60 protein-coding genes, 1 pseudogene and 1 riboswitch (1 of these 62 running past the window's edge) are annotated in these 56042 nt (G+C 72.1%); of the genes and pseudogenes, 49 read left to right on the plus strand and 12 right to left on the minus strand.

Translation table 11 applies throughout. The features are described from left to right. The 10 genes and pseudogenes from ABZ193_RS13205 to ABZ193_RS13250 form a co-directional block, all read left to right on the plus strand. A pseudogene (locus tag ABZ193_RS13205) lies at positions 1–745 on the plus strand (hypothetical protein); the annotation flags it as partial. Between the two features lie 25 nt (positions 746–770). Further along, positions 771–1544, plus strand: coding sequence for a sugar phosphate isomerase/epimerase (locus ABZ193_RS13210; RefSeq protein WP_020417368.1), 774 nt, complete (start codon positions 771–773; stop codon positions 1542–1544). Positions 1545–1627: 83 nt separating this feature from the next. Then, on the plus strand, positions 1628–2554 hold the full coding sequence (locus ABZ193_RS13215; protein ID WP_354710023.1) for a proline dehydrogenase family protein: 927 nt from the start codon (positions 1628–1630) through the stop codon (positions 2552–2554). Then, positions 2551–3375, plus strand: a complete 825-nt coding sequence (locus tag ABZ193_RS13220; RefSeq protein ID WP_020417370.1) for a thioesterase family protein — start codon at positions 2551–2553, stop codon at positions 3373–3375. The genes ABZ193_RS13215 and ABZ193_RS13220 overlap by 4 nt, the downstream gene beginning before the upstream one ends. 223 nt (positions 3376–3598) lie before the next feature. After that, complete coding sequence (proC, locus tag ABZ193_RS13225; RefSeq protein ID WP_354710025.1) at positions 3599–4405, plus strand: pyrroline-5-carboxylate reductase; 807 nt, start codon at positions 3599–3601, stop codon at positions 4403–4405. Between the two features lie 189 nt (positions 4406–4594). Continuing rightward, entirely contained in the window at positions 4595–4807 is a 213-nt protein-coding gene (locus ABZ193_RS13230; protein ID WP_017986393.1) for a helix-turn-helix domain-containing protein, read from the plus strand. Positions 4808–5127: 320 nt separating this feature from the next. Beyond that, the gene (locus ABZ193_RS13235) at positions 5128–5229 is read left to right on the plus strand and encodes an AURKAIP1/COX24 domain-containing protein (RefSeq protein ID WP_017986394.1); all 102 of its coding nucleotides are present in this window, start codon (positions 5128–5130) and stop codon (positions 5227–5229) included. Positions 5230–5420: 191 nt separating this feature from the next. Further along, on the plus strand, positions 5421–6446 hold the full coding sequence (locus ABZ193_RS13240; RefSeq protein WP_354710027.1) for an NAD-dependent epimerase/dehydratase family protein: 1026 nt from the start codon (positions 5421–5423) through the stop codon (positions 6444–6446). Between the two features lie 28 nt (positions 6447–6474). Next, positions 6475–7467: a lysophospholipid acyltransferase family protein gene (locus ABZ193_RS13245; RefSeq protein WP_354710029.1), complete on the plus strand. Its 993-nt coding sequence runs from the start codon at positions 6475–6477 to the stop codon at positions 7465–7467. A 24-nt stretch (positions 7468–7491) separates the two neighbouring features. Then, positions 7492–7623, plus strand: coding sequence for a hypothetical protein (locus tag ABZ193_RS13250; protein WP_020417374.1), 132 nt, complete (start codon positions 7492–7494; stop codon positions 7621–7623). 308 nt (positions 7624–7931) lie between these two features. On the opposite strand, the gene ABZ193_RS13255 is transcribed toward ABZ193_RS13250, so the two are convergent. Further along, complete coding sequence (locus tag ABZ193_RS13255; protein WP_223843283.1) at positions 7932–8768, minus strand: HAD-IB family hydrolase; 837 nt, start codon at positions 8766–8768, stop codon at positions 7932–7934. Between the two features lie 182 nt (positions 8769–8950). On the opposite strand from ABZ193_RS13255, the gene ABZ193_RS13260 reads away from it, so the two are divergent. Beyond that, positions 8951–10906 carry an AarF/UbiB family protein gene (locus ABZ193_RS13260; protein WP_237336240.1) on the plus strand — a complete coding sequence of 652 codons (1956 nt, stop codon included), beginning with the start codon at positions 8951–8953 and terminating at the stop codon, positions 10904–10906. 5 nt (positions 10907–10911) lie between these two features. Next, a riboswitch (guanidine-III (ykkC-III) riboswitch) is annotated at positions 10912–10971 on the plus strand. A gap of 33 nt (positions 10972–11004) precedes the next feature. Further along, a complete protein-coding gene (locus tag ABZ193_RS13265) occupies positions 11005–11319 on the plus strand; it encodes an SMR family transporter (protein WP_354710030.1) in 315 nt (104 codons plus the stop codon). On the opposite strand, the gene ABZ193_RS13270 is transcribed toward ABZ193_RS13265, so the two are convergent. Together ABZ193_RS13270 and ABZ193_RS13275 are read right to left on the minus strand one after the other, a co-directional pair. Further along, complete coding sequence (locus ABZ193_RS13270) at positions 11316–12314, minus strand: DUF5667 domain-containing protein (RefSeq protein ID WP_354710031.1); 999 nt, start codon at positions 12312–12314, stop codon at positions 11316–11318. The two genes, ABZ193_RS13265 and ABZ193_RS13270, sit on opposite strands and share 4 nt — an antisense overlap. 39 nt (positions 12315–12353) lie before the next feature. Continuing rightward, complete coding sequence (locus ABZ193_RS13275; RefSeq protein ID WP_237336279.1) at positions 12354–12944, minus strand: sigma-70 family RNA polymerase sigma factor; 591 nt, start codon at positions 12942–12944, stop codon at positions 12354–12356. 212 nt (positions 12945–13156) lie between these two features. On the opposite strand from ABZ193_RS13275, the gene ABZ193_RS13280 reads away from it, so the two are divergent. From ABZ193_RS13280 to ABZ193_RS13345, 14 genes are all read left to right on the plus strand, one after another. Further along, a complete protein-coding gene (locus ABZ193_RS13280; RefSeq protein WP_354710032.1) occupies positions 13157–14650 on the plus strand; it encodes an AMP-binding protein in 1494 nt (497 codons plus the stop codon). Positions 14651–14657: 7 nt separating this feature from the next. Further along, entirely contained in the window at positions 14658–14894 is a 237-nt protein-coding gene (locus ABZ193_RS13285) for a glutaredoxin family protein (protein WP_020417380.1), read from the plus strand. A 47-nt stretch (positions 14895–14941) separates the two neighbouring features. Beyond that, positions 14942–16456 carry a molybdopterin-dependent oxidoreductase gene (locus ABZ193_RS13290; RefSeq protein ID WP_354710033.1) on the plus strand — a complete coding sequence of 505 codons (1515 nt, stop codon included), beginning with the start codon at positions 14942–14944 and terminating at the stop codon, positions 16454–16456. Between the two features lie 165 nt (positions 16457–16621). Then, complete coding sequence (locus tag ABZ193_RS13295) at positions 16622–17404, plus strand: redox-sensing transcriptional repressor Rex (protein WP_020417382.1); 783 nt, start codon at positions 16622–16624, stop codon at positions 17402–17404. After that, positions 17405–18730, plus strand: coding sequence for a glutamyl-tRNA reductase (locus ABZ193_RS13300; RefSeq protein ID WP_354710035.1), 1326 nt, complete (start codon positions 17405–17407; stop codon positions 18728–18730). Continuing rightward, positions 18727–19683, plus strand: a complete 957-nt coding sequence (hemC, locus tag ABZ193_RS13305) for a hydroxymethylbilane synthase (RefSeq protein ID WP_354710036.1) — start codon at positions 18727–18729, stop codon at positions 19681–19683. Before ABZ193_RS13300 ends, hemC begins: the two co-directional genes overlap by 4 nt. 55 nt (positions 19684–19738) lie before the next feature. After that, positions 19739–21274 carry a bifunctional uroporphyrinogen-III C-methyltransferase/uroporphyrinogen-III synthase gene (locus ABZ193_RS13310; protein WP_354710038.1) on the plus strand — a complete coding sequence of 512 codons (1536 nt, stop codon included), beginning with the start codon at positions 19739–19741 and terminating at the stop codon, positions 21272–21274. Between the two features lie 79 nt (positions 21275–21353). Beyond that, positions 21354–22325, plus strand: a complete 972-nt coding sequence (gene hemB, locus ABZ193_RS13315) for a porphobilinogen synthase (protein WP_354710039.1) — start codon at positions 21354–21356, stop codon at positions 22323–22325. Between the two features lie 49 nt (positions 22326–22374). After that, positions 22375–22893 carry a hypothetical protein gene (locus ABZ193_RS13320; RefSeq protein ID WP_020417386.1) on the plus strand — a complete coding sequence of 173 codons (519 nt, stop codon included), beginning with the start codon at positions 22375–22377 and terminating at the stop codon, positions 22891–22893. Positions 22894–22896: 3 nt separating this feature from the next. Beyond that, complete coding sequence (locus ABZ193_RS13325; RefSeq protein WP_354710040.1) at positions 22897–23319, plus strand: hypothetical protein; 423 nt, start codon at positions 22897–22899, stop codon at positions 23317–23319. Between the two features lie 12 nt (positions 23320–23331). After that, positions 23332–23676 (plus strand): hypothetical protein, encoded by a 345-nt coding sequence (locus ABZ193_RS13330; RefSeq protein ID WP_020417388.1) that lies wholly within the window; start codon positions 23332–23334, stop codon positions 23674–23676. Between the two features lie 25 nt (positions 23677–23701). Further along, positions 23702–25003 (plus strand): glutamate-1-semialdehyde 2,1-aminomutase, encoded by a 1302-nt coding sequence (gene hemL, locus ABZ193_RS13335; RefSeq protein ID WP_027935775.1) that lies wholly within the window; start codon positions 23702–23704, stop codon positions 25001–25003. After that, the gene (locus ABZ193_RS13340) at positions 25000–25626 is read left to right on the plus strand and encodes a histidine phosphatase family protein (protein ID WP_020417390.1); all 627 of its coding nucleotides are present in this window, start codon (positions 25000–25002) and stop codon (positions 25624–25626) included. The genes hemL and ABZ193_RS13340 overlap by 4 nt, the downstream gene beginning before the upstream one ends. Next, on the plus strand, positions 25623–26198 hold the full coding sequence (locus ABZ193_RS13345; RefSeq protein WP_237336231.1) for a TlpA disulfide reductase family protein: 576 nt from the start codon (positions 25623–25625) through the stop codon (positions 26196–26198). Before ABZ193_RS13340 ends, ABZ193_RS13345 begins: the two co-directional genes overlap by 4 nt. On the opposite strand, the gene ABZ193_RS13350 is transcribed toward ABZ193_RS13345, so the two are convergent. Then, positions 26135–26701 carry a hypothetical protein gene (locus ABZ193_RS13350; protein WP_237336230.1) on the minus strand — a complete coding sequence of 189 codons (567 nt, stop codon included), beginning with the start codon at positions 26699–26701 and terminating at the stop codon, positions 26135–26137. The genes ABZ193_RS13345 and ABZ193_RS13350 overlap by 64 nt on opposite strands. A 121-nt stretch (positions 26702–26822) precedes the next feature. On the opposite strand from ABZ193_RS13350, the gene ABZ193_RS13355 reads away from it, so the two are divergent. From ABZ193_RS13355 to ABZ193_RS13370, 4 genes are read left to right on the plus strand one after another with little or no spacing between them, the layout of a single operon-like run. After that, positions 26823–27596 (plus strand): cytochrome c biogenesis CcdA family protein, encoded by a 774-nt coding sequence (locus ABZ193_RS13355; protein ID WP_017986418.1) that lies wholly within the window; start codon positions 26823–26825, stop codon positions 27594–27596. Next, positions 27593–29191, plus strand: a complete 1599-nt coding sequence (locus tag ABZ193_RS13360; RefSeq protein ID WP_354710041.1) for a cytochrome c biogenesis protein ResB — start codon at positions 27593–27595, stop codon at positions 29189–29191. Before ABZ193_RS13355 ends, ABZ193_RS13360 begins: the two co-directional genes overlap by 4 nt. 6 nt (positions 29192–29197) lie before the next feature. After that, positions 29198–30196, plus strand: coding sequence for a c-type cytochrome biogenesis protein CcsB (gene ccsB / locus ABZ193_RS13365; protein WP_354710042.1), 999 nt, complete (start codon positions 29198–29200; stop codon positions 30194–30196). Further along, positions 30196–31296 carry a MinD/ParA family protein gene (locus tag ABZ193_RS13370; protein WP_020417395.1) on the plus strand — a complete coding sequence of 367 codons (1101 nt, stop codon included), beginning with the start codon at positions 30196–30198 and terminating at the stop codon, positions 31294–31296. Before ccsB ends, ABZ193_RS13370 begins: the two co-directional genes overlap by 1 nt. A gap of 225 nt (positions 31297–31521) precedes the next feature. Here ABZ193_RS13370 and ABZ193_RS13375 read toward each other — a convergent pair whose 3' ends face one another. Both ABZ193_RS13375 and ABZ193_RS13380 read right to left on the minus strand, forming a co-directional pair. Next, positions 31522–31695: a hypothetical protein gene (locus ABZ193_RS13375; RefSeq protein WP_017986422.1), complete on the minus strand. Its 174-nt coding sequence runs from the start codon at positions 31693–31695 to the stop codon at positions 31522–31524. 131 nt (positions 31696–31826) lie between these two features. Then, a complete protein-coding gene (locus ABZ193_RS13380; protein ID WP_020417396.1) occupies positions 31827–32036 on the minus strand; it encodes a BldC family transcriptional regulator in 210 nt (69 codons plus the stop codon). A gap of 212 nt (positions 32037–32248) precedes the next feature. On the opposite strand from ABZ193_RS13380, the gene ABZ193_RS13385 reads away from it, so the two are divergent. Genes ABZ193_RS13385 through ABZ193_RS13395 form a run of 3 tightly spaced genes read left to right on the plus strand, consistent with a single transcriptional unit; the run spans position 32249 to position 34072 of the window. Beyond that, positions 32249–32722: an Lrp/AsnC family transcriptional regulator gene (locus ABZ193_RS13385; RefSeq protein ID WP_237336227.1), complete on the plus strand. Its 474-nt coding sequence runs from the start codon at positions 32249–32251 to the stop codon at positions 32720–32722. Between the two features lie 11 nt (positions 32723–32733). After that, positions 32734–33015, plus strand: coding sequence for a DUF4229 domain-containing protein (locus ABZ193_RS13390; protein WP_020417398.1), 282 nt, complete (start codon positions 32734–32736; stop codon positions 33013–33015). Next, positions 32999–34072: a PLP-dependent cysteine synthase family protein gene (locus ABZ193_RS13395; protein WP_237336226.1), complete on the plus strand. Its 1074-nt coding sequence runs from the start codon at positions 32999–33001 to the stop codon at positions 34070–34072. Before ABZ193_RS13390 ends, ABZ193_RS13395 begins: the two co-directional genes overlap by 17 nt. Here the strand turns inward: ABZ193_RS13395 and ABZ193_RS13400 are convergent. Genes ABZ193_RS13400 through ABZ193_RS13415 form a run of 4 tightly spaced genes read right to left on the minus strand, consistent with a single transcriptional unit; the run spans position 34065 to position 37212 of the window. Continuing rightward, entirely contained in the window at positions 34065–34937 is an 873-nt protein-coding gene (locus ABZ193_RS13400) for a 1,4-dihydroxy-2-naphthoate polyprenyltransferase (RefSeq protein WP_354710045.1), read from the minus strand. The genes ABZ193_RS13395 and ABZ193_RS13400 overlap by 8 nt on opposite strands. A gap of 23 nt (positions 34938–34960) precedes the next feature. Then, entirely contained in the window at positions 34961–35101 is a 141-nt protein-coding gene (locus tag ABZ193_RS13405) for a hypothetical protein (RefSeq protein ID WP_020417401.1), read from the minus strand. 31 nt (positions 35102–35132) lie between these two features. Continuing rightward, on the minus strand, positions 35133–36281 hold the full coding sequence (menE, locus tag ABZ193_RS13410; RefSeq protein ID WP_354710047.1) for an o-succinylbenzoate--CoA ligase: 1149 nt from the start codon (positions 36279–36281) through the stop codon (positions 35133–35135). Between the two features lie 7 nt (positions 36282–36288). Further along, the gene (locus ABZ193_RS13415) at positions 36289–37212 is read right to left on the minus strand and encodes a 1,4-dihydroxy-2-naphthoyl-CoA synthase (protein WP_020417403.1); all 924 of its coding nucleotides are present in this window, start codon (positions 37210–37212) and stop codon (positions 36289–36291) included. Between the two features lie 57 nt (positions 37213–37269). On the opposite strand from ABZ193_RS13415, the gene menD reads away from it, so the two are divergent. Genes menD through ABZ193_RS13435 form a run of 4 tightly spaced genes read left to right on the plus strand, consistent with a single transcriptional unit; the run spans position 37270 to position 41490 of the window. After that, entirely contained in the window at positions 37270–38934 is a 1665-nt protein-coding gene (menD, locus tag ABZ193_RS13420; RefSeq protein ID WP_020417404.1) for a 2-succinyl-5-enolpyruvyl-6-hydroxy-3-cyclohexene-1-carboxylic-acid synthase, read from the plus strand. 56 nt (positions 38935–38990) lie between these two features. Then, on the plus strand, positions 38991–40490 hold the full coding sequence (locus ABZ193_RS13425) for a M1 family metallopeptidase (RefSeq protein ID WP_237336223.1): 1500 nt from the start codon (positions 38991–38993) through the stop codon (positions 40488–40490). A gap of 24 nt (positions 40491–40514) precedes the next feature. Next, positions 40515–41000 (plus strand): DUF3592 domain-containing protein, encoded by a 486-nt coding sequence (locus ABZ193_RS13430; protein WP_237336222.1) that lies wholly within the window; start codon positions 40515–40517, stop codon positions 40998–41000. A gap of 22 nt (positions 41001–41022) precedes the next feature. Further along, positions 41023–41490, plus strand: coding sequence for a dihydrofolate reductase family protein (locus tag ABZ193_RS13435; protein ID WP_237336221.1), 468 nt, complete (start codon positions 41023–41025; stop codon positions 41488–41490). Here the strand turns inward: ABZ193_RS13435 and ABZ193_RS13440 are convergent. Both ABZ193_RS13440 and ABZ193_RS13445 read right to left on the minus strand, forming a co-directional pair. Further along, on the minus strand, positions 41487–41867 hold the full coding sequence (locus ABZ193_RS13440) for a zinc-ribbon domain-containing protein (RefSeq protein WP_354710048.1): 381 nt from the start codon (positions 41865–41867) through the stop codon (positions 41487–41489). The genes ABZ193_RS13435 and ABZ193_RS13440 overlap by 4 nt on opposite strands. A 36-nt stretch (positions 41868–41903) precedes the next feature. Then, positions 41904–42749: an inositol monophosphatase gene (locus ABZ193_RS13445; RefSeq protein WP_027932757.1), complete on the minus strand. Its 846-nt coding sequence runs from the start codon at positions 42747–42749 to the stop codon at positions 41904–41906. Positions 42750–42892: 143 nt separating this feature from the next. Between ABZ193_RS13445 and ABZ193_RS13450 the strand changes: the two genes are divergently transcribed. From ABZ193_RS13450 to ABZ193_RS13505, 12 genes are all read left to right on the plus strand, one after another. Next, complete coding sequence (locus ABZ193_RS13450) at positions 42893–44014, plus strand: glycosyltransferase family 1 protein (protein WP_202961412.1); 1122 nt, start codon at positions 42893–42895, stop codon at positions 44012–44014. Positions 44015–44018: 4 nt separating this feature from the next. Beyond that, positions 44019–45125: a glycosyltransferase gene (locus tag ABZ193_RS13455; RefSeq protein WP_020417411.1), complete on the plus strand. Its 1107-nt coding sequence runs from the start codon at positions 44019–44021 to the stop codon at positions 45123–45125. A 1-nt stretch (position 45126) separates the two neighbouring features. Beyond that, positions 45127–45831 (plus strand): demethylmenaquinone methyltransferase, encoded by a 705-nt coding sequence (locus tag ABZ193_RS13460; protein WP_020417412.1) that lies wholly within the window; start codon positions 45127–45129, stop codon positions 45829–45831. Continuing rightward, positions 45828–47099 carry a geranylgeranyl reductase family protein gene (locus ABZ193_RS13465; protein WP_020417413.1) on the plus strand — a complete coding sequence of 424 codons (1272 nt, stop codon included), beginning with the start codon at positions 45828–45830 and terminating at the stop codon, positions 47097–47099. The genes ABZ193_RS13460 and ABZ193_RS13465 overlap by 4 nt, the downstream gene beginning before the upstream one ends. A gap of 350 nt (positions 47100–47449) precedes the next feature. After that, positions 47450–48460 (plus strand): acyl-CoA desaturase, encoded by a 1011-nt coding sequence (locus tag ABZ193_RS13470; protein WP_237336219.1) that lies wholly within the window; start codon positions 47450–47452, stop codon positions 48458–48460. A gap of 322 nt (positions 48461–48782) precedes the next feature. Then, the gene (locus ABZ193_RS13475) at positions 48783–49187 is read left to right on the plus strand and encodes an NADH-quinone oxidoreductase subunit A (protein WP_051079579.1); all 405 of its coding nucleotides are present in this window, start codon (positions 48783–48785) and stop codon (positions 49185–49187) included. Between the two features lie 12 nt (positions 49188–49199). Next, positions 49200–49742 carry an NADH-quinone oxidoreductase subunit B gene (locus ABZ193_RS13480; RefSeq protein WP_020417415.1) on the plus strand — a complete coding sequence of 181 codons (543 nt, stop codon included), beginning with the start codon at positions 49200–49202 and terminating at the stop codon, positions 49740–49742. A 7-nt stretch (positions 49743–49749) separates the two neighbouring features. Further along, positions 49750–50502 (plus strand): NADH-quinone oxidoreductase subunit C, encoded by a 753-nt coding sequence (locus ABZ193_RS13485; RefSeq protein ID WP_354710049.1) that lies wholly within the window; start codon positions 49750–49752, stop codon positions 50500–50502. Beyond that, complete coding sequence (locus ABZ193_RS13490; protein ID WP_354710050.1) at positions 50499–51881, plus strand: NADH-quinone oxidoreductase subunit D; 1383 nt, start codon at positions 50499–50501, stop codon at positions 51879–51881. Before ABZ193_RS13485 ends, ABZ193_RS13490 begins: the two co-directional genes overlap by 4 nt. Then, positions 51878–52612, plus strand: coding sequence for an NADH-quinone oxidoreductase subunit NuoE (gene nuoE, locus ABZ193_RS13495; RefSeq protein WP_020417418.1), 735 nt, complete (start codon positions 51878–51880; stop codon positions 52610–52612). Before ABZ193_RS13490 ends, nuoE begins: the two co-directional genes overlap by 4 nt. Continuing rightward, positions 52612–53892: an NADH-quinone oxidoreductase subunit NuoF gene (gene nuoF, locus ABZ193_RS13500; RefSeq protein ID WP_237336218.1), complete on the plus strand. Its 1281-nt coding sequence runs from the start codon at positions 52612–52614 to the stop codon at positions 53890–53892. Before nuoE ends, nuoF begins: the two co-directional genes overlap by 1 nt. Then, positions 53889–56042 carry the 5' portion of an NADH-quinone oxidoreductase subunit G gene (locus tag ABZ193_RS13505; RefSeq protein WP_354710052.1) on the plus strand. Its footprint extends 315 nt past the window's final position, so the window shows 2154 of its 2469 coding nt (coding positions 1–2154); it begins with the start codon at positions 53889–53891; the stop codon falls past the right edge of the window. The genes nuoF and ABZ193_RS13505 overlap by 4 nt, the downstream gene beginning before the upstream one ends.

The following is a 56042-nucleotide window of genomic DNA, read 5'->3' on the forward strand; positions in this document are numbered from 1 at the left end:
GCCGCGCCGTCCGCGCCGCGCCCCGGCGCGGGTCACCCCGCCGCCGGACCCGAGCACGGAGCAGTTCGAGCCGGTCGGCGAGGTCAAGCCGGCCGAGGAGCCCGCCCCGGACGCGCCGCCCGCCGGGCTGTCCGCGCCGCCCGCGGGGCTGCAGCGCTGGCGCCGCGGCCGGGACGAGACCCCGGCGGAGGAGGAGACCGAGGTCGGCCTGATGCCGCCGGTGCGGGACGCGCCGGACGCCGACGAGCCCACCGGGTTCCACGCGCCGTTCGCGCCCGGCCGTCCGCCGCAGGACGACCCCGGCGAGGCGCTCGAGGCCACCGGGTTCCACGACCCGTTCGCCGACGATGACGACGACGTCGACGAGTTCGGCGACTTCGGCCCCGCCGAGGAGGCCGCCGAGCAGCCCTACGACTACGACGACGAGCCCGCAGCGGACGCCGACGAGCCCGCCCGAGCGAAGAAGCGGGAGCCGGAGCCGTCGCCGGCCAAGCAGTGGCTGTCGATGGCCGGTCAGCTGGCCGGTGGCGTGGTCGGCGGCGCGGCCGTGTGGCTGGGCTTCAACTGGCTGTGGGGCCAGATCCCGGCCGCCGCGCTGATCGCCGCGCTGGTCGTGATCGTCGGGCTGGTGTGGATCGTGCGGCGCATTCGCCGCGCGGACGACATCCAGACCACGGTGCTCGCCGTGCTGGTCGGTCTCGTCGTGACCGTCTCGCCCGCGGCGTTGTTGCTCTTGTCGAGGTAGCGCGAGCGTGCCGGTACCGATCGGGATGTCCACCGCGTCGGTCTGGCCGTTGCGGGCCGGCGCCGGTTTCGAGCTGGCCCAGCGGCTGGGTTACGACGGGGTCGAGGTGATGGTCTGGGTCGACCCGCTCAGCCAGGACGTCGGGGCGTTGCGGCGGCTGTCGCGGCAGACCGGGGTGCCGGTGCTGTCCGTGCACTCGCCGTCGCTGCTGATCACGCAGCGGGTCTGGTCGCCGGACCCGGCGGTGCGGCTGCGGCGCAGCGTCGAGGCGGCCATCGAGCTGGACGCGCGCACCGTTGTCGTGCACCCGCCGTTCCGGTGGCAGCGCCGCTACGGCGACATGTTCGCCGACCTGGTGGCCGAGCTGGAGGACGAGACCGGGGTCGAGATCGCGGTCGAGAACATGTTCAAGGTCCGGCCGCCGGGTGGCCGCAAGGATGCCCGGGTGTCCGCGTTCCGGCCGTCGATCGACCCTACGGAAGTCGGGTATCGCCACTACACGCTCGACCTGTCGCACAGCGCCGCGGCGGGGATGGACGCGATGGAGCTGGCCGAGCGGATGGGCCGCGGCCTGACGCACGTGCACCTCGCGGACGGGACGGGTGTCCCGAAGGACGAGCACCTCGTCCCGGGCCGTGGGAACCAGCCGTGCGCGGAGCTGCTGGAGAAGCTGGTCGCGGCGTCGTTCACCGGTCAGGTGGTTCTCGAGGTCAACACGCGGCGCGCGGTGAGCGCCGCGGACCGCGCCCGCGATCTTGCCGAAGCGCTGCTGTTCGCGCGGTTCCACCTGGGCCAGTGAGGCTCGTTACAAGATCAACTTCTCCCGTTCGGGGGCGGCGCGGATCATGGGCTTCCGATAGATGAACACGTAAAGTTTCCGCTGTGAACCCGCTGCGCTCGCTGATCCTCGCCGCCGCCGGAAGCGAGGTGGTCCGCCACCTCGTGGCGACAACCACGGGAACTTCGGGAGTGGTGGAGCGGTTCGTCGCAGGGAACACGATCGCGGACGCGGTGACGCACGTGGCCCGCCTCGTGGACGACGGCCTGTGGGTGACGCTGGACTACCTCGGCGAGGACGTCACCGAGACCGGGCAGGCGGAGCGGACGGTCCAGACCTACCTGGCGCTGCTGGACCGGCTCTACGCCGAGGGCCTGGCGGCGCGGGTCGAGGTGAGCGTCAAGCTGTCCGCGCTGGGCCTGCGGCTGGACGAGCGGCTCGCGCTGGACAACGCGTACCGGGTGTGCGCGGCGGCCGAGCAGTGCGGCACCACCGTGACGCTCGACATGGAGGACCACACCACGACGGACGCGACGCTGCGCGTGCTGGCCGAGCTGCGCCGCACCTGGCCGTGGGTGGGCGGCGTGCTGCAGGCGTACCTGCGCCGCACCGAGGACGACGTGCGTGCGCTGGCGGTGGCGGACTCGCGGATCCGGTTGTGCAAGGGGGCCTACGCCGAGCCCGAGGAGGTGGCGTTCACGCGGGCGCACGAGGTCGACCTCGGTTATGTCCGTTGTGCGAACTCGCTGCTGGCCGGTGACGGTTACCCCATGTTCGCCACGCACGACCCACGGTTGATCGCCATCCTGGCCGAGCGCGCCCGCTGGTACGGCCGCAAGCAGGGTAGCTACGAGTACCAGATGCTCTACGGGGTCCGCCCCGACGAGCAGCGGCGCCTCGCCGGTGAGGGGGAGACGGTGCGCGTCTACGTGCCGTTCGGGGAGCACTGGTACCCCTACCTGATGCGGCGGCTGGCCGAGCGCCCCGCGAACCTGTCGTTCTTCCTGCGCGCGCTGGTAAGCCGTTCGTGAGCGCGGCAGAGGTTCCGGAGCCCGCGTCCTTCGAGGCCGCGTGCGCGGTCCGGTCGCTGGGCGACGGCACGTTGACGGCCGACCTGCGGCACGAGTGGTCGATCGGCACCCACCCGCACGGGGGATTCCTGATCGCGCTGATGGCCCGCGCGGCGCTGGCGGTGCTGTCCGAACGCGGCGAGCCCTCGACCGATCCGCTGGCCGTGAGCGCCGAGTTCCTCCGGCCGCCCGCGATCGGCCCGGCGCTGCTGCGGACCGACATCCGGAAGGTCGGCCGCCGGGCGACCGTCGTCGCGGTGCGGCTGGAGCAGCGGGGACGCAGCTGCGTCGAAGCGACGGTCACCACCGGGCGGTTGCCGGTGCGCCGGGCGGACTGGGCGGACCTGCCGCAGATGCCGGTCGAGCCGCCGCCGCGGGCGATCCACCTGGCCGGGGAGACGTCGGAGGGCGTGTTCAACCTGGCGAAGGGCTGCGACGTGCGGATCGACCCGGCGACCGCCGGGTACCTGGCAGGCCGCAACGGCGACCCGCGGCTGCGGCTGTGGGTGAAGCCGCGCTACTCGGTGCCGGACACGTACTTCGCGCTGCTCGCGGGCGACATCAACCCGCCGGTGGTGTTCAACCTCGGGCGGATGGGCTGGGCGCCGACGGCCCAGCTGACGGCGCTCGTGCGCGCCCGGCCGGCGCCCGGGTGGCTCCGCGTGCAGGTCGACTGCCGCACGGTGCAGGAGGCGTGGTTCGACTCGGACGCGACGGTCATCGACTCGGCCGGACGGCTGGTCTGCCAGGCGCGGCAGCTGGCCCTGGCACCGGCCCCCTGAGCGGGCTCGCCCGGGAGTCGGCGTCGTGCGCGCTGGGCGGCGCCGTTGCCGTTGCGATGCCTCACCTGAGGGCGAGGGCTGTTCCTCGATGCTGGGCCGGCCTTGCCCTGGGGCCCGCCGCTGCGCCACCCCAGCACGGTTGCCGGGTGGTCGCGCCGGCCGGGCCGGGCGTCGTGCTCACCCTGGCACCGGTGGGCCGAGCACGATTTGGCACGCTGGTGCCATGACGGTTATCGCGGTTCTCGGGGCGGGGAAGATCGGTGAGGCGCTGCTGGCTGGCCTGCTGCAGGGCGGTCGCAGTGCCGAGGAGCTGCTGTTCACCGAACGCCACCCGGAACGCGCCGCCGAGCTGACCGAGCGCTACGGCATCGCCGGGGTGGAGGTCGCCGAGGCGGCCAAGCGCGCCGACGTGCTCGTCGTCGCCGTCAAGCCGCAGGACATCGAGCCCGTGCTGGCCGAGCTGGCGCCGCTGGTCGGGCCGGGCTCGCTGGTCGTGTCGCTCTGCGCGGGCCTGCCCACCAGCCTCTACGAGCGTCGGCTGCCGGACGGCGTGCCGGTCGTGCGGGTCATGCCGAACACGCCGATGGTCGTCGGCGAGGCGATGAGCGCCGTGTCGCCCGGCCAGCACGCCACGCCCGAGCACGTCGCGCTGGTCAAGGAGATGCTCGGCACCGTCGGTCAGGTCGTCGAGGTGCCCGAGGCGCAGCAGGACGCGGTCACCGCGCTGTCCGGGTCCGGGCCCGCGTACTTCTTCTTCCTGGTCGAGGCCATGATCGACGCCGGCATCCTGCTCGGCCTGCCCCGCGCGGTGGCGGAGAAGCTGATCATCCAGTCGGCCGTGGGCGCCGCGAAGATGCTCGCCGAGACCGACGAGCACCCGGTGATCCTGCGGGAGGCCGTCACGTCCCCCGCGGGCACCACGATCAACGCGATCCGCGAACTGGAGAAGCACGGCGTGCGGGCCGCGCTGCTGGCGGCCATCGAGGCGGCCCGGGACCGGTCCGTCGAACTCGGCAAAGCCCACGAATAAACCCGCGCGCACCGCGTCTGACTAGGCCGAACGGGCTCCGCCGAGTGGGCTCTTTCGCGGGAAAGTACCGGCCGGGCGTCGCATTGGCCCCAGGTGTCCCGCTACCCTCAAGGGTGAAGCACGTGCGTGTCGGTACCGCCCGGTGGGGAAGCCGAGCGGCACGGCACGTGTCGAAGGGCACGGTGACGTATGCCGTCGAACAACAAGGACGTGCCCGCCGTCGGGCAGGTCCAGTTCCTGACGGTCGCCGAGGTGGCCTCGCTGATGCGGGTCTCCAAGATGACCGTCTACCGGCTCGTGCACTCGGGCGAGCTACCGGCCGTTCGCGTCGGCAAGTCGTTCCGGGTGCCCGAGAAGGCAGTCCACGAATACCTGGAGAGCGCCTACTTCGATGTGGGCTAGACCGGGACGCGGCGGAGCCGTTGCTCTTGCACCCGGGCAACTGGCACCGCCGCGGGTTCTGAGGTGGTTCCTCGCGAGGACAGCGCCGACGTGGTGAACTGGCGTTCATGAGGAGGCGATCCCACAGCGAGGGGCCGCCTCAGGTTCCGCTACCCGCACCGCTGAGCAAGCTGCCCTCGATTCATCCATTAGGCCGGGGGCCCGCGCTGGTGCGCGGGCCCGCCCGGTAACCTTAAAGGCCGCTCGTGCCTGTAGCGCTTCAACTCTTTGGACGTTGCGCTGGGCAGCGTGTGAAGCAGACGAAACGTGAAGGAGCACCTGTGGGCTCGGTGATCAAGAAGCGCCGCAAGCGCATGTCCAAGAAGAAGCACCGCAAGCTGCTGCGCCGGACGCGGATGCAGCGCCGCAAGCAGGGCAAGTAAATCCTGCGCGAACGCCTCTTCACGCGGCCCGTCCAGATCCTGGGCGGGCCGTGCGCTTTTTCCGGCGATCAGTGACCAAAGTCCCTGACCTGGGTTAATAGCGTGTTAGGCCTCCTGACTCCGGCCCGGGTCCGGGGTAGCATCGGCCACTGCCGCGAACACCACATCCCACACCCTTGTCAGGGGGTTTCATGGCGTCCAACGTCGTGCTGGTCACCGGGGTCGGCGGCGAACTCGGAGGCAGGCTGCTGGTACGGCTTGGCAACAACCCGGACCTGGAGCGGGTCATCGGCGTCGACACCGCGCCACCGCCCCGCAAGGTCCTGCAGCGCCTCGGCCACGCCGAGTTCGTCCGGGCCGACATCCGCAACCCGCTGATCGCCAAGGTCATCGACTCCGCGGGCGTCGACACGGTCGTGCACTGCTCGACCACCGTGCACCCGGCAGGCCCGGCCCGCCGCACGGCGATCAAGGAAGTCAACGTCATCGGCACGATGCGCCTGCTCGCCGCCTGCCAGCGCGCGCCCCGGGTGCGCAAGCTCGTCGTGAAGTCCACCGCCGCCGTCTACGGCGCCGGGCCCCGCTCCCCGGCCGTCGTCACCGAGGACTCCGAGCTGATCCCGACCTCGTCCAGTGGTTACGCCAAGGACGCCGTCGAGATGGAGGGCTACGTGCGCGGCCTGGCCCGCCGCAGGCCCGACCTCACCATCACCACCACGCGCTTCACCAACGTGATCGGGCCGGACGTCGACACCGTGCTGGCCCGCTACTTCGCGCTCCCGGTCGTGCCGACCGTGCTCGGCTACGACGCGCGCCTGCAGTTGCTCCATTCGTCGGACGCGCTGGCGATCCTGGAAAAAGCGACCCTGGAAGACAAACCGGGCGTGTTCAACGCCGGCGGCGACGGGGTACTCACACTGTCTCAAGCGATCCGGCGCGCGGGCCGGGTCGAGCTGCCGGTGCCGCGAACCATGGTGGGCACGGTGGCCAAGATGCTGCGTGGCGCGAGGGTCGACTTCTCGCCGGACCAGGTGCGCCTGCTGAACTACGGGCGGGTCGTCGACACGACGCGGCTGACCGAGGTGTTCGGTTACCGGCCGCGGTGGTCCACCGAGGCGGCCTTCGACGACTACGTCACCGGGCGCGGTCTGCGGCCCGTGCTGGACGGTGAGCAGCTGGCCGGAGCGGCCGGCAAGGTGCTGGCGGCAGTCCGATGACCGAAGAGAGGAAAGCGGGGCAAGAGAAGTGACGACCAGCGCGCAAGCCCAGGTCATCCCCCTGCACGCACCCGGACGAGAGAAGCCGGCGGACGTCGAGGCGCGCGCCGGGGAAACCCCCGCCGACGCGCCCGTCGTGGCGTTCCCGACGAGGAGCGCGCCGGCCGAGGAGCCGCCCGCACCGGAACCGGACGCGCTGAGCAGGTTCCTCGGGTTCCTGCGGCACCGGCTGACCGGTGACTACGAAGTCGACGAGTTCGGGTTCGACCCGGAGCTGACCGACAACCTGCTGCTGCCGCCGTTGCGGCTGCTGTACGAGAAGTACTTCCGGGTGACCACCCACGGCGCGGAGAACCTGCCCGCCGACGGCGGCGCGCTCATCGTGTGCAACCACTCCGGCACGGTGCCGCTGGACGCGGTGATGACGGCGGTCGCCGTGCACGAAGAGACGCCGGGGCACCGGCACCTGCGCATGCTCGGCGCGGACCTGGTGTTCCAGACGCCGCTGCTCGGGGCGCTGGCCCGCAAGACCGGGCAGACGCTGGCCTGCACGGCCGACGCCGAGCGGCTGCTGTGCTCGGGCGAGCTGGTCGGGGTGTGGCCGGAGGGTTACAAGGGCATCGGCAAGCCGTTCTCGGCGCGGTACCGGCTGCAGCGGTTCGGGCGCGGCGGGTTCGTGTCGGCGGCGCTGCGGACGCGGGTGCCGATCATCCCGTGCTCGATCGTCGGGGCGGAGGAGATCTACCCGAAGATCGGCGACCTGAAGCCGCTGGCCCGCCTGCTCGGGCTGCCGTACTTCCCGGTGACGCCGTTCTTCCCGCTGCTCGGGCCGCTTGGCGCGATCCCGCTGCCGACGAAGTGGCACATCGAGTTCGGGGAGCCCATCCGGACCGACGGTTTCGCCGAGGAGGACCTCGACGACCCGATGCTGGTGTTCTCGCTGACCGACCAGGTGCGCGAGTCGATCCAGACGACGCTGTACCGGAGGCTGGCGCACCGGCGGAGCGCGTTCAAGGACTGAGCGGCTCCGTGCCATGCTGGTGGCATGGGGTTGATCAAGCGGATCGGGTACACGGTGGGCCGGGTGGTGGGCACCGTGCTGAAGGTGGCGAACCTGGTCACCGGCATCCCAGCCGGTGAGTCGACGCGGAACCGGCGACCGCAACGGCGGCCGTAGGTTCGCCGCGCCCGGTTGGGGCGTGCGGCGTCAGCGGGCTGCCCGCCTGCGCGGCCGTTTTCACTTCGGGCGCCGACACGCTGCCCGGATCGGCCAACACGCCGCCTGGATTGGCCAACACGTCGCCCGGGATGGCCAACACGCCCCCTGGATTGGCCAACACGTTGCCCGGGATGGCCAACACGCCCCAGCAGGGAACGACTCGCCGCCGGGAACCGCCGATCCGGTGCCGGAGTGGCCAACTCGGTGCCGGGGCGGCAAGCACGGCGCGGGGCGGAGGTGCCGCGGGGGTCGGGCGGGGGCTGGGGTCAGCGGCGGCGGTAGGCCATCCCAGCCGCCACCGCGCCGGCCAGTGCGCCCGCCCCCAGCACCGACGGCACCCCGATCTTCGCGGCCTTCCGGCCGGTCCGGAAGTCGCGGATTTCCCAGCCGCGGGCGCGCGCCACCTCGCGCAGGCCGGCGTCCGGGTTGACCGCCACCGCCGTGCCGCAGACGGACAGCATCGGGATGTCGTTCGACGAGTCCGAGTACGCCGTGCAGCGGCGCAGGTTCAGGCCCTCGCGCGCGGCCAGCGCCCGCACCGCGTGCGCCTTCGCCCGGCCGTGCAGCAGGTCCCCGACCAACCGCCCGGTGTAGACACCGTCCACGTGCTCCGCGACCGTGCCGAGGGCGCCGGTCAGCCCGAGCCGCCGGGAGATGATCGCCGCCAGTTCGACCGGCGTCGCCGTCACCAGCCACACCCGCTGGCCCGCGTTGAGGTGCATCTCGGCCAGCGCGCGCGTGCCCGACCAGATCTTGTCGGCCATCAGCTCGTCGTAGATCTCTTCGCCGACCTGGTTCATCTCGGCGACCGTCTTGCCCGCGACGAACGACAACGCCTGCTCACGGCTGGACTGCACGCCGCTGTGCGACTCGCGCCCGCCGACCCGGAACTTGATCTGCTGCCACGCGAACCCGGCCAGGTCGGAGGTCGTGAAGTACTTGCGCGCGGCGAGACCGCGGGCGAAGTGGAAGATCGACGCGCCCATCATCATCGTGTTGTCGACGTCGAAGAACGCGGCCGCGGTCAGGTCCGGCGGGGCGGGCGGCACGTCGAGCTGGGACTCCATGGCCACGGCGGCGTCGGCCGACGCCTCGCCGGCCATCTCGGCGAGCCGCTCGCGTTCCGGGCCGTCACCCCTGCTGCGCCACACGCACACCGCCTCCTGCGCTCGTCCCTGGGGTCAGCGTAGCGAGCACGTCACGGATCCGGATCAGGCGATCCCTCCGCGCCTGGCGCCGATGTGCTTCGATTCGGGGCAGTGACTGCGACCCCGGGGGAATCGTCATGTCGACCGTGCTGCTGGGGCTGCTCAGCGTGCCCGTCTACGTCCTGATGCTGTGGCCGCTCGTGGTCGCTTCGCGCCGCGTGCTGGGGGTGCGGATCGGGGCGTTGCGGGCGTTGCTCGGCGCGGCCGCCGGGTGGGCCGTCGCCGGGGGCCTCGCCGTCCGGATCGCGCCCCTCACCCGCGACTCCGACCCCGTCTACCTGGGCTTCCTCATCCCGCTCGCCGGGTGCGCGTTCCTGGCGACGCTGATCTTCCTGTTCCTCGCCGAGATGGCGGTCCCCAGCGGCGGCGGGCTCGGGCTGCTCGGCCGTCTCCGGTCGCTGCGCGCGCGGTTCGCCCGGACCCGCCGGTACTCGCAGATCATGCGGATCGCGGTGAAGCACGGCATCGGGCCGTACCTGACCGGCCGCCGCGTCACCGACTCCGGCAGGCACGCCACCCTGGCCCGCTCGCTGCGGCGCGCGCTGGAGGACGGCGGCGCGACGTTCGTCAAGCTCGGCCAGGTCCTGTCGACGCGGCCGGACGTGTTGCCGCAGGTGTTCGTCGACGAGCTGAGCCTGCTGCAGGACCGCGTCGCGCCCGCCCCGTTCGCCGACATCGAGCGCGAGCTGGAGGCCGAGCTGGGCCGCCCGACCGCCGAGGTGTTCGCCGAGTTCGACCCCGAACCGCTCGGCGCCGCGTCGATCGCGCAGGTGTACCGGGCCCGGCTGCACAGCGGCGAGGACGTGGTCGTCAAGGTGCGGCGGCCGGGCATCGACCGGATCGTGGAGCGCGACCTGGACATCGTCTTCCGCGTCGCGCGCTCGTTGCAGCTGCGCGCGGCCTGGGCCCGGTCGCTGGGCGTCCTCGACCTCGCCGAGGGGTTCCGCGCCGCGCTCACCGAGGAGCTGGACTTCCGGGTCGAGGCCCGCAACCTCACCGCGGTCGCCGCCGCGGAGAACGGCACGGGGCTCGCGCTGCCCGCCGTGCACGCCAAGCTGTCCGGCGAACGTGTGCTGGTCATGCGGCGGCTGGACGGCGTGCCGGTGCGGGAGGGCATCGGCGACGTCCCGGCCGAGCGGCGCGCGGTGCTGGCCCGCGGCCTGCTCGACTCGCTGCTGCGGCAGGTCCTGCTGCACGGCGTCTTCCACGCCGACCCGCACCCGGGCAACGTCCTGCTCCTCGCCGACGGCAACCTCGGGCTCCTCGACTTCGGTTCGGTGGGCCGGCTCGACTCGTCACTGCGCGGCGGGCTGGCGAACCTGTTCGCCGCCGTCGACCGCGGCGATCCGGAGGGGCTGCGGGACGGGCTCTTGGAGATCGTGGACCGGCCGGACGAGATCGACGAGCAGCGCCTGGAGCGGGCGCTGGGCGCGTTGATGGCCAAGCACCTGTCGCACGGGCGGTCGCCGGACGTGGACATGTTCACCGACCTGTTCCGGATCATCGCCGAGTTCCGGCTGTCGATCCCGCCCGCCATCGCGGCGGTGTTCCGCGCGCTGGCGACGGTGGAGGGCACGCTCGGGCTGCTGTCGCCGGGGTTCGACATCCTCGGCGAGTCCCGGAAGTTCGCCGGGTCCCTGGTGGGGGAGCGGCTGCAGCCGGGGTCCCTGCGCGGCGCGGCGACCGACGAGCTGCTCGCGCTGCTGCCGGTGCTGCGACGGCTGCCCCGCCGCGTGGATCGGCTGACGTCGGCGCTGGAGCAGGGCCGGCTGACGGTGAACGTCCGCACCTTCGCCGACGAACGGGACCGCGCGGTGGTCTTCGGCATGCTGCACGAGGTGCTGCTGGCCCTGACCGGCGCCGCGACCGGCCTGATGGCGGTGCTGCTGCTCGCGAGCACCGGCGGGCCGCGGGTGCTGCCGGAGCTGACGCTGAACCAGCTGTTCGGCTACAACCTGCTGGTGGTCAGCGCGTTGCTGGGGCTGCGGCTGCTGTTCGTGGTGTTCCGCGCCCAGCGACGCGGGCCGGGGTAACGTCGGCGGCGGTGGCGCACCACCCCGGACGAGACGTCGTACCCGGCAGGACAAGACGACGTGGGAGGACGTCGGCTTTCGTTCGGAGGTGTCTCGTCGTGGTGTGGATCGTGCTCATCGTGTCCGGGATCCTGGAAACCGTCTGGGCCGCGGCGCTGAACGCGGCGCGCGGTTTCACCAGGGTGGGGCCCAGTGTGTTGTTCGTCGTCGCGCTGGTCGCCAGCATGGCCGGGCTCTCCTACGCGATGCGGTCGATCCCCATCGGCACCGGGTACGCCGTGTGGGTGGGCATCGGCGCGATCGGCACCGCCGTCTACGGCATGGTCGCGCTGGGTGAACCGGCCACCGCGGCCCGGCTGGTGTGTCTCGGGCTGATCGTGGCGGGGGTCGTGGGGTTGAAGGTCCTGCACTAGCCGATGCCGAGCCCCGGCAGGCCGGGGATCAGCGGCGGGATCGAGATCAGCGGCGGTGGCGTCGTGGTCGTCGGGGTGGGGAGCCGGGTGCTGGTCGGCGCGCTGATCGGCGGCGGCAGGACCGTCGGCGTCCATCCGCTGCTCGACGGGGGCACCGGACCGGTCGCGGTGGGCACGACCGGGGCGCTGCTGCCCGGCGCGGTGGGCGTCGTGGCGATCTCCACCGGCGGCGGGGACACCGTGCTCACCGGCGGCAGCGGCGCGCCCGACGGGATCCCGAGCAGCGCGTCCGGCGGCACGGCGCACTCGCCGGTGGCCGGGACCGCGCCGAGGTCGTCCGCCTCGCCGGTGGTGATGCGGTAGCAGGACAGCCGCCCGGCCAGCGCCGCCGCCCGCGCGTCGATGCGGTTGAGCAGCGTCCCGGCCTGCGTGAACCCGTTGCGGGCGCCGTCCGGCACGTCGAGGGCGGCGAGCTTGCCCGCCTGCTCGCTCGCCCACGTCCGCAGCTGGTCCAGCCGGGCCGTGTCGCCCTGCACACCGAGCACCGTGAGCTGCGCCGTCCCGGCCGTCGCCTCCGCGGCGAATGCCGACAACGTTGTCAGAAAAGCGCCGGTGTCCGCCGACGGCATCGCGGCGAGTTCGTCCAGCCGGTTCGACGCGAACTGCAGGTGCTTGGACCCGCGCGCGGCTTCGTCGAAGGTGAGTTGCAGCTCGGCGTCCTCGCTCGCCAGCTTCATGCCGTAGAGCGGGTCACCGGGCAGCGAGCCGCGGGAGAGCAGCAGGCCGACCCCGCCGACGAAGACGATCAGCGCGGCCGCGGCGGCGAGGACGGTCGCCAGCGCGCGGCGCCGCCTGCTGGGTTCCGCCTCCAGCTTCCGCGAGATCTCGGCGCGGATCCGCGCCTTGGTGTCGTCGTCCGGTTCGACGGCGTGACCGAGCCCGCGGAGACCGGAGATGACTTCCAGCTCGCGCGCCGTCCACCGGTGCTCGTCCACACCTGCTGCAACGACGCAAACCGTCCGGTTGTTACGCGTTCAGCGCCACCCGTCCGGGAGGAGCTGGGCGAGCTTGCGCACCGCGCGGTGCTGCAACGCCTTGATGGCGCCCTCGTTGCGCTTCATGATCTGCGCCGTTTCGGCCAGCGAAAGGCCCTGGATGAACCGCAGGACGATGCATTCCCGCTGGTCCTCGCCCAGCCCGGCGATCGCGGACAGCAGCGCGTCGCGGGTCGCGCTGGTGACCGCCTGCTGCTCCGGGCCCGGTTCCGCGCCCGAGGGCGCGGCGAACGGCGCGGTGCCCGAGTCGGCCACCTCGTCGGTGACCACCTCGAGCTTGTACCGGCTGGACTTGAGGTGGTCGAGCACGATGTTGCGGGCGATGGTGACGAACCAGGCGCCCACGTCGCGGCCCTGGTAGCTGACCGACGAGATGCGCCGCAGCGCCCGCAGGAACGTCTCGCTCGTGATGTCCTCGGCGAGCTCGCGGTCGCTGAGGCGGAAGTACACGTAGCGGTAGACGACGTCGACGTACTGGTCGTAGAGCGCGCCGAAGGCGGCGGTGTCACCCTGCTGGGCAGCGCGGACCAGGGCCCACGGCCCCGCCTGCTCGTCCGGCACCTCGTGCACGCGGGTGACCGTGCCGACGTGCAGACCCGCTGGGCGGGCGGCAAGCCAGTTCGTCACGGCGACTCCTTCGTCCGACCCGAGTGATCATCACCACTACGACGCGAGAAGCAGCATACGGGTAGTTACCCGGAAGTAGGTAGTGGCGGGGGTCTCGGAAGAGCGACGATCGCCGAGCTTCCCCATGACGGGTGAGCTGGTGCCACACTGACCCCATGAAAACCGGCAACATCGCCGACCTGCTCACCGGCGCCGCGGAGCAGTGGCCGGACGCCGTCGCGGTGATCGACACCGCCGCCGGCGTCAGCCTGACCTGGTCGCAGCTGGACGCGGCCGCCGGGGGGCTCGCGCAACGCCTTGCGGACCGGGGCGTGGGTGCCGGCGACCGGGTCGCGCTGCGGCTGCCCACCTCGGCGGACTTCGCCGTCACCCTCTTCGGCGTCACCCGGTGCGGTGCGATCGCGGTGCCGGTCTCGCCGCTGGCCCCGCGCCCCGAGCTGGACACCGTGCTCGCCCACAGCGGCGCGCGCCTGGTGATCAGCCGGAACCCCGACGACGGGACGGACGACGCGCCGGTGCTGCGGCCGGAAATCGGTCCCGGTGCGAATTTCCCCGTCCGCGGCGGCGGTGAGGACATCGCCGTGCTGTCCTACACCTCGGGCACCACCGGGCCGCCGCGCGGCGTGATGCTGTCGCACCGCGCGCTGCTGGCCAACCTCGAACAGCTGGGCCGGATCGACCCGGCGCCGGTCGGGCACCCGGACCGGGTGCTGATCGCCATCCCGCTGTTCCACGTCTACGGCCTCGGCCCCGGCCTGCTGCTGAGCACCGCGGTGGGCGCGACGGCGGTGCTGGCCGAGCGGTTCGACGCGCGGCAGGCGCTGCAGGCGTGCGCGGACCACCGCGTCACCGTGATCGGCGGGGTCCCCGCGATGTACGCCGAGCTGGCCCAGCTGGAGCCGGACGAGCTGGCCGCAGGCCTCGGCACGGTCCGCCTGCTCACCTCGGGCGCGGCGCCGCTGCACCCGAAGGTCCTCGCCGCGATCCGGGAGAAGACCGGGCTGGGCGTCTTCGAGGGCTACGGGCTCACCGAGACCGCGCCGGTGGTGACGTCGACGCTGGTCACCGGCTACCCGAAGCCCGGCTCGACGGGCCGCCCGCTGCCCGGCGTCGAGGTCCGGCTGGTCGGGCCGGACGGCTCCGGCGAGCCGGTGCCGCTCGACCCGGACGACCCGGAGGACGTGTTCGAGGAGGACGGCGACGGCACCGGTCTGGTCGCGATCCGCGGCGCCAACCTGTTCTCCGGCTACTGGCCGGACGGGGCGCACGGGCCGGACGCGGACGGCTGGTTCCGCACCGGCGACGTCGGGTTCCTGGACAGCGACGGCGACCTGCACCTGGTGGACCGCGCCAACGACCTGATCATCGTGAACGGCTTCAACGTGTACCCGCACGAGGTCGAAGAGGTCATCGCCGGTCTGCCGGGGGTCGCCGAGGCGGCCGTGGTGGGGGTGCTCGACGAGCGCAGCGGCGAGGCGGTCAAGGCGGTCGTGGTGCCCGCGCCCGGTGCGTCGCTGTCCGAGCAGCAGGTCGTCGAGCACTGCGCGGAGCGGCTCGCCGGGTACAAGGTGCCGCACACGGTCGAGTTCGCCGAGCGGCTGCCGCATTCGGCGACCGGGAAGCTGCGCCGGGTCCAGCTGCGGGGATGATTTCCCCATGGCCCACGAAGTGACCGTGATGACCCGCCAGGGCTGCTCGTCGTGCGTCCAGGCGGAGCGGGACGTCGAGCGGATCTGCGCCGAGCTGGGCGTGCCGTGGCGCGCCGAGGACGTCGACAGCGACCCGGAGTGGCAGGCCGAGTACGGCGACCGGGTGCCGGTGATCCTGGTCGACGGCGCCGAGCACGGCTACTGGAAGGTCGAGGAGGACCGGCTCCGGGCCGCGCTGGCGTAAGCGATCGGTAACCCCTCGGGGGTGCCCCGCCGGGCCAGACTGGTGGCGTGAGCACGAACGTCGAGTCGCCGCGGCTGTCCGCGCCCGTCGCCGGGCTGATCGGCGTGATCGCCCTGGTCGCCGCGCTCGGGTCCGGGCACCTGGTGGCCGGGTTCGTCGGCGCGGGCGCGTCGCCGTTCTTCGCCGTCGGCAACGCGGCGATCGACCTGACCCCGGGCTGGCTCAAGGACTTCGCGGTGCGGGCGTTCGGCACCGCGGACAAGGCCGTGCTGCTGACCGGCATGGCCGTGGTCGCGCTGGCGCTCGCGGTGGCCGCCGGGCTGGCCTCCCGCCGCCGGGCCGCGCCCGGGCTGGTGTTCGTGGCCGTGGTCGGCGTGCTCGGCGGGGCCGCCGTGTTCACCCGCCCCGACCTGGGGCAGATCGCGTTGCTGGCGCCGGTGGTCAGCCTGGTCGCCGGGCTCGCGGTGTTCGCGTGGCTGCACCGCACCGCGCTCGACGGGCAGTACTCGTCGGCCGCGCGGCGGAACTTCCTGATCGCCGTGGCGGGCGCCGGCGTGGCCGGGATCGCCGGGCAGCTGGTCGGCACGAGCAAGGACGCCGAAGGGTCCCGGGCGGCGGTCGGCCCGCTGGTCCCCGCGCGGACCGCGCCACCGGTCCCGGCCGGCGCGGACTTCGCGAAGTTCGGCACGCCGACGTTCCTCACGCCCAACGCGGACTTCTACCGCATCGACACCGCGCTCGTGGTGCCCCAGGTGCGCACCGAGGACTGGTCGCTGCGAGTCCACGGCATGGTCGACCGCGAGATCACCTACTCCTGGTCCGACATCCGGAACCGGCCGCTGGTCGAGCGGATCGTGACCCTGTGCTGCGTGTCCAACCCGGTCGGCGGGCCCTACATCTCGACCGCGCGGTTCATCGGCGTCGACCTCGCCGGGCTGCTGGCCGAGGCCGGTGTCCGCCCGGGTGCCGAGCAGGTGTTCTCCACCAGCGCGGACGGCTGGACCGCGGGCACGCCGGTGGCCGCGATGGCCGATCCGTCCGTCGGCGCGATGCTCGCGATCGGCATGAACGGCGAGCCGCTGCCCATCGAGCACGGCTTCCCGGCGCGGCTGGTCGTGCCCGGGCTCTACGGCTACGTCTCGGCGACGAAGTGGGTCACCGACCTGGAACTCACCACCTGGGACGCGCGCACGCCGTACTGGCTGCAGCGCGGCTGGGCGCGGCAGGCGCCGGTGAAGACCGAGTCGCGGATCGACGCGCCGCGCGGCCCGGTCGCCGCCGGGCAGGTGCGGATCGCCGGGATCGCGTGGGCGCAGCACACCGGGATCGACCGGGTCGAGGTGAGCGTGGACGACGGCCCGTGGGCGACGGCGGAGCTGTCCACCGAGGTGACGGTGGACGCCTGGCGCATGTGGTGGGTGGACGTCCCGGTCGCGCGGGGTAGCCACGCCGTGCGGGTGCGGGCGACCGACCGCAGCGGCTACACGCAGACCGATCAGCTCGCCGACGTCGTCCCGGACGGCGCTACCGGCTGGCACACGATCACCTTCACCGCGCGCTAGATGTGCTTTCGGTCATGCCGTTGACCAGCCACTTTGTGCCTGCGTTCACAAGTGGCTACCGTATTGCCGGTACCCCTCACGGCGGCCGTGCATCAAACCCGACTTCGCGGCCCGGGTCAAGAGGGATTTCGAAGCTCATCGAGGGCGTGGAACGAGGAGGCCGGCGTGGTGTCACAGCGTGGCCGGCGAAACGGTTCGGCCGTCGCCCGGAAGCTGTCCACCCCGGACGCCGACAACGCCCCCACCGCGGAGATGCCCGCGGTCACCGAGAACGGCGCCGAGGAGGCCAGGGTCCGCGCGATCCCGGAGGCCGCCGTCGCCCGTCTCGCCGTGTACCTGCGCGTCCTGTCCGCCATGTCCGAGCAGGGCGCGACCACCGTGGCCAGCGAGGAGCTCGCCACCGCCGCCGGCGTGAACTCCGCCAAGCTGCGCAAGGACCTGTCCTACCTCGGCTCGTACGGCACCCGCGGCGTCGGCTACGAGGTCGCGGTGCTGGTGGCCCAGCTCGAGCGCATATTGGGACTCACGCGACAGCACAAGGTCGCCGTCGTCGGAATCGGTAACCTCGGTCATGCGTTGGCCAATTACGGAGGCTTTCCCGGCCGGGGGTTCCCGGTCGAGGCGCTGTTCGACATCGACCCCGACCTGATCGGCGTTCCGGTCGGCGGGATCCCGGTGTCGCACCTCAACGACATCCCCGAGGTGTGCTCGGAGCGGGGGATCTCGATCGGCGTCATCGCGACGCCGCCGCCCGCGGCCCAGACGGTCGCCGACCGGCTGGTGCAGGGCGGGGTGCAGTGCATCCTGAACTTCGCGCCGGTGGTCCTCCAGGTGCCCGACCATGTCGAGGTGCGCAAGGTCGACCTGGCCGTGGAGCTGCAGATCCTGTCGTTCCACGTCGCCCGGCGAGCGGAGAACGTGGGTGGTAACGGAATGGTGGTGCGCTAAGTGAGTGTCCTGGCCGTCGGGCTGTCGTACCGCACTGCCGATCTCCGGACGCTGGAGAAGGTCGCGGTGCCCGCGACCGAGCTGGAGAAGGTGCTGCACGAGCTCCAGCAGTCGCCGCACGTGAACGAGGTCATGCTCGTCTCGACGTGCAACCGCATCGAGGTCTACTCGGTGGTCGAGGCGTTCCACGGCGGTCTGGCCGACATCTCCGAGGTGCTCGCGCGCCAGGCCGGCTGCGACGCCGCCGACCTCTACGACAACTTCTACGTGCACTACGCGGGCGCCGCCGTCGAGCACATCTTCTCCGTGGCCTCCGGCCTGGACTCGATGGTCGTCGGCGAGACCCAGATCCTCGGCCAGGTGCGCAACTACTACGCCGCCGCGCGCGAGGCCGGCACCGTCGGCCGCACCCTGCACGAGCTGATCCAGACCACGCTGCGCGTCGGCAAGCGCGTGCACACCGAGACCGGCCTGGACCACCTCGGCGCGTCCGTGGTGTCCGAGGCCCTTGGCGAGGCGCCCGACCTGGCGGGCAAGCACGCGGTGATCGTCGGCGCCGGCTCGATGGGCGCGCTGTCCGCGAGCCAGTTGCGCAAGAGCGGTATCGGCCGCATCACGGTCGTCAACCGCACCCTGGCCAACGCCGAGCGGCTCGCGGCCAACGTGACCGAGCAGGGCGTGCCCGCCGTGGCCGCGGGCATGGACGAGCTGACCGCCCGCCTCGCCGACGCCGACGTCGTGGTCGCCTGCACCGGCGCGCAGGACGTCGTCATCACGCCCGCGCACCTGGCCGGCCGCGGCGAGCGCCCGGTGGTGGTGTGCGACCTCGGCCTGCCGCGGGACGTCCACCCCGACGTGGACAGCCTGCCCGGCGTCCGCCTCGTCGACCTGGAGACCGTCCGGAAGCGGATGGACTCGCTGGGCTCGGCGGGCAGCGCCAAGCAGATCGCCAAGGCCAACGGCATCGTGCTGGACGAGGTGCGCGAGTACCTCGCCGCCCAGCGCAGCGCCGCGGTCACCCCGACCGTCACCGCGCTGCGCAAGCGGGCCGCCGAGGTCGTCGACGCCGAGATGCTGCGGCTGGACAACCGGCTGCCCGGCCTCGACGCCGAGGTCCGCGACGAGTTCAACCGGACCGTGCGCCGGGTCGTGGACAAGCTGCTGCACGCGCCGACGGTGCGTGTGAAGCAGCTCGCCGCGGAAACCCAGGGCACGGACTACGCCAACGCGCTGCGGGAGCTGTTCGAGCTCGACCCGGCATCGCCTGTTGTCGTGTCGAGCCCGACCACCGAGCGCCTGCCCAGGACAGACGGTGAAAGCAAGTGACGAGGACCATTCGGATCGGGACGCGGGGCAGTGCCCTCGCCCTGACCCAGACCGGCACGGTCGCCGACGCGCTGCGCAAGGCGGGCCTGGAGGTCGAGATCGTCAAGGTCTCGACGCCCGGTGACCGCTCCAGCGCGCCGATCGCGGAGATCGGTGTCGGCGTGTTCACCTCCGCGCTGCGCGAGGCCCTGCTGAACAAGCAGGTCGACGTCGCGGTGCACTCGTACAAGGACCTGCCGACGGCGCCCGAGCGCGGCATCGTGCTGGCCGCCGTGCCGCCGCGGGAGGACCCGCGTGACGCGCTGATCGCCCGCGACGGGCTGACGCTGGGCGAGCTGCCCCCCGGCGCCCGCATCGGCACCGGTTCGCCGCGCCGCACGGCGCAGCTGCGCGCGCTCGGCCTCGGCTTCGAGGTCGTGCCCATCCGGGGCAACATCGACACCCGGCTGAACAAGGTCTTCGACGGCGAGCTGGACGCCGTCGTGCTCGCCCGCGCCGGCCTGGTCCGCCTCGGCAAGGCCGACGTGATCACCGAGACCCTGGACCCGATCCAGATGCTGCCCGCGCCCGCACAGGGCGCGCTGGCGGTGGAGTGCCGCGTCGACGACGTGGACATCGAACACCTTCTTCGGTCCATTGTGGACGACGAAGCGACACGGGCCGCGGTGACGGCGGAGCGGGCCATGCTGGCCGCGCTCGAAGCCGGCTGCAGCGCGCCCGTCGGCGCACTCGCCGAGGTGGTGGAGGATCTCGACGCGGACGGCTCGGTCATCGAGAACGTGTCGCTGCGCGGGGTCGCCGCCGCCGGCCTCGACGACGAGGGTGTGCAGCTGCTGCGCGCCTCGGCGGTCGCCGGCAAGAGCGAAGCGGAGCAACTCGGCCGCGACCTGGCCGCGGAGCTGCTCGACCTCGGAGCCGGCGCGCTGTCCGGCCCGGGCCGCGAATCACGGTGAAACAGTTCCTCGAACGGTTCGGCGCGCTCGCGCCGACTCATAGGAGAAAGACACGATGACCCCCGCGCGGACAACCGCTGGGCGCGTCGCCTTCGTGGGCTCCGGCCCCGGCGACGCCGGACTGCTGACCGTACGTGCCCAGGAGCTCCTGGCGAAGGCCGAGGTCGTGGTTACCGACCCGGACGTGCCCGCCGGCGTGCTCGCGGGCGCCAGCGCGGACGCCGAGGTCAGGCCCGCCGTCGGCGAGCCCGCCGAGGTCGCGAAGGACCTCGCCAACGAGGCCAAGGGCGGACGGCTCGTGCTGCGCCTGTCCAGCGGTGACCCGCTGACCAGCGCCGCCGCCGTCGCCGAGGTGCAGGCCGTCTCGAAGACCAGCGCGGTCTTCGAGGTCGTCCCCGGCATCACGCCGGGCTCGGCCGTGCCCGCCTACGCCGGCATCGCGCTCGGCGGCAGCTACACCGACGTGGACGTCCGCGGCGACGTCGACTGGGCGAAGGTGGCCGCGGCGCCGGGCCCGATCGTGCTGCACGCGACGTCCGGCCAGCTGGCCGAGGCCGCGGGCGCGCTGACCGAGCACGGCCTGGCAGGCACCACCCCGGTCGCCGTCACCGCCAACGGCACGATCAACACCCAGCGCACGGTCGACACCACGCTGGCGAGCCTGTCGCAGGACGCCGGTGAGCTGGTCGGCCCGCTCGTGGTGACCGTCGGCGAGCAGGCCGGGCAGCGGTCGAAGCTGTCCTGGTGGGAGTCGCGCGCCCTCTACGGCTGGAAGGTCCTGGTGCCGCGCACCAAGGAGCAGGCCGGCGAGATGGCCGAGCGGCTGCGCATCCACGGCGCCACCTCGCACGAGGTCCCGACCATCTCGGTCGAGCCGCCGCGCAGCCCCGCCCAGATGGAGCGCGCGGTCAAGGGCCTGGTCGACGGCCGCTACCAGTGGATCGTGTTCACCTCGGCCAACGCGGTGAAGGCGGTGTGGGAGAAGTTCGAGGAGTTCGGCCTCGACGCCCGCGCCTTCTCCGGCGTGAAGATCGCCTGCGTCGGCGAGGCCACCGCGGCCCGCGTGCGCGCGTTCGGCATCAACCCGGAGATGATCCCGCAGGGCGAGCAGTCCAGCGAGGGCCTGCTGGCCGAGTTCCCGCCGTACGACGACGTGCTGGACCCGGTGAACCGCGTGCTGCTGCCGCGGGCCGACATCGCCACCGAGACCCTGTCCGCCGGCCTGGTGGACCGCGGCTGGGAGGTCGACGACGTGACGGCCTACCGGACCGTCCGCGCCGCGCCGCCGCCGGCCGAGACCCGCGAGATGATCAAGACCGGCGGGTTCGACGCGGTGTGCTTCACCTCGTCGTCGACCGTGCGGAACCTGGTCGGCATCGCGGGCAAGCCGCACACCCGCACGCTGGTCGCGTGCATCGGGCCGAAGACCGCGGAGACCGCGGTCGAGTTCGGCCTGCGGGTGGACGTGCAGCCGGAGGTGGCCGACGTGCCGCACCTGGTCGACGCGCTCGCCGCGCACGCCGCCAAGCTGCGCGCGGAGGGCGCCCTGCCGCCGCCGCGGAAGGCGAAGCGCACCCGGCGTTCTTCCTGATCGTCAGCCCGTTGGGGCCGTCCGTGAGATCCCACGGGCGGCCCCGAGCGCGTTCCGCCGCCGGAGTACCGTCGATGGCGTGTTTCCCGAGCATCGTCCCCGCCGGTTGCGGAGCACGGCGGCGCTGCGGCGCCTCGTCAGTGAGACCACCCTCCGGCCGCGTCAGCTGATCCTGCCCATGTTCGTCGCCGAGGGCGCCACCGCGCCGCGGCCCATTTCGAGCATGCCGGGCGTCGTCCAGCACAGCCGGGACACGCTGCGCAAGGCGGCCGTCGAAGCGGTGCAGGCCGGCGTCGGCGGGCTGATGCTCTTCGGCGTTCCCGCGAACCGCGACGCGACCGGCTCCGGCGCGGTCGACGAGAACGGCATTCTCAACGTCGCCCTGCGCGACCTGCGTGCGGAACTCGGCGACTCGACGGTCCTGATGGCCGACACCTGCCTGGACGAGTTCACCGACCACGGCCACTGCGGCGTGCTGGACGACCGCGGAGCCGTGGACAACGACGCGACGCTGGCGGTGTACGCGGACATGGCCGTGGCTCAGGCCGAAGCCGGGGCGCACCTGCTCGGACCGAGCGGCATGATGGACGGCCAGGTCGGCGTGATCCGCCGGGCGCTCGACGAGGCCGGCCACACCGAGACCGGCATCCTGGCCTACTCCGCCAAGTACGCGAGCGCGTTCTACGGCCCGTTCCGCGAGGCGGTGGACTCCCAGCTCAAGGGCGACCGCAAGACGTACCAGCAGGACCCGGGCAACGCGCGCGAGGCGCTGCGTGAGATCGAGCTGGACGTCGAAGAGGGCGCCGACGCGATCATGGTCAAGCCGGCGCTGTCCTACCTGGACGTGATCCGCCTGGCGGCCGACGCGTCCCCGGTGCCGGTCGCGGCGTACAACATCTCCGGCGAGTACGCGATGGTCGAGGCGGCCGCGGCGAACGGCTGGCTGGACCGCGAGCGCACGATCCTCGAGGTGCTGACGTCCATCCGCCGGGCGGGCGCGGACATGATCCTCACGTACTGGGCGACGGAAGCGGCGGCCTGGCTCGACTGAGCCAGCGGCCGCTGCCAGTGCCCTCCACGTGCGCAGTAGGCTCTTCAGGGTGACCGCAGGGAACGAATCGGACGACGAGCGCCGCGCCCAGGGCCTGCCCCCGGCGCCGAGCCTGCCGGGCGACGAGGTCGAACGGCCCGAGCCGCCGAGGCCGGTGCAAGTGTCGTTCTGGCTGTGGGTCGCCTCGGCGGTGGTCCTCGTCATCGCCTACCTGGTGGTGTTCCTGGCCCGCCAGCAGGTCATCGACACCCTGGTCAAGGCCAACACGAACACCCAGATCACCCCGGACAAGATCGCCTCCGGCACCACGGTGCTGTTCGCGATGCTGCTGGTCGGCTCGGTGTCGTTCGCGGCCTTCTTCGTGCTGTTCGCCTGGAAGGCGCGGCAGGGCACCCGCTCCGCGCGCACCGTCTTGACGGTCCTGGTGGCGATCACGCTGGTGTTCCAGTTCGTGATGCAGGCCTACACCGGCATCTCGCTGATCGCGACGCTGCTCAGCCTCGTCGCGCTGGCGCTGATGTACATCCCGTCGGTGCAGCCGTTCTTCCCGAAGGTCGGCCGCCGGTAAGCCGTGGACCGGTACCTGGAGCGCGGAGCGAGCTGGACGGCCCTCGCGTACGGGCCCGGCTTCGCCCTGCTCGGGTTCCTGGCCGAGCTGCTCACCGGCACCACGCACACGGTCGCGTGGGTGATCGTCGGCCTCGGGCTGGCCGCGATCACCGCGCCCTGGGTCTACGCGCGGCGGCGGTTCCTCACCGTCCGCGTCACCGGCGACGCGCTGTGGCAGGGCCGCGAACGCCTGCCGCTGACCGACATCGCCGAGGTCACCGACGTGGGCGCGCCGACCGGGGCGCGGGTCCTCGGCGGCGGCTGGACCACCCCGAACAAGTACGAGGCCCTGCCGATCCGGCTCACCGACGGCACCGTCGTGCTCGCCTGGGCCAAGGACGTCGAGGCGCTGCGGACCGCGCTGCGCCAGGCGCGGACGGCATGAGAGGCTGCTCACGTGACTGAACAGGCCCGCCTCAACCAGCCCGTGCGCGCGGTGGTCGCGCTGGCCGAGGTGCTGCTCGCGGCGGTCGCCGTGTGGGGCGCGTTCCAGTTGTGGCAGCAGGGCGTGCACACGGTCGTGGTGACCCTCACCGACGGCACCGTCCTGACCAGCACGCGCTGGGTCGGGAGCTGGATGTCCGGCGCGATCGGCCTCGGCGTGGTCGCCGGGGTCCTGCTGGTCGACGCCGTGCGCGAGGTCCTGCTCGCGGTGCGCGTCAAGCGCCGCCGCAAGAGCCGCGAGTCCGAGCGCGACGAGGACGACTTCGGCTACTTCACCGGACACCTGAACCAGGCCTGACGGGACCTTTGCAAGACTGGGGTCTGTGACGCAAGCAGTCGACAAGTCCAGGGCATGGTTCGACCGCGCCGCCGCTGTGACGCCGGGTGGGGTGAACTCCCCGGTGCGGGCGTTCAACTCGGTGGGCGGCACGCCGCGGTTCATGGTGCGCGGCGAGGGCCCGCACCTGTGGGACGCGGACGGCAACCGCTACGTGGACCTGGTGTCCTCGTGGGGGCCGATGATCCTCGGGCACGCGCACCCGGCGGTCGTCGAGGCGGCCCGCGCGGCCGCGAGCTCGGGCCTGTCGTTCGGCACGCCGACGATCGGCGAGGTCGAGCTGGCCGAGGAGATCATCGACCGGGTCGACCCGGTGCACCAGGTGCGGCTGGTCAACTCGGGCACCGAGGCGACGATGAGCGCGATCCGGCTGGCCCGCGGGTTCACCGGCCGCAGCAAGATCATCAAGTTCGCCGGCTGCTACCACGGGCACGTCGACGCGCTGCTCGCCCAGGCCGGGTCCGGCGTCGCCACGCTCGGCCTGCCGACCTCGCCCGGGGTGACCGGGGCGCAGGCCGCGGACACGATCGTGCTGCCCTACAACGACATCGAGGCCGTGCGGCAGTCGTTCGCGGAGAACCCGGACTCGATCGCGGCGATCATCACCGAGGCCGCCGCGGGCAACATGGGCGCGGTCGCGCCGGCCGGCGACTTCAACGCGCAGCTGCGCGACATCGCGCACGACAACGGCGCGCTGCTGATCATGGACGAGGTCATGACCGGCTTCCGGGTGTCCCGGTCCGGCTGGTTCGGCATCGAAGGCGTGCCCGGCGACCTGTACACCTTCGGCAAGGTCATGTCCGGCGGGCTGCCCGCCGCGGCGTTCGGCGGCCGCTCCGACGTGATGGCCCGGCTCGCCCCGACCGGCCCGGTCTACCAGGCCGGCACGCTGTCCGGGAACCCGGTCGCGGTGGCCACCGGCCTGGCGACCCTGCGCGCGGCCGACGACGAGGTGTACCGCCGCCTCGACGCCAACTCGCAGCGCCTCGGCGCGTTGTTCAGTGAGGCGCTGACCAAGGCGAGCGTGCCGCACCACGTGGCCTACGCCGGGAACCTGCTCAGCGTGTTCTTCCGCGAGGAGCCGGTGCGCGACTACCACGACGCCACCAGCGCCGACACCTGGCGCTTCCCGCCGTTCTTCCACGCGCTGCTGGAACGCGGCGTGTACGGGCCGCCGAGCGCGTTCGAGGCCTGGTTCGTCAACTCCGCGATGGACGACGCGGCGTTCGAGGTCATCGAGGCCGCGCTGCCCGCGGCCGCGAAGGCCGCTGCGGAGGCGCGTCAGTGACGACCATCGTGCACCTCCTGCGGCACGGCGAAGTGCACAACCCGGAGGGGATCCTCTACGGCCGCCTGCCCGGCTTCCACCTGTCCGAGCGCGGCCGCCGCCAGGCGCTGACGGTCGCCGAGGCCGTCGCCGCCCACGACATCACCCACGTGGTCGCCTCGCCGCTGCAGCGCGCGCAGGAGACCGCGGCCCCGATCGCCGCGGCCCACCGGCTCGACGTGCAGACCGACGAGCGGCTGATCGAGGCGGGCAACATGTTCGAGGGCCAGAAGGTCGCGGTCGGCGACGGCGCGCTGCGCCAGCCGCGGCACTGGTCGAAGCTGCGCAACCCGTTCCTGCCCTCGTGGGGCGAGCCGTACGTGGAGATCGCGCACCGGATGCTCGGCGCGGTCCTGCGGGCCCGCTCCAAGGCCGAGGGCCACGAGGCGCTGTGCGTGTCGCACCAGCTGCCGATCTGGACGCTGCGCCGGTTCCTGGAGGCCAAGCCGCTGTGGCACGACCCGCGCCGCCGCCAGTGCTCGCTCGCGTCGCTGACCAGCCTGGTCTTCGACGGCGAGGAGCTGGTGAAGATCGTCTACAGCGAGCCGGCCGGCGCCACCGACCCGAAGGTGACCGGGGCATGAAGCGGATCCTCGCGGCCGTGCTGGCGAGCCTCTGCGTGCTCGCCGGGTGCAGCACCGGGAACGACGCGGTGTCGCAGGGCAGCAACTTCGAGTTCGTCGCGCCCGGCGGCAAGACCGACATCCTCTACGAGGGCGCCGACCGGCAGCCGATCCCGAACCTGTCCGGCGAGGACCTGATGACCGAGGGCAAGACGATCTCGGTCGCGGACTACGCCGGCAAGGTCGTCGTGATCAACATCTGGGGCCAGTGGTGCGCGCCGTGCCGCACCGAGGCGCCGGAGCTGGAGAAGCTCTACCTGGCGCACCAGGCCAACGGCGTGCAGGTGCTCGGCCTCGACGTCCGCGACGACGACCGCTCGGCGCCGCAGGACTTCGTGCGCAACCGGCAGCTGACCTACCCGTCGATCTACGACCCGCCGGGCCGCAGCCTGCTGCAGCTGTCCGGCTACCCGCGCAACGTCGTGCCGTCCACGATCATCCTGGACAAGCAGCAGCGGGTGGCCGCGGTCTACCTGCGGTCCATCCTGGCCAGCGACATCGAGCCGGTGGTCCAGCGGCTCGCGGCCGAATAACCCGAGCGCAGGAAGACCCCGAGCGCCAGCGCGCCGCCGAACAGCAGGAACGCGGTCCCGGCGACCGTCGGCGGGTGCGGTGTCGCGAGCTGGGGCGAGACCCGCGCCCACTGCTGGATCGCGACGGCGGCCGCGGCGGTGGACAGCGTCAGCCCGGCCACGCCCAGCGGGGCGCCCCACTTCCCGGCGCCGCGCAGGACGATCACCAGCACCGCGAGCACGCCGGCGACCTGCACGGCGGGCAGGTTCACCACCTCGGGCCGGGTGACGAGGTGGTCCATCGCGAGCTGCGCACCGGCCGAGCCGAGCACGCCGGCGGAGGCCATCAGCGCCCCGGCCCACCACCGCAGGTGCAGCGCGGCCCACGGCGCGGCGGCGGTCAGCGCGCAGCACAGCAGGAACGGGACCGAGCGCCAGGCGACTTCGGTGCGGGTGATTTCCCACACCAGCGGGGCTCCGACCAGCACGGACAGCGACGCGTGGACACGCAGCGGAATCGTCATGGGCGAAAAGGTATGGTGCGGACCACGGCGCCGGCTTCGGTCGAAGAGCTCGCCGTCCTCGGCCGATCGGCCGAGACCATCCCGGTGAACTCACACCGAACTCACTGCTTACCCTCGAACCGTGAACTCCGTGACCGAGCTGGCGACCTCCGGGCCGCTGCTGCTCGCCGCCGGGGTCGCCCTGCTCGCCGGCGCCATCTCGTTCGCCTCGCCGTGCGTCGTCCCGCTCGTGCCGGGTTACCTCGCCTACCTCGCCGCGCTGGTCGGCGCGGACGCGCCCGCCGTGACCGCGGACGAGGACCGCAAGAAGGGCCGCTACGCCGTCGTCGGCGCGGCCGGCCTGTTCGTCCTCGGCTTCACCGTCGTGTTCGCCGCGGGGGTCGGCAGCCTGGTGTGGCTCGCCGACGCCCTGCTGGTCAACCAGGACCTGCTGCAGCGCGTCGGCGGCGTGGTGACGATCGCGATGGCCCTGGTGTTCCTCGGCCTCATCCCGGCCCTGCAGCGCGACGTCCGGTCGCACCGCGTGCCGCGCGGCGGCCTGCTCGGCGCGCCGCTGCTGGGTGCGGTGTTCGGTCTCGGCTGGACGCCGTGCATCGGCCCGACGCTGTCCGGGGTGCTCGCGCTGGCCGCGGGCACCGGCTCCAGCGGCGCCCGCGGGTTCCTGCTGGTCCTGGTCTACTGCCTGGGCCTCGGCCTGCCGTTCCTGCTCATCGCGTTCGGCGCGCGCTGGGCCGTGCGCGCCACCGACTGGCTGCGCCGCAACGGCCGCCGGGTGCAGATCTTCGGCGGCGGGCTGCTCCTCGTCGTCGGGGTCCTGCTGGTCACCGGCCTGTGGGGCGAGCTGGTCAGCTGGCTGCGCGACGCCTTCGTCACGGACACGGTGCTGCCGCTGTGACCGCGACCGAAGCGCCCCCGGACCCCAAGCCGTACCGCAACTCGCCCGCCAAGCGTGTCCTGGCGTTCCTGCGCAACACCTGGCGCGGGCTCACCGCGATGCGCACCGCGCTGATCCTGCTCTTCCTGCTCGCGCTGGCTGCGCTGCCCGGCGCCCTGCTGCCGCAGCGCACGCTGAACGCCCCGAAGACCGAGCAGTACATCGCCGACCACGGCTGGTGGGGCACGCTGCTGGACCGCCTGCAGTTCTTCGACGTCTACTCCAGCGTCTGGTTCTCGGCGATCTACCTGCTGCTGATGATCTCGCTGATCGGCTGCCTGCTGCCGCGCAGCGTCGAGTACTTCAAGTCGATGCGCGCCAAGCCGGTGCTGACCCCGCGCAACCTGTCCCGGCTGCCGCACTTCGCCGAGGCCACCACGCCGCGCGACCCGGACGAGGTCATCGCCGCCGCTCGCGATCGGCTCAAGGGCTGGCGCAGCGTCGAGCGCGCGGAGGAGGGTGGGGCCCGCACGATCAGCGCCGAGCGCGGGTACCTCCGCGAGACCGGCAACCTGGTCTTCCACTTCGGGATGCTCGGGCTGATCATCGCGTTCGCGCTCGGCAAGATGTACACCTACGAGGGCCAGGTGATCGTCCAGGCCAACGGGTCCCAGTTCTGCAACTCCGGGATCTACGCCTACGACTCGTTCACCCCCGGCCTGCGCGTCGACGGCACCGACCTGAACCCGTTCTGCGTCAAGGTCAACGACTTCACCGCCGAGTTCACCGAGGCCGGCCAGCCGATCCAGTACAAGTCGAACGTCCAGTACCAGGCGGGCGCGGACCTGGAGACCGGCACCTGGCGCGACTACCTGCTCGAGGTCAACTCGCCGCTGCGCCTGGCAGGCGACCGCGTCTACCTGCTGGGCAACGGCTACTCGCCGATCTTCACGATCACCTGGCCGGACGGCACCACCCGCACGCAGGCCACGCAATGGCGCCCGACCGACGGCACCGGGACGCTCAACGAGGGCGCGACCAAGTTCGACCCGCCGAACATCACCGACCCGTTCGAGCGGCGCACCAAGCAGCTCGCGATCACCGGCCTGTTCGCGCCGGACGGCCTGCTGCACGGCGGGGTGCTGACCGGCGGCGGCCCGGAGATGACCAACCCGATGGTCGCGGTCGACGTGATGCGCGGCGACCTCGGCCTCGACTCCGGGCAGAGCCAGTCGATCTTCTCCATCGACCAGTCCATGGTGGACGACGGCCGCCTCAGCCGCGTCGCCCGCTCGAACCTGAACGTCGGCCAGTCGGTCACCCTCGACGACGGCACCGTGGTGCGGTTCGACGGGGTGCAGCGCTTCGTGTCGCTGCAGATCTCGCACGACCCGACCCAGACCTACGTGCTCGGGTTCGCGGTCGCGATGTTCCTCGGCCTCGGGTTGTCGTTGCTGATCAAACGTCGCAGGCTGTGGGTGCGGGTCGTCCCGGCCGGCGAGGGCGGGACGGGTACCGTGGTCGCGGTGGGCGGGCTCGCCCGCACCGACCAGGCGGGCTACGGCGAGGAGTTCACCCGGATCGCGGAAGAGCTGCTCACAGGCAAACGGAGGTAAGCGGAAATGCCGGGCGCTGTTGTTGATGAAACGTTGTCCCAGTACAGCGACTGGTCCTACACGACGGCGACCGCGATCTACGTACTGGCGCTGGTCTTCTTCCTCATCGAACAGTCCTTCGGCGCCAAGGGGCGCCGCGCGGCCGAGCGCACCCGGGAGCGGGCGCGTGAACTCGTCGGCGCCGGCGGCCCGGACAGCACCGAGACCGTCACCCCTCCGGCTGAAACTCCCGCGGCCCGCGCCGCCCGTGGCCGCGCCGAGCGCATCGGCCGCATGGGCGCCGCGCTGACCGTCCTGGGCGCGCTGCTGCACCTGGCCGCGCTGGTGCTGCGTGGTCTGGCGACGCACCGCGTGCCGTGGGGCAACATGTACGAATACATCATGGCGGTGACGTTCATCGCCGTGGTGACCTGGCTCGTGGTGATCCGCAAGTTCCCGGCCCGCCACCTGTCCGGCTTCCTGCTGCTGCCGGTCGTCATCCTGATGTTCGTCGGCGGCACGATGCTCTACACCGTCGCCGCGCCGGTCCAGCCCGCGCTGCAGTCGTACTGGCTGGTCATCCACGTCTCCGCGGCGGCCGCGTCGTCCGGCATCTTCCTGGTGCCCGGTGTCGCCAGCATCCTGTACCTGGTCCGCTCGGCGCACGAGCGCGACCCGAAGCGCTTCGCCCGGTTCGGCTCGCGGCTGCCCGCGGCCGACGTGCTCGACCGCATCGCCTACCGCACCACCGTGTTCGCGTTCCCGCTGTTCACGTTCGGCGTGCTGTGCGGCGCGGTGTGGGCCGAGGCCGCCTGGGGCCGGTTCTGGGGCTGGGACCCGAAGGAGACCACCGCGTTCATCGCGTGGATCGTCTACGCCGCCTACCTGCACTCGCGGGCGACGGCGGGCTGGCGCGGCACCCGCGCGGCGGTCATCAACACCGTCGGCTTCGCGGTGACGGTGTTCAACCTGTTCTTCGTCAACCTCGTCACCACGGGCCTGCATTCCTACGCCGGGGTCGGCTGATGACCGAGCCGCGCGAACCCGAGTCCTACTTCTCCGACGAACGAACCGACTCCACCTCGCACCCGGCTCCTCCGCCGCCGCGGCACCAGCAGCCCGGCTACGACCCGAACCTGCCCCCGCTGCAACAGCAGCAGTACGGGCAGCCGCAGTACCCGTACCCGCCGTTGCCGCAGCCCTCGCGGCCGCGTCACGCCGCGCCCGACCGCCCGGTGCGGCCGCCGAAGCGCGTGCCCCAGTCGGGCTGGCGCAAGGCGGTCTACGTCGCCTCCGGCAAGCTGATCAACCCGGGGGAGAGCCCGCAGGAGCAGCGGCAGCGGGAGCTGGTCGCGCGGGTGAACCAGCCGCTGCGCGGGTGCTTCCGCATCGCGATGCTGAGCCTCAAGGGCGGGGTCGGCAAGACCACGATCACCACCACGCTCGGCTCGACGTTCGCGGCGCTGCGTGGTGACCGGGTGATCGCGGTGGACGCGAACCCGGACCGCGGCACGCTGTCGCAGAAGATCCCGATCGAGACCACGGCGACGGTGCGGCACCTGCTGCGGGACGCGGACAAGATCACGCGCTACAGCGACGTCCGGGCCTACACGTCACAGGGGTCGAGCCGGCTGGAGATCCTCGCCAGCGAGCAGGACCCGGCGGTGTCGGAGGCGTTCTCCGAGAGCGACTACCTGCGCACGGTCAACCTGCTGGAGCACTTCTACAACATCGTGCTCACCGACTGCGGCACCGGCTTGATGCACTCGGCGATGAAGGGCGTGCTGGACGCGGCCGACGCGCTGGTCGTGGTGTCGTCCGGTTCGGTCGACGGTTCGCGCAGCGCCTCGGCGACGCTGGACTGGCTGGACGCCCACGGCTACGGCGACCTGGTGAAGCGGTCGGTGACCGTGATCAACTCGGTCCGCCCGAAGGCCGGCTCGGTGGACCTGGACAAGCTGGCCGCGCACTTCGCGGCGCGGACCCGCGCGGTGTGCCGGATCCCGTTCGACCCGCACCTCGAAGAGGGCGCGGAGATCGAGCTGGAGCGCCTGACACCGGAGACGCGCATGGCGCTCCTGGAGTTGGCGGCCACGATGGCGGACGCCTTCCCCGGTAAACGGTAGAGAGAATTCCAGAGGCGGCCCACGCAGCGGTGCGGGTAGCGGAACCTCGGAATCCCGCCCGCCACCCGACCACCGCCCCTCATCGAGGCGCTTCGCGCCGCCGTGTTCCCGGGCTGTGGGATCGCTCCGCGCGACAGTGCCGTCACCACGTCGGCGCTGTCCTCGCGAGGGGGCTCCTGAGAACCCGCGGCGGTGCGAGTTGCGCAGGTGGAGAAGAGCAGGCGATCAGTCTTCCTCGGACTTCGGCGGCTTCTGCTCGCCGAGCTTGCGCAGGAATTCGGGGTCGTCGTCCGGCGGGACGGTCGCTCGCGAGGACACCCCGACGTGCTCGGGGCCGAAGGCTCGCCACAACAGGACAGCGATGGTGAGCGCTCCGATCGCTGCGAGCAGGTAGATCATCCCCGCTCCCTTCCGAGTGCGTTGGCGCGGAACTGCTGTACCGAGGGTAACCCCTCCGGCGTGAGTTCCGGTTGACGCGCCCGGGCCCCGCGGGTCCGGCCGGGCCGGTCCGCGGGGTTCTCGCCACCTGCTCAGACGCGCGCGGGTTCGTTCGCGTCCGTGGTGAGCTCGGCCAGCAGGGCGTTGACCTCGGACTCCCGGAACCGCCGGTGCCCACCGGGGGTGCGGATCGAGCCGATGCGGCCCGCGGTCGCCCACCGGGTCACGGTCTTCGGGTCCACCCGGAACAACGCGGCGACTTCGCCGGGCGTCAGCAGGCGCCCTCCCGTGCTAGCGGTCATTTTCCGCCTCCTTCACGACCAAACTGCTAAACCGGAGGTCGACGCCCCGGTTCGATCAACACGGCAATCGTGGCATCTCACCCGCCAGGTACTCGAACGGTTGTCGAAGAGTAAAGGGTAAGTAATGGACAAAACGCCCAGCTTGTGGACGCTAAGCAACGGTGCCGGCAGCGGTCGCGGGCCGTGGGTAAAGGCCGCCTAGGCTGGTCCGCGTGGATGCCCTGGACCGCAAGATCATCGCCGCGTTGCGCTTGAACGGCCGTGCCACCTACGCGGAGCTGGGCAGAACCGTGGGCCTGTCCGCGTCGTCCGTGCACGAGCGCGTCGGCAAGCTGGAGGCGGCCGGGGTGATCACCGGGTACCACGCGACCGTCAATCCGAGCACGGTCGGTCTCGGCGTGACGGCGCTGGTCGGCATCCAGCCGACCGACACCGCCGAGGACAACGACGTGGCCGACGAGCTGGGGGCGCTGCCCGAGGTCGAGAGCTGCTACGCGGTCGCCGGGGACGAGGCGTTCGTGGTGAAGGTGCGGGTGCCGACGGTCGACGACCTGGAGCACACGCTGGGCAGGCTGCGCCGGATCGCCGGGGTGGCGCGCACGCGGACCACGGTGGTGCTGTCCACGCGCTTTGAGGGCAGGCCGAACAACACGGTGCTGGAAGACCCGCCGCAGACCGGCGCGTAGGCTCGTCAAACGTGAGCGAGACCCGTACTCATCTGGGCCGTGACCTGACGCTTTACCTGCTCGCGCGGTTCGGGCTGATCGTCGTCGTGGCGGCCGTGCTCGTCCTGGTGAAGGTGCCGTTGCTGGTCGCCGTCGCCGTCGGTGTGGTGGTCGGCCTGCCGGTCGGGCTGCTCGTGTTCCGCAAGCTGAATGCGCGGGTCACCGCAGGTCTCGCGGTGCGCAACGAGCACCGGGCGCGGGAGCGCGCGAAGCTGCGGGCCCAGCTGCGGGGCGAGGATGCCGGCGACGAATAGGGCGTGGGTGCGCGAGGCGATCCGCCTGATCGAGGCCGACGCCAACCGCAGCGCCGACACGCACCTGCACTGCTTCCCGCTGCCGCCCGAGTGGGGCGTGGACCTGTACCTGAAGGACGAGTCGGTGCACCCGACCGGCTCGCTCAAGCACCGGCTGGCGCGGTCCCTGCTGCTCTATGCGCTGGTCAACGGGCAGATCGGCCCGGAAACGACGTTGATCGAGGCGTCCAGCGGCTCGACCGCGGTGAGCGAGGCGTACTTCGCGCGGATGCTCGGGCTGGACTTCGTGACGGTGGTGCCGCGCAAGACCAGCCGGGAGAAGATCGAGCTGATCGAGTTCTACGGCGGGCGGTGTCACTTCGTGGACGTGCCGTCCGCGATGTACAGCGAGGCCGAGCGGCTGGCCGCGGAGTGCGGCGGGCACTACCTCGATCAGTTCACCTACGCCGAGCGGGCGACGGACTGGCGCGGCAACAACAACATCGCGGAGTCGGTGTTCGCGCAGATGCGCGCGGAACGGCATCCGGTGCCGTCGTGGATCGTGGTGGGCGCGGGCACCGGCGGGACGAGCGCGACGTTCGGCCGGTACGTGCGCTACCGGCGGCACACCACGAAGATCGCGGTGGCCGACCCGGAGAACTCGTCGTTCTACGGGGCGTGGCAGACCGGCGCGATGGACTACACCACGGGCATGCCGTCACGCATCGAAGGCATCGGACGGCCGCGCGTGGAGCCGTCCTTCGTGCCGACGGTCATCGACCACATGATCCAGGTTCCGGACGCCGCGTCCATGGCGGCGATCAGGCTGCTGCGGGAGCGCACCGGCCACTGGGCGGGCGGCTCGACGGGCACCGCGCTCTACGCCGCCTTCGAGATCATCGCGGGCATGCTCGAAGCCGGCCAGGTGGGCAGCGTGGTAACCCTCATCTGCGACGGCGGCGAGCGGTACGCGCACACCTACTACAACGACGACTGGATCGCCGAGCAGGGCTTCGACCTGACCCCGCACACGGCCCGCATGGAGCGGTTCCTGGCGACGGGCAAGTGGGTCAGCTGACCGCGAGTCCCACGGCGGTCAGCACCGACCAGGCCAGCATCGCCAACCCGGTGTCCTTCAGCACCGGGATCAGCCCCGGCCCGTTCCCCCCGCTCGTGATCACCCGCACCGGGGTCCGCAGCAGCGGCGCCGTCACCAGCGCGATCAGCAGCCAGGGGTGCCACACCGCCAGCAGCACCGTCACCGCGTACGGCACCGCGATCAGCGCCAGGTAGAACCGCCGCGTGCCGGCGTCCCCAAGCCGCACCGCGAGGGTCACCTTCCCGGCCACCCGGTCGGTCGGGATGTCCCGCAGGTTGTTGGCCACCAGTACGGCCATCGAGAAGCACCCGACGGCCACCGCGGCCCCCAGCGCTTCCCAGCTGATCCGCCCGGCCTGCACGTACACGGTGCCCAGCACCGCGGCCAGGCCGAAGAAGATGAACACCGCGACCTCGCCGAGCCCCGCGTAGCCGTAGGGCTTCCGGCCGCCGGTGTAGAACCAGGCGCCGAGGATGCACGCGGCCCCCATCGCGAGCAGCCACCACCGCCCGGTGACCGCCACCAGCACCAGCCCGAGCACCCCGGCCACGCCGAAGCAGGTCAGCGCGGCGGTGAGCACGAGCTTCGGCGCCGCGGCACCGGAGCCGACCAGGCGGAGCGGCCCGACCCGGTCGGCGTCCGTGCCGCGGATGCCGTCGGAGTAGTCGTTGGCGAAGTTGACGCCGATGATCAGCGCGAGCGCCACGAGGAGCGCCAGCAACGACTGCCACCAGGTGAACGCCCCCAGCTGGATCGTCGCCCCCACGCCCGCCACCACGGGAGCCACCGCGTTGGGCAGCGTCCGCGGCCGGGCACCCTCGATCCACTCCGTCACAGTCGCCATGACTGCATTCTCGTCGAGCGCGCTTACTCCGCGGCGACCGGTACGGACCAGGTGAGCGTGCCGGAGTCCGGCAGGGGCGGATCGGCCGCCGCCGTGCCGGCCACCGCGAGGACGGCGAACGCGGCACCGACGGCCGCGACCAGGAGACGTTTCAGCGAGATCATTGGCTAACTGAAAAACGGCCCGCCCCGGATGTCAACCAACCGGGGGAAAAATCTGCTCCGCGACCGCTGTTCGGTCGATTTTGCCGGGCCCGCGCAGCGGGAGTGTGGTAACGAACTCGACCCGCTTCGGCACGGCCGCCGCACCCGCCGCCGAACGCACCGCCGCCCGCAGCTCGTCCACGTCCGGCACCTCGCCCTCGGGCACGACCGCGGCCGCCACGACCTGGCCCCACTCCGCGTCCGGCAGCCCGACGACGCACGTCTCCCGCACCCCGGGCAGGGACGTGATCAGGCGTTCCACCGCCGCCGCGGACACCTTCACCCCGCCGGTGTTGATCACGTCGTCGAGGCGGCCGAGGACTTCCAGGCGCCCGTCGCGCAGCTGCCCGCGGTCCCCGGTGCGGAACCAGCCGCCGTCGAACGCCGCCGCGGTGAGGTCGGGCCGCAGCCGGTAGCCGTGGGTGAGCACCGGCCCGGAGATGAGGATCCGGCCGTCGTCGGCGATCCGCACGTCGACCCCGTCCAGCGGCACCCCGTCGTAGACGCAGCCGCTCGCGGTCTCGCTCATCCCGTAGGACGGGACGATCCGCACCCCGGCCTCCTTGGCGCGGGCGCGTAAGGCCGGGGTGGTCGCGGCGGCGCCGAGGATGATCGCGTCGAACGCCTTTGCCGCGTCCAGGCCGGGGCCGCCGGCGTCGAGCAGCCGGGTCAGCTGGGTCGGAACCATCGCGGTGTAGCGCGGCCCGTTCCCGGCGAGCACCGGCCGCGCGGCCTCGGCGAAGCGTTCCGCCCGGAACGGCCCGGGCGGCAGCACCGCGAACGGCTGTCCGGCCAGCATCGACCGGACCAGCACCTGCAGGCCGCCGATGTAGTTCGCGGGCGTGGCGAGCAGCCACCGTCCCGGCCCGCCGAGCCGCGCGTGCGTGGCCGCCGCGGAGGCCTGCAGCGCCTCGGCGGACAGCAGCACGCCCTTGGGCTCGCCGGTGGACCCGGAGGTCGCGATGATCACCGCGGTGCCCGGCTCCACCGGCTCGTCCGGCCGCATGCCCGCCAGCAGCCCGGCGGCCTTGGGGTCGCCGCCGTCCAGCGGCAGCACCGCCTCGCCCCCGTCGAGCGCCGCGGCCAGTGCCCCGGCCAGCTCGTCGACCGACTCCGGACCCCGCAGCCAGACCTCGCGCACGCGCACCTCAGTAGTAGTAGGGGAAGGCGGACCAGTCGGGGTCCCGCTTCTGCAGGAACGCGTCCCGCCCCTCGACGGCCTCGTCCTGCATGTAGGCCAGCCGGGTGGTCTCGCCCGCGAAGACCTGCTGCCCGACCAGCCCGTCGTCGATCAGGTTGAACGAGTACTTCAGCATCCGCTGGGCCGTCGGCGACTTGCCGAGGATCTCCCAGCCCCACTGCAGCGCCTCGGCCTCCAGCTCGGCGTGCGGGACGACCGCGTTGACCGCGCCCATCCGGTGCATCTGCTCGGCGGTGTACTCGCGGCCGAGGAAGAAGATCTCCCGCGCGAACTTCTGCCCGACCTCGCGTGCCAGGTAGGCCGACCCGAACCCGCCGTCGAACGAGCCGACGTCGGCGTCCGTCTGCTTGAACCGCGCGTGCTCGGCCGAGGCGAGGGTGAGATCGCACACCACGTGCAGCGAGTGCCCGCCGCCCGCGGCCCAGCCAGGGACCACCGCGATCACGACCTTCGGCATGAACCTGATCAGCCGCTGGACCTCCAGGATGTGCAGGCGGCCGGCCCGCGCGGGGTCCACCGTGTCGGAGGTCTCGCCGCTCGCGTACTGATACCCGGACCGACCGCGAATACGCTGGTCACCACCGGAACAGAACGCCCACCCACCGTCCTTCGGCGAGGGACCGTTCCCCGTCAGGAGGACGCAGCCGACATCTGAGCTCATCCGCGCGTGGTCGAGAGCGCGGTACAGCTCGTCGACGGTGTGCGGGCGGAAGGCGTTGCGAACCTCGGGGCGGTCGAACGCGACGCGCACGACGCGTTTGCCGGAGCGGGCCTCGACGGAACGGTGATAGGTGATGTCGGTGAAACCGAAACCCTCGATTTCGGTCCAGGCGGACGGGTCGAACAGCTCGGAAACCTGGGCGTCATGCACGTTTGGGAGAATAGGCCGTGTGACTGTGGTGACGGGTGACACGCCGGGGGGTCCCCGGTGAATCCGTCGACCGCCCAGGCCAAGGTGATCGTGGACGAACTCGTCCGCAACACCGTCTCGCACGTGGTGCTTTGCCCCGGTTCGCGCAACGCGCCGCTGTCGCTGGCGCTGTACGACGCGGCCGCCGCCGGGCGCCTCCAGCTGCACGTCCGCATCGACGAGCGGGGCGCGGGCTTCCTCGCGCTGGGCATCGCGGCGCGCACCGGACGACCGGTCGCCGTGGTCTGCACCAGCGGCACCGCGGCGGCGAACTTCCACCCGGCCGTCCTGGAGGCCGACCGCGCCGGGGTCCCGCTGATCGTGCTCACCGCCGACCGCCCGCCGGAGCTGCGGGCCGCGGGCGCGAACCAGGTCATCGAGCAGCAGCGGCTCTACGGCGGCGCGGTGCGGTACTTCGACGAGCTGGCCGTCGCCGAGCGGCGCGGTGGCCAGAACGCGTACTGGCGCAGCCAGATCTGCCGGGCATGGAACGCGGCGTACGGCGAATGGCGGTGCGGCCCGGTCCACCTGAACGTCCCGTTCCGCGAGCCGCTGGTGCCCGACGGCGACGACGAGTGGTTCGAGTCGCTGGAGGGCCGCCCCGGCGGGGAGCGCTGGACCGAGCTGCCGGACTTCGGCGCGCTGCCGTCGTTCGTGGTCCCGTCGGCGCGCTGCGGTCTGGTCATCGCGTGCGACAGCGGGGTGCGGGCGGCCGGTGAGTGGGGTGAGCAGCACGGCTGGCCGGTGATCTCGGAGACCGGCGGGCTGGGCCTGCTCGGGACGTCGGCGATCTCGTCGGGCGTGTGGCTGCTCGGCGCCGAGGAGTTCATCCGGCGGCACAAGCCGGAGCAGGTGCTGTGCCTGGGCAGGCCGACGGTGTTCCGCCAGATCCAGCAGCTGCTGTCGGACTCCGACGTCGAGGTGCTGCTGGTCCGCCCGGACTCGGACTGGCCCGCGCCCGCCCACAACGTGCGGCAGGTCGGGCAGTGGTTCGACTCGCCGACCAAGCCGGCCGATCCGGAGTGGCTGGCCGCGTGGCAGCGGGCGGACGCGCTGGCGAACGAGGCGGTCGGCACGGCGTTGCGGCGCGAGCAGTGGCCGAGCGGGCTGCGGCTGGCGTCCGAGCTGGTCGACGCCCTGCCACCGGACGCGCTGCTGGTGGTCGGCTCGTCCAACCCGGCGCGGGACGTGGCGCTGGCCGGCCGGATGCGGCCGGACGTGCTGGTGCACCGCAACCGTGGCGTGGCGGGCATCGACGGCACGGTGTCGACGGCGATCGGCGCGGCGTCGGTGCACCGCGGGCAGTCGTACGCGCTGCTCGGCGACCTGACGTTCCTGCACGACGTGAACGGCCTGCTTGCCGGGCCGCCGGAGACGCGCCCGGACCTGACGATCGTGGTGCTCAACGACGACGGCGGCGGGATCTTCTCGCTGCTGGAGCAAGGGGCGCCCGAGCACCGGGACGCGTTCGAGCACGTGTTCGGCACCCCGCACGGCGCGGACCTCTCGGCGCTGTGCGCCGGGTTCGGCATCCCGCACGTGCGGGCCGGGACGATCGAGGAGTTCCGCGAGGCGCTGCGCCCGGCGCCCGGTCTGCGGGTGGTCGAGGTGCAGGTGGACCGGTCGCGCCACCGCGACCTGCACGCCCGCATCCGCTCGGCGGTGTCCACCGCTCTCAGTTAGCGGGAACCATCTTTCGGACGTGTCCGGTGGGAAGTTTTCCCGCTAGCGTCCCCGCCATGCGTCTGCGAACTCGCGCCGGCCTGGGGGCCGTGACCACCGGAATCGCGATCGTGCTCCTCGCTTCGACCGCCTCCGCCGCGCCCGCCCCGGGCGCTGCCGGAGCCGGCGACCCCTACTACCCGTACGCCGGCAACGGCGGCTACGACGTCGCCCACTACGACATCCGCCTCACCTACCAGCCGGCCACCGACCAGCTCGCCGGCACCACGACGATCCTCGCCAGGACCACGCAGGAGCTGTCCAGCTTCGACCTCGACTTCGGGCTCCACGTGAGCGGGATCCGGGTCGACAACGTGCCCGCCGCCTTCCGGACCGTCCGCGAGGGCGAGCTGGAGGTCACCCCGGCCAAGCCGCTCGCGAAGAACCAGCCGGTCACCGTCGTCGTCACCTACGCCGACACCCCGTCCAAGGTCGTCATCGACGGCTACACCGCGTGGAAGAAGACCCCGGACGGCGCGCTCGCCGTCGACGAGCCGCAGAACTCGCAGTGGTGGTACCCGGCCAGCGACCACCCGACCGACAAGGCCACCTACGACGTCTCGGTCGAGGTGCCCGACGACGTCGCCGCCCTGTCCAACGGCACGCTCGTCCGCAAGACCAAGCAGCGGGCCGGCTGGACGCGCTGGAACTGGCGCAGCACCCAGCCGCAGAACACCTACGCGACCACCCTCGAAGTCGGGAAGTTCGAGGTCAACCAGGCCACCACGCCCGGCGGGCAGCCGTTCGTCACCGCCTACGACCCGGCCACCGGCGATTCGCTGGGCGCGGCGAAGGCCAGCGTCGAGCGCACCCCGGAGATCGTCGAGTTCCTCGCGAGCCAGTTCGGCGAGTACCCGTTCGAGGCTCAGGGCGGGGTCGTCAGCACCGGCCTGACCTTCGCGCTGGAGGCCCAGACGCGGCCGGTGTACAGCAACAAGTTCTTCGTCTCCGGGACGAACACCTCGGTCGTCGCGCACGAGAACGCGCACCAGTGGTTCGGCGACTCCGTCTCGTTGGGCCGCTGGAGCGACATCTGGCTCAACGAGGGCTTCGCCAGTTACGCCGAGTACCTGTGGTCGGAGCACCAGGGCGAGGGCACCGCGGCCGAGCTCGCCCAGTACGTCTATGACTCCTACCCGACCGACGACCCGTTCTGGCAGGTCCTGCCCGGCGACCCGGGCGCGGCCAACCAGTTCGACGACGCCGTGTACGACCGCGGCGCGCTGGCCGTGCAGGCCCTGCGGACCGCCGTCGGCGACGACGCGTTCTTCACGATCCTGCGCACCTGGGTGGCCCGGCACCGGGGTGACGACGCCCGCATCAGCGACTTCGTCGCGCTGGCGGAGGAGGTCTCCGGCAAGCCGCTGCAGCAGCTGTTCCAGACCTGGCTGTTCACCGCGGGCAAGCCGGCCACCGGCCCGAACGGCGCGGCGACCCTGCGTGCCGCCGCCCAGCCGCGGTCCTACCCCGCCATCCAGCGCACTCACCAGCTGCTGGCGGCCGGAGACAGCCGTTAACCCGCACCTTCTATGCTCGGTGGAGTGACGGCGAGGACTCTGTGGTGGCTGAAGATCGGCCGTCGCTGCGTGCTCGCCGTCGCCGTCGTGATCACCGTGCTCTGCGCCGGGCTGCTGCTCGCCGCGATCCGCAACGACCAGGCGATCACCGGCAACCTGGGCACGGCGACGGCCGAGGTGGACGCGGTGGCCTGGGACCGGACGATCATCCGGTTCGAGACGCCGGACGGCATCGTGCACAGCCCGTCCAACGGCGTGCTCTACCCGGGCGGCCTGGTCGCGGGCGACCTGGTGCGCATCGAGTACGACGCGACCGACCCGGACCTGGCCCGCGTCGCGGGCCGCACGGCCACGTTGACGCTGCTGCCGCTGGGCACCACGATCCTGATCACCTGGGTGGTCGCGGGCGCGGTGGCCTGGCTGATCCGCCAGCGACTGCGCCGCGAGCCGGCGGTGACCGAGCCGGAGGTCGCCCTCGCCGAGGCCGAGACTCCGGTGAAGTCCGGCTGACCTCCGGCAGCGAGGGGCTCCCGTGCGCAGCGTCACCTACTCCATGTCCGTCTCGCTGGACGGCTACATCGTCGGGCCGGACGGCCGGTTCGACTGGTCGGCGCCCACCGAGGAGGTCTTCCGCCTCGCCATCGAGGAGGTGCGCGGCGTCGACGCGATCTGGAAGGCGATGCCCAAGGTCGTGTTCTCCACCAGGCTGTCCGCGGTGGAGGGCAACGCGCGGCTGGCTTCCGGCAGCCCGGCCGAGGAGATCGAGCGGCTGCGCGCCGAGCCGGGGGACGGCGACATCGCGATCGGCGGCGCGACCCTCGCCGCCGAGGTCGCCGCGGCCGGGCTGATCGACGAGTACCTCGTGCGGGTCCACCCGGTGCTCGTCGGCGGTGGCACCCCGTTCTTCGCCCGCCGGGAGCGCCGGGTGGACCTCGAACTCGTCGAAAACCGCACTCTCAGCGGGAAGGTCGCCTTCCTCCGCTACCGCGTGGCGCGTTAGAACCCCTGGCGCGGCGGCTGGATCTGCTGCTGCGGGTACTGCTGCACGTGCTGCTGCGGCGCGTGACCCGGCTGCGGGTACCCGGCCTGCGGGTAACCGGCCTGCGGCACGGGCGGCTGCTGCGGCACGGGCTGCGGCGCCTGCTGCTGCATGGCCTGGACCTGCTGCGCCTCGTCCTTGGTCAGCTTGTTCGTCATGCCGCAGAAGGTGCACACCGTGAAGTACTTCGAGCTGATCGGGAACAGCGGGATGAAGAACAGCGTGAACTTCGTGACGGCGCGGCGCAGCGCGTGCGCGCTCGGGTTCTGGCAGTTCCCGCACAGGTAGGTCGCGGTGGCCAGCTCCTGGACGCTCTTGCGCCAGCCGTAGATCAGCATGTGGTGTTCTCCCGGGTCCGTGATCTTGTGCGGACCCTAGGACGCGCGGATGCCCCGTTCGGTTTCCTGCCACCACGACAGGACTTCCTCGGCGACGCTGGGCGCGGCGACGAGCAGGCCGTCGGTGGGCAGCGGGCTGTCCGACCCGCGCCGGTCGAGCACGACGGCGCCGGCCTCGATGGCCAGCGCGACCGACCCGGCGACGTCCCACTCGTGGTAGCTGTGCAGCACCGCGGCTATGGCGTGCCCGAGCGCGACCTGCGCGATCGACAACGCGGCCGAGCCGAGCACGCGGACCCCGGCGTGCGCCTCGGCGGCGCGTTCGATGAACGAGCCCATGCCCGGCCACGGCCCCTTGCGGGCCAGCTCGGTGCACACGATCGACCCGGCGATGCGGTCCCGGTCGACCAGCTTGACCGGCTTGCCGTTGGCGCGCGTGCCGCGGCCGCGGGCGGCGGCGTAGATCTGGGCGCGGTAGGGGTCGGCGACCACCCCGACGACCGGTCCGGACGCGTCCACCAGCGCGAGGCTGTAGGCGCACCACGGCACCCCGGCGACGTAGTTGGCCGTTCCGTCGACCGGGTCCACCACCCAGCGGTAGGCCGCCGAGTCCGCGCCGGTGTCGGCCCCGAACTCGCCGCCGACGACGGGGATGCCGGGGAACTCCGCGGTCAGCACGCGGCGGGTGTGCCGCTCCAGGATGCGGTCGGTGTCGGTGACCCAGTCGAACGGCGAGTCCGCCACGTCCGGGTGGGCGCCCCGGCCCGCGGTCGCCGTGATCACGTCGGTGGCGTCGTTGGCCAGCCGCCCGGCGACCTCGAGCGCTCGCGACAGCAAGCCCGGTTCGACCGGGTGGGGTGGACGGGCGGAGAGGAGGGTCACGCCAGCCGAGTGTGGCGGCAGCAGATGTCCGGGACGCGACACCCAGGTGAAGCGGAGAAAGCTTCGTGAAGTTCGGGCACCGTTGGTCCCGTGGTCACGCGGGCTTTTCTCCCCGAACCGGACCGGCTGCCACGGTGGGGATCGTGCGCGTCGCCATCGTCACCGAAAGCTTCCTCCCGCAGGTGAACGGCGTGACCAACTCCGTGCTGCGGATCATCGAGCACCTCACCGGCACCGGCCACGACGTGATGGTGGTCGCGCCCGGCCTCACCGGGCCGACGCACTACCGGGGCGCGCCCGTGGTGCGGATCCCGGCGCTGGACCTGCCGGTGGTCAACTCGCTGCCGATCGGCCTGCCCACCCGCACGGTGCTGACCGCGCTGACCGCGTTCGGGCCGGACGTGGTGCACCTGGCCTCGCCGTTCGTGGTCGGCGCCCGCGGGCTGGCCGCGGCCCGGCGGCTGCGGGTGCCCTCGATCGCGGTGTTCCAGACCGACATCGCCGGGTTCGCCACCGCGTACGGGCTCGGCCTCGGCGCGCGGGCCGCGTGGCGATGGGTGCGCCGGCTGCACACCAAGGCCGACCGGACGCTCGCGCCGTCCACCCAGTCCGTGGAGGACCTGCGCGCGCACGGCGTGCCCCGCGTGCACCGGTGGGGCCGGGGGGTGGACGTCGAGCGGTTCTCGCCGGAGCACGCGGACCCGGACCTGCGGGCCCGGCTCGCGCCGAACGGGGAGCTGCTGGTCGGGTTCGTCGGGCGGCTGGCGCCGGAGAAGGAGGTCGGCAGGCTCGCCGCGCTGGCCGGGGTGGACGGCGTGCGGCTGGTGGTCGTCGGCGACGGGCCGGACCGCGAGGAGCTGGCCGAACGCCTGCCCGGCGCCGCCTTCCTCGGCGCCCGCTACGGCGACGAGCTGTCCGCGGCCTACGCGAGCCTGGACGTGTTCGTCCACACCGGCCCGCACGAGACGTTCTGCCAGGCGGTGCAGGAGGCGATGGCGTCCGGGCTGCCGGTGCTCGCGCCGGACGCGGGCGGCCCGCGGGACCTCGTCCTGCCCGGTCGTACCGGCTACCTGCTGCCGCCCGACCCGGCCGGCTTCGCCGAGGAGCTGGTGCGGCGCGTGCGCGACCTGCGTGACCCGGCGCTGCGGGAACGGCTGGGGACCAAGGCCCGCAAGGTCGTGCTCCGCCGGACGTGGCCCGCGGTGTGCGCGGAGCTGGTGAACCACTACGAGGTGGTCACCGGCCGCGTCGCGCGAGCCGCCTGATGCCATGCACATCGTCCAGCTGGCGAACTTCTACGGGCCCAGGTCCGGCGGTCTGCGCACGGCGCTGCACCACCTGGGCGCCGGTTACGTGGCGAGCGGCCACCGCGTGACGCTGGTCGTGCCGGGGCCCCGGCACGCCGAGGAACGGCTGCCGACCGGGGTGCGGCGGATCAGCCTGCCCGCGCCGAAGATCCCCGGCACCGGCGGCTACCGCGCGGTCGACCCGTACCGGGTGCGGGCGCTGCTGTCGGCGCTGCGCCCGGACCGGCTGGAGGTGTCGGACCGGCTGACCCTGCGCGGGATGGGGGTGTGGGCGCACCGGCGTGACGTGCCCAGCGTCGTGATCTCACACGAGCGGCTGGACCGGCTGCTGGAGCAGTTCCTGGTGCCCGGTCCGCTGGCCCGCCGCGTCGCCGACGCCGCCAACCGGCGCATGGCGGGCAACTACGACACGGTCGTCTGCACCACGTCGTTCGCCCGCGAGGAGTTCGACCGGATCGGCGTCGCCAACGTCCGCCAGGTCCCGCTCGGGGTGGACCTCGCGGCTTTCCGCCCCGCGCACCACGATCCCGGGCTGCGGCACGAGCTGGCCTCCGGCGCCGACGCGTTGCTGGTCCACTGTGGACGGCTGTCGCCGGAGAAGCACGTGGAGCGCAGCGTGGACACGGTCGCCGAGCTGACCGAGTCGGGGGACCGGGTGCGGCTGGTGATCGCCGGGGACGGGCCGCGCCGCCGGGCGCTGGAACGGCGGGCGCGCGGGCTGCCGGTCACGTTCCTCGGGTTCGTGTCCGACCGGGCCGCCGTGGCCCGGCTGCTGGCCAGCGCGGACGTCTCGCTCGCGCCCGGTCCGCACGAGACGTTCGGGCTCGCGGCGCTGGAGGCGCTGGCGTCCGGGACGCCGGTGGTGGTGTCGCAGTCCTCGGCGCTGCGCGAGATCGTCCGGCCCGGATGCGGGGCCGCGGTGCCGGACGTGCCGCGGGCGTTCGCGTCCGCCGTGACCGGCCTGCTGGAGAGCCCGGAGGACCTGCGACGTGCGGCTTCCCGGGCGCGGGCGGAGGAGTTCGCGTGGCCCGCGAGCGTGCAGGGGATGTTGTCTGTTTTAGGCTCCTGACATGAGCCGTGCGAGCCTCGACAAAGATCCGCACGAGGTCGCCGCCATGTTCGACGGCGTCTCGGAGGGCTACGACCGGGCGAACTCGGTCATGACGTTCGGGTTCGACCGGCGATGGCGCACGACGACGTCCCGCGTCCTGGACGCCCGCCGCGGCGAGCGGGTGCTCGACCTCGCCGCGGGCACCGGGGTGTCCACCGCCGAGTACGCCCGCGGCGGCGCGTGGTGCCTCGCCGCGGACTTCTCCCTCGGCATGCTCCGCAGCGGCAAGCACCGCCGCGTCCCGATGGTCGCCGCCGACGCGCTGCACCTGCCGTTCGCCGACGAGAGCTTCGACGCCGCGACGATCAGCTTCGGCATCCGCAACTTCGTCGACACCAAGGCCGCGCTCGAAGAGATCGCGCGCGTGGTCAAGCCGGGCGGCCGGCTGGTCATCTGCGAGGTGTCGACCCCCACATTCCCGCCGATCCGGTTCGTCTACAAGAAGTTCATCCTGCGGGCCATGACGCTGCTCGGCCGGTTCTCCTCGACCAACCCCGAGGCCTACTCCTACCTGGCCGAATCGATGGCCGCGTGGCACGACCAGCGCAGCCTGGCGCAGATCATCGCGAGCGCCGGCTGGACGAAGGTGGAGTGGCTGAACCTGACCTTCGGCGTCGTCGCCATCCACCGTGCGATCAAGCCGCCCGTAAACTCCGAGGCATGACCCAGGACGCTCAGGTAATCGTCGTCGGCGCTGGCCCGGCCGGATCCACCGTCGCGACGTACCTGGCGCGCGCCGGGATCGACGTCCTGGTGCTGGAGAAGACCGAGTTCCCGCGCGAGAAGGTGTGCGGCGACGGCCTCACCCCGCGTGGTGTGAAGCAGCTCATCGACCTGGGCATCGACACCAGCCAGGAGGCCGGCTGGGTGCACAGCCGCGGCCTGCGGATCCTCACCGCGGAGCTGACGCTGGAACTGGACTGGCCGGAGCTGACCAGCTACCCGCCCTACGGCGTCTCGCGCACCCGCCAGGACTTCGACGACCTGCTGGCCAAGACCGCGGTCAAGGCCGGCGCCCGGCTGCTGGAGCGGACCACCGTGACCGGCGCGATCACCGACGAGCGCACGGGCCGCGTGATCGGTGTCGAGGGCAAGCAGGGGCCCGAGAAGACCCCGGTGCGCTACCACGCGCCGCTCGTGCTGGCGTGCGACGGCGTGTCCGCGCGACTGGCCCGCTCGATCGGCATCGAGACCGACGAGAAGCGCCCGATGGGTGTCGCCGTGCGCCGGTACTACAAGAGCCCGCGGCACGACGACCCGTTCATCGAGGGCCACCTGGAGCTGTGGGACCGCAAGGACCCGCGCAACCCGCAGCTGCTGCCTGGCTACGGCTGGGCGTTCCCGCTGGGCGACGGCACGGTGAACGTCGGGCTCGGGATGCTGTCGACGTCGAAGTCGTTCCGGAACATGGACTACCGCGCCCTGATGCGGCAGTGGCTGGACTCGACGCCGGAGGAATGGGGCTACCGCGAGGAGAACGCGATCGGAAGGATCGGCGGCGCCGGTCTGCCGATGGGCTTCAACCGCACCCCGCACTACCGCGACGGCCTGCTGCTGCTCGGCGACGCGGGCGGCATGGTGAGCCCGTTCAACGGCGAGGGCATCTCGGCGGCGATGGAGTCGGCGCAGCTCGCGGCGGAGTTCGTGGTGCAGGCGCTGGCCCGGCCCGAGGGCTCGTCGCGGGAGCGCGCGCTGCGTGGCTACCCGCTGGCGCTGAAGGAGCTGATGGGCGGCTACTACCGCCTGGGCAACGTCTTCGCGAAGGCGATCGGCAACCCGAAGGTCATGCGCGCGGCGACCAAGTACGGGCTGCGGATCAACCCGCTGATCCCGCTGATCTACAAGGGCCTGTCCGGCTGCTACGACGCCAAGGGCGGCGACGCGGTGGACCGGATGATCTCCCTCGCCGCGCGGTTGACGCCCAGCGCCTGAGGAATGCCGGGCGTTGGTGTCTCGTCGAGCGACGACATGGAACCCTCCGGAAGACAGTCGCTGGCTCAAGCGGCGAGTGTCCGCCGCTCTGAGCTGGTGATTCCCGTGTTCCTGCTGATCCGGCCAGTTGATCAGACGGTGATGGCTTCCATCGGCCTTCGCACTTCGAGAACGACCGCGACCTGTGGAACCGAACCTTCGAGGCCCCGCCGATGGCTTCCTCGACGAAGCCCCGTTCTGACTCCCTCGCCGCGCGGTTGACGCCCAGCGCCTGAGGTGGGGCCTGCCCCACCGCGGACCCGGGTGCGCACCGGCTGCCGGATCTTCGTGCGGCGCAACAGACTCGGTGCGTGCCCACGACACAAGCCGAAACCGGCAGCGACTTCGCCCACCTCGCCCGCCGCGTCAAGCAGGCCGGTCTGCTGAACCGGCGCCCCGGCTACTACGCCCTGCGCGCCGGCCTGGTCACCGTCCTGTTCGCCTACGCCTGGGCGTTGTTCGCCTGGATCGGCGACTCCTGGGCGACCCTGGTCGTCGCCGTGCTGCTGGCTGTCCTGTTCGGCCAGATCGCCCTGCTGTCGCACGACCTCGCGCACCGGCAGGTGTTCCGCACCCGCCGCCCCAGCGAGGTCGCCGGCCGGATCGCGGGCAACCTCGGCATCGGCCTGAGCTACGGCTGGTGGATGGACAAGCACACGCGCCACCACGCCAACCCCAACCACGAGGAACTCGACCCGGACGTCGCGCCGGACATCCTCGTGTGGTCGCAGGGCCAGGCGAGGGCCAGCCGCGGCCTGCCCCGGTTCATCGGGCGCCACCAGGCGGTCCTGTTCTTCCCGCTGCTCACGCTGGAGGGCCTGAACCTGCACTGGTCGAGCATCCGCGCGGTGCTCAAGCCGGGGCTGAAGCAGCGGTGGCTGGAAGCCGCGCTGCTGTTCACCCACTTCGCGGTCTACCTCGGCGCGGTGTTCCTCGTGCTGTCGCCGGTCAAGGCGCTGGTGTTCATCGCCGTGCACCAGGGCCTGTGGGGCGTGTACCTGGGCTCGATCTTCGCGCCGAACCACAAGGGCATGCCGACCCTCACCGGCGGCGAGCGGCCGGACTTCCTGCGGCGGCAGGTGCTGACCTCCCGCAACGTCCGCGGCGGCCGGTTCGTCGACGTCGCGATGGGCGGCCTGAACTACCAGATCGAGCACCACCTGTTCCCCAGCATGCCGACCCCGCACCTGCGCCTGGCGCGGCCGATCGTGCGGCGGTACTGCGCTGAGATCGGGGTGCCGTACTCGGAGACCGGTCTGGTCGACTCCTGGGCGCGGGCGCTGCGGCACCTCCACGAGGCCGGTGAGCCGCTGCGCGGATGACTTCCGTCACACCTCCGCCGGCGTGATCTTGCGCGCAACCGGCGGAGGTTGGCCGCGCTCACCGTGGGTTACGTCACACCAGTTCTGCGTTGCGTGATCGGGATGATCCTTTTCGTGCTGGTCTCGGGCTTATGGCCGTCCACCAGGGCATCCTTTGGTTAGGTTCGCCTTACCCGAAACACCCCGCGACAACAATGTGAGCCACGTCCTACACTGCCCCTATGCTTTGTGAACCGCTTCACAACCCCGCAAGGGAGATTGTGAACAGTTTCACAAGCGGCACGTTCGCAACGGCGCGGAAAGGACGGCATTCACCGTGCTGATGTCGCAGTTCCACCTCGCGCAGGCCGCCTCGGGGCCCGGCCTCGAGATGTACCTGCCGCTGGTCCTCCTGTTCGTCCTCGCCGCGGCCTTCGCGGTGTTCTCCGTGCTGCTCGGCCCGCTGGTGGGCCCGCGCCGGTACAACCGGGCGAAGCAGATGGCCTACGAGTGCGGGATCGAACCGTCCCCGCAGCCGCTGGTGGGCGGCGGCCGGATGCCGGTCGCCTACTACATCACCGCGATGCTGTTCATCCTGTTCGACATCGAAATGGTCTTCCTCTACCCGTTCGCCGTCTCGGCGGACGCGCTCGGCCTGTTCGGCCTGGTGGAGATCGTCTTGTTCATCGCGACCGTCGGCTTCGCCTACGCCTACGTCTGGCGTCGCGGCGGGCTCGACTGGAACTAGGGGAGGGACGTCATGGGACTCGAAGAGCAGCTCCCCAACGGCATCCTGCTGGCCAGCCTGGAGAAGCTGGTCAACTGGGCGCGCAAGAACTCGCTGTGGCCGGCCACCTTCGGGCTCGCCTGCTGCGCGATCGAGATGATGACCGTCGGCGGCTCGCGCTACGACATCGCGCGATTCGGCATGGAGCGGTTCTCCGCCACCCCGCGCCAGGCCGACCTGATGATCGTCGCGGGCCGGGTCACGCAGAAGATGGCCCCGGTCCTGCGTCAGATCTACGACCAGATGGCCGAGCCGAAGTGGGTGCTGGCCATGGGTGTCTGCGCCTCCTCCGGCGGCATGTTCAACAACTACGCCGTGGTGCAGGGCGTGGACCACATCGTGCCGGTCGACATGTACCTGCCGGGCTGCCCGCCGCGCCCGGAGATGCTCCTCGACGCGATCCTCAAGCTGCACGCCAAGATCCAGGACGAGCCGCTGGGGCCGCGCCGCGCCGCCGCGCTGGCCGGGCACCAGACCGAGCTGATCCCGTCGTCGATCAAGTACGCGAAGAAGTGATGCGCTCATGACCGAGGAAAAGCCCGAACCCGGCGGGGAACAGTCCAGCGCCCAGCGCCCGGACACCGGCCTGGAGCCGCGTGGGCCGCGCCCGGCGCAGCCGATCGTCGCGGGCCGTGAGCGCCGCGGGATGTTCGGTGTCTCCGGCAGCGGGGACACCTCCGGTTACGGCGGCCTGCGGCTGCCCGCCTACCTGCCGCCACCGGCGGAACGGCCCTACGGCGGCTGGTTCGACGAGTTCGCCGACCAGTTCTTCGCCGCGCTGGCCGAGAACGACGTGCCCGCCGACGCGGTGCACCAGGTGACCGTCGACCGCGGCGAGATCACGCTCTACGTCGACCGCGTGCACCTCGTCGCGATGTGCCGCATCCTGCGCGACGACGCCGGGCTGCGGTTCGAGCTGTGCAGCTCGGTGTCCGGTGTGGACTACGGGCCGGACGTGCCGCAGCGGTTGCACTCGGTCTACCACCTCACGTCGATGACCTACCGGCGGCGCATCCGGCTGGAGGTCGCCGTCGACGTCGAGGACGCGCACATCCCGTCCATCGTGGAGGTCTACCCGACGGCCGACTGGCAGGAACGCGAGGCGTGGGACCTGTTCGGCATCGTCTACGACGGCCACCCGGCCCTGACACGGATCCTCATGCCGGACGACTGGGACGGCCACCCGCAGCGCAAGGACTACCCGCTCGGCGGGATCCCGGTGGAGTACAAGGGCGCGGAGATCCCGCCCCCCGATCAGCGGAGGTCGTACTCGTGACTACCGATCGACTCGCGGACGTCAGCACCGGCACCGACACGAGCGACGCCGGCCGCGACAGCGCCGACAGCACCGCCGAGTACGCCGAATCGCGCGACACCACCGAAGGCCGCATCTACCACGTCAGCGGCGGTGACTGGGACGACGTGCTGGAGGACGCCCAGCACGACGAGCGGATCGTCATCAACATGGGCCCGCAGCACCCGTCCACGCACGGCGTGCTCCGGCTCGTGCTGGAGCTGGAGGGCGAGACCGTCACCCAGCTCCGCTCGGTCATCGGCTACCTGCACACCGGCATCGAGAAGAACTGCGAGTACCGGACCTGGACCCAGGGCGTCACGTTCGTGACGCGCATGGACTACCTGTCCCCGCTGTTCAACGAGCTGGGCTACTGCCTCGGCGTGGAGAAGCTGCTCGGCATCCGCGCCCCGCGCCGGGCCGAGCTGATCCGCGTCATGCTGTGCGAGATCAACCGCATCGGCTCGCACCTGGTCTACATCGCCACCGGCGGCATGGAGCTGGGCGCCACCACCGCAATGACCTTCGGGTTCCGCGAGCGGGAAGAGGTCCTGCACCTGCTCGAGTACCTGACCGGGCTGCGCATGAACCACGCCTTCATCCGCCCCGGCGGTGTGGCGCAGGACCTGCCGACGGACTGGAAGGAGAAGGTGAGCGAGTTCGTCAAGACGATGGACGAGCGCCTTCCCCTGTACGACAAGCTGTTCACCGGTCAGCCGATCTGGCGCAACCGGCTCAAGGGCGTCGGGTACCTGCCGGTCGACGCGTGCCTCGCGCTCGGCGTCACCGGGCCGGTGCTGCGATCCGCGGGCCTGCCGTGGGACCTGCGCAAGATCGAGCCGTACTCGCGCTACGACGAGTTCGAGTTCGACGTGCCGACCTCGACCGAGGCCGACTGCTGGGGCCGGTACCTGTGCCGGGTCGAGGAGATGCACCAGTCGCTGCGGATCATCCGGCAGTGCCTGAAGAAGATCGAGCCGGGCCCGGTGATGGTGGAGGACCGCAAGGTCGCGTGGCCGGCGCAGCTGTCGATCTCCAGCGACGGCATGGGCAACTCGCTCGAGCACGTCCGCAAGATCATGGGCCAGTCGATGGAGTCCCTGATCCACCACTTCAAGCTGGTCACCGAGGGCTTCAAGGTGCCTGCGGGCCAGGTGTACTCGCCGATCGAGTCGCCACGCGGCGAGCTGGGCTTCCACCTCGTCTCCGACGGCGGCACCCGCCCGGTGCGGGTGCACGTGCGGGAACCGAGTTTCGTCAACCTGCAGTCCCTGCCGGCGATGTCAGAGGGCGGCCTGGTGGCGGACGTGATCGCGGCGGTCGCGTCCGTGGACCCGGTGATGGGCGGAGTGGATCGATGACTACTGCGAAGGAACTGTTCGACGCGGACACCGTGGCCAAGGCGCAGGAGCTGATGGCCCGCTACCCGCAGTCCCGCTCGGCGCTGCTGCCGATGCTGCACCTGGTCCAGTCGGTGCAGGGGTTCGTCAGCCAGGAGGGCGTGACGTTCTGCGCGCAGCAGCTGGGACTGTCCGAGGCCGAGGTCAGCGCGGTCGTCACGTTCTACACCATGTACAAGCGCAAGCCGTGCGGCGAGCACCTGGTGAGCGTGTGCACGAACACGCTGTGCGCGGCGCTGGGCGGGGACGCGATCTACCGCACCCTGCAGGAGCACCTCGGTGAGGACGGGAAACCGCTGGGGCACGAGGAAACCGCGGGCACCCCGGGCGAGCCGGGGTCGATCACGCTGGAGCACGCCGAGTGCCTGGCTGCCTGCGACCTCGCGCCGGTGCTGCAGGTCAACTACGAGTACTACGACAAGCAGACGCCGGACAGCGCGGTCGAACTGGTCGACGCCCTGCGGCGCGGCGAGAAGCCCCAGCCGACGCGCGGGGCGCCGCTGGGCGACTTCAAGAGCGCCGAGCTGCAGCTGGCCGGGTTCTTCCCGGAGGACGAGGAGACCTACCGGTCGCAAGTGGACGGACCGTCGCAGGCCCCGGAGACCCTGATGGGCGCGCGGATCGCGCAGGAGCGGGGCTGGACGGCCCCGGCCATGGCGGACGCCCCGTTGCCGGAAGTGGAGAAGAAGTAATGGCTGATCCCATCACCCCGGTGCTCACCAAACGCTGGCTGTCCCCCAACTCCTGGCGGTTGTCCACCTACGAGCAGCTGGAGGGCTACACCGCGCTGCGCAAGGCGCTGAGCGGCACGCCCGAGCAGCTCGTGCAGCTGGTCAAGGACTCCGGTCTGCGCGGCCGCGGCGGCGCGGGCTTCCCAGCCGGCGTGAAGTGGTCGTTCATGCCGCCCAACGAGGACAAGCCGCACTACCTGGTCATCAACGCCGACGAGGGCGAACCGGGGACCTGCAAGGACATCCCGCTGATGATGGCCGACCCGCACTCGCTCATCGAGGGCTGCGTCATCGCCGCCTACGCGATGCGGTCGCACCACTGCTTCATCTACGTGCGCGGCGAGGCGCTGCACCCGTACCGGCGGCTCAACGCGGCGGTGCGCGAGGCCTACCGCGCCGGTTACCTCGGCAAGGACATCCTGGGCTCCGGGTTCGACCTGGACATCACGGTGCACGCCGGGGCGGGCGCGTACATCTGCGGTGAGGAAACCGCGCTGCTCGACTCGCTCGAAGGCCGCCGCGGTCAGCCGCGGCTCAAGCCGCCGTTCCCCGCGGCCGCCGGTCTCTACGCGGCGCCGACCACGGTGAACAACGTGGAGACCATCGCGAGCGTTCCGTTCATCGTCAACGGCGGCGCGGACTGGTTCCGCAAGATGGGCCGGGAGAAGTCGCCGGGCCCGAAGATCTACTCGATCTCCGGGCACGTTGAGAAGCCCGGCCAGTACGAGGCGCCGCTCGGCACGACCCTGCGTGAGCTGCTGGAACTGTGCGGCGGAATGAAGGACGGCATCCCGCTCAAGTTCTGGACGCCGGGCGGGTCGTCGACGCCGATGTTCACCGCCGAGCACCTGGACATCCCGCTCGACTTCGAGGGCGCGGCGGAGGCCGGGTCGATGCTCGGGACCACCGCGGTGCAGGTGTTCAACGAAACCGTGTCGGTGCCGTGGGCCGTGATGAAGTGGACCCAGTTCTACGAGCACGAGTCGTGCGGCAAGTGCACCCCGTGCCGCGAGGGCACGTACTGGCTGGCGCAGATCCTGGAGCGGATGGTCGACGGGCGGGGCACGGCCGAGGACATCGACACGCTGCTGGACGTGTGCGACAACATCCTCGGCCGGTCGTTCTGCGCGCTGGGTGACGGCGCGGTCAGCCCGATCACCAGCGGGATCAAGTACTTCCGCGACGAATTCCTCGCCCTGTGCGAGAGCAACAAGCGCGAGTTGGTGGGAGCACAGGCATGACGATCGCGCCAGAGAACCCCAAGACCGAGACGCCGGTCCCGGAGGGACACGTCAAGCTCACGATCGACGGCGAAGAGGTCATCGCGCCCAAGGGCGAGCTGCTGATTCGCACGGCGGAGCGGCTCGGCACCGTGATCCCGCGGTTCTGCGACCACCCGCTGCTCGACCCGGCCGGGGCCTGCCGCCAGTGCCTCGTCGAGGTCGAGATGGGCGGGCGGCCGATGCCGAAACCGCAGGCGTCGTGCACGATGACCGTCGCCGACGGCATGGTGGTCAAGACGCAGCTGACCTCGCCGGTCGCGGACAAGGCCCAGCAGGGTGTGATGGAGCTGCTGCTCATCAACCACCCGCTGGACTGCCCGGTGTGCGACAAGGGCGGCGAGTGCCCGCTGCAGAACCAGGCGATGGCCCACGGCCGCGCCGACTCGCGGTTCCGCGACACCAAGCGCACCTTCCCGAAGCCGCTGCCGATCTCCACGCAGGTGCTGCTCGACCGCGAGCGGTGCGTGCTGTGCCAGCGCTGCACGCGGTTCTCCGCGCAGATCGCCGGCGACCCGTTCATCGACCTGCTGGAGCGCGGCGCGCACCAGCAGATCGGGACGGCCGAGACGGCGGACGTGTTCGACCTCGCCTCGCGCACGTCGTCGGGAGCGCCGTTCCAGTCGTACTTCTCCGGCAACACCATCCAGATCTGCCCGGTGGGCGCGCTGACCAGCGCGCAGTACCGGTTCCGGTCGCGGCCGTTCGACCTGGTGTCCGCGCCGAGCGTGTGCGAGCACTGCTCGTCCGGCTGCGCCGAGCGCACCGACTACCGGCGCGGCAAGGTGATGCGCAAGCTGGCCGCCAACGACCCCGAGGTCAACGAGGAGTGGATCTGCGACAAGGGCCGCTTCGCGTTCCGGTACGCCACGGCGGCGGACCGGATCCGGCGGCCGCTGGTCCGCGACGCCTCCGGCGAGCTGCGGGAGGCGCCGTGGACGGAGGCGCTGCGCATCGCCGCGGAGGGCTTGGCCAAGGCCCGCGACAGCCGCGGCGCCGCGGTGCTCGCGGGTGGCCGGCTGACGCTGGAGGACGCGTACGCCTACGCGAAGTTCGCCCGCGTCGCGTTGCGCACCAACGACGTCGACTTCCGTGCGCGGGCGCATTCACCGGAGGAGCTGGACTTCCTCGCCGCCGAGGTGGCAGGCACGACGCCGGAGCACGGCGTCACGTTCGGCGCGATCGAGAACGCGCCGGCGGTGCTGTGCGTGGCGTTCGAGCCCGAGGAGGAGGCGCCGATCGTCTTCCTCCGGCTGCGCAAGGCCGCCCGCAAGAAGCGGACCCGGGTGGTCCACTTGGGACAGTGGACGACGCCGTCGGTGCGCAAGACCTTCGGCGAGCTGCTGGCCTGCGTGCCAGGGTCGGAGGCCGCGGCGCTGGACGGGATCCCCGAGCACGCGCCGGACGTCGAGTCGGCGCTGGGCGCGGACGGCGCGGTCGTGCTGGTCGGCGAGCGGGCGGCCGAGGTGCCGGGCCTGTTCGCCGCGGTGCGGCGGCTGGCCGCGCGCACCGGCGCGAAGGTGGCCTGGATCCCGCGCCGCGCCGGCGAGCGCGGCGCGCTGGAGGCCGGTGCGGCCCCGACGCTGCTGCCCGGCGGACGGCCGGTGACCGACGAGGCCGCCCGCGCCGAGGTCGAGGCGGTGTGGGGCGTGCCCGTGCCGGCCGAACCGGGCCGCGACACCAACGACATCATCGGCGCGCTGGCAGGCGGGTACCTGTCCGGCGTGGTGGTCGGCGGCGTCGACCTGGACGACCTGCCCGACCCGGCGCTGGCGCGGCAGGCGCTGGAGCGGGCCGAGTTCGTGGTCAGCCTGGAGATGCGGGCGAGCACGGTCACCGAGCACGCCGACGTGGTCCTGCCGATCGCGCCGGTGGTCGAGAAGTCCGGCAGCTTCGTCAACTGGGAGGGCAGGCGCCGCGAGTTCGACGCGACGCTGGAAGGCACCGGCGCGCTGCCGGACTGCCGGGTCCTGGACACGCTGGCCGTGGAGATGGACGCGGACCTGTTCACCCAGACCCCGGCCGCCGCGTACGGCGACTTCGCCCGGCTGGGCTCGTCGGGCGCGTCGCACGGCAGGTTCTGGGAGTCGGGCGCCGCGCGGGCCGCCGCC

The sequence above is a fragment of the Amycolatopsis sp. NPDC006125 genome (assembly GCF_040614195.1).
Lineage (GTDB): Bacteria > Actinomycetota > Actinomycetes > Mycobacteriales > Pseudonocardiaceae > Amycolatopsis_E > Amycolatopsis_E tucumanensis.

Coding starts and splice junctions, on each gene's coding strand:
- ABZ193_RS13475 (WP_051079579.1), top strand. CDS start 48,783: ATGTCGCAGTTCCACCTCGCGCAGGCCGCCTCGGGGCCCGGCCTCGAG.
- proC (WP_354710025.1), top strand. CDS start 3,599: ATGACGGTTATCGCGGTTCTCGGGGCGGGGAAGATCGGTGAGGCGCTG.
- ABZ193_RS13345 (WP_237336231.1), top strand. CDS start 25,623: ATGAAGCGGATCCTCGCGGCCGTGCTGGCGAGCCTCTGCGTGCTCGCC.
- ABZ193_RS13260 (WP_237336240.1), top strand. CDS start 8,951: ATGTCGACCGTGCTGCTGGGGCTGCTCAGCGTGCCCGTCTACGTCCTG.
- ABZ193_RS13280 (WP_354710032.1), top strand. CDS start 13,157: ATGAAAACCGGCAACATCGCCGACCTGCTCACCGGCGCCGCGGAGCAG.
- ABZ193_RS13405 (WP_020417401.1), bottom strand. CDS start 35,101: ATGATCTCGCTGAAACGTCTCCTGGTCGCGGCCGTCGGTGCCGCGTTC.
- ABZ193_RS13255 (WP_223843283.1), bottom strand. CDS start 8,768: ATGGCCGGCGAGGCGTCGGCCGACGCCGCCGTGGCCATGGAGTCCCAG.
- ABZ193_RS13400 (WP_354710045.1), bottom strand. CDS start 34,937: ATGGCGACTGTGACGGAGTGGATCGAGGGTGCCCGGCCGCGGACGCTG.
- nuoF (WP_237336218.1), top strand. CDS start 52,612: ATGGCTGATCCCATCACCCCGGTGCTCACCAAACGCTGGCTGTCCCCC.
- ABZ193_RS13485 (WP_354710049.1), top strand. CDS start 49,750: ATGACCGAGGAAAAGCCCGAACCCGGCGGGGAACAGTCCAGCGCCCAG.
- ABZ193_RS13480 (WP_020417415.1), top strand. CDS start 49,200: ATGGGACTCGAAGAGCAGCTCCCCAACGGCATCCTGCTGGCCAGCCTG.
- ABZ193_RS13375 (WP_017986422.1), bottom strand. CDS start 31,695: ATGATCTACCTGCTCGCAGCGATCGGAGCGCTCACCATCGCTGTCCTG.
- ABZ193_RS13440 (WP_354710048.1), bottom strand. CDS start 41,867: ATGCTGATCTACGGCTGGCGCAAGAGCGTCCAGGAGCTGGCCACCGCG.
- ABZ193_RS13350 (WP_237336230.1), bottom strand. CDS start 26,701: ATGACGATTCCGCTGCGTGTCCACGCGTCGCTGTCCGTGCTGGTCGGA.
- ABZ193_RS13380 (WP_020417396.1), bottom strand. CDS start 32,036: ATGACCGCTAGCACGGGAGGGCGCCTGCTGACGCCCGGCGAAGTCGCC.
- ABZ193_RS13240 (WP_354710027.1), top strand. CDS start 5,421: ATGGCGTCCAACGTCGTGCTGGTCACCGGGGTCGGCGGCGAACTCGGA.
- ABZ193_RS13285 (WP_020417380.1), top strand. CDS start 14,658: ATGGCCCACGAAGTGACCGTGATGACCCGCCAGGGCTGCTCGTCGTGC.
- ccsB (WP_354710042.1), top strand. CDS start 29,198: ATGCCGGGCGCTGTTGTTGATGAAACGTTGTCCCAGTACAGCGACTGG.
- ABZ193_RS13465 (WP_020417413.1), top strand. CDS start 45,828: ATGACCCAGGACGCTCAGGTAATCGTCGTCGGCGCTGGCCCGGCCGGA.
- ABZ193_RS13250 (WP_020417374.1), top strand. CDS start 7,492: ATGGGGTTGATCAAGCGGATCGGGTACACGGTGGGCCGGGTGGTGGGC.
- ABZ193_RS13425 (WP_237336223.1), top strand. CDS start 38,991: ATGCGTCTGCGAACTCGCGCCGGCCTGGGGGCCGTGACCACCGGAATC.
- nuoE (WP_020417418.1), top strand. CDS start 51,878: ATGACTACTGCGAAGGAACTGTTCGACGCGGACACCGTGGCCAAGGCG.
- ABZ193_RS13370 (WP_020417395.1), top strand. CDS start 30,196: ATGACCGAGCCGCGCGAACCCGAGTCCTACTTCTCCGACGAACGAACC.
- ABZ193_RS13395 (WP_237336226.1), top strand. CDS start 32,999: ATGCCGGCGACGAATAGGGCGTGGGTGCGCGAGGCGATCCGCCTGATC.
- ABZ193_RS13455 (WP_020417411.1), top strand. CDS start 44,019: ATGCACATCGTCCAGCTGGCGAACTTCTACGGGCCCAGGTCCGGCGGT.
- ABZ193_RS13460 (WP_020417412.1), top strand. CDS start 45,127: ATGAGCCGTGCGAGCCTCGACAAAGATCCGCACGAGGTCGCCGCCATG.
- ABZ193_RS13230 (WP_017986393.1), top strand. CDS start 4,595: ATGCCGTCGAACAACAAGGACGTGCCCGCCGTCGGGCAGGTCCAGTTC.
- ABZ193_RS13310 (WP_354710038.1), top strand. CDS start 19,739: ATGACCCCCGCGCGGACAACCGCTGGGCGCGTCGCCTTCGTGGGCTCC.
- ABZ193_RS13210 (WP_020417368.1), top strand. CDS start 771: ATGTCCACCGCGTCGGTCTGGCCGTTGCGGGCCGGCGCCGGTTTCGAG.